General features: G+C 74.3%; 54 protein-coding genes and 2 pseudogenes (1 of these 56 cut by a window edge). 11 read left to right on the plus strand and 45 right to left on the minus strand.

The features are described from left to right. From KJS59_RS00050 to KJS59_RS00085, 8 genes and pseudogenes are all read right to left on the minus strand, one after another. Positions 1-185: pseudogene (locus KJS59_RS00050) on the minus strand (ABC transporter substrate-binding protein); the annotation flags it as partial. A gap of 283 nt (positions 186-468) precedes the next feature. Beyond that, positions 469-1626, minus strand: coding sequence for an N-methyl-L-tryptophan oxidase (gene solA, locus KJS59_RS00055; RefSeq protein WP_213450100.1), 1158 nt, complete (start codon positions 1624-1626; stop codon positions 469-471). After that, a complete protein-coding gene (locus KJS59_RS00060) occupies positions 1619-2884 on the minus strand; it encodes a DegT/DnrJ/EryC1/StrS family aminotransferase (RefSeq protein ID WP_213450101.1) in 1266 nt (421 codons plus the stop codon). The genes solA and KJS59_RS00060 overlap by 8 nt, the downstream gene beginning before the upstream one ends. 4 nt (positions 2885-2888) lie before the next feature. Further along, a complete protein-coding gene (locus KJS59_RS00065; RefSeq protein ID WP_213450102.1) occupies positions 2889-3656 on the minus strand; it encodes a class I SAM-dependent methyltransferase in 768 nt (255 codons plus the stop codon). Between the two features lie 39 nt (positions 3657-3695). Continuing rightward, positions 3696-4454, minus strand: a complete 759-nt coding sequence (locus KJS59_RS00070) for a class I SAM-dependent methyltransferase (protein WP_213450103.1) — start codon at positions 4452-4454, stop codon at positions 3696-3698. A gap of 51 nt (positions 4455-4505) precedes the next feature. Beyond that, on the minus strand, positions 4506-5384 hold the full coding sequence (locus KJS59_RS00075; RefSeq protein WP_213450104.1) for an ABC transporter ATP-binding protein: 879 nt from the start codon (positions 5382-5384) through the stop codon (positions 4506-4508). A 334-nt stretch (positions 5385-5718) separates the two neighbouring features. Then, positions 5719-7101 carry a class I SAM-dependent methyltransferase gene (locus KJS59_RS00080; RefSeq protein WP_213450105.1) on the minus strand — a complete coding sequence of 461 codons (1383 nt, stop codon included), beginning with the start codon at positions 7099-7101 and terminating at the stop codon, positions 5719-5721. Between the two features lie 85 nt (positions 7102-7186). Continuing rightward, positions 7187-8038 (minus strand): class I SAM-dependent methyltransferase, encoded by an 852-nt coding sequence (locus KJS59_RS00085; RefSeq protein WP_213450106.1) that lies wholly within the window; start codon positions 8036-8038, stop codon positions 7187-7189. 58 nt (positions 8039-8096) lie between these two features. On the opposite strand from KJS59_RS00085, the gene KJS59_RS00090 reads away from it, so the two are divergent. After that, positions 8097-8942, plus strand: coding sequence for an SAM-dependent methyltransferase (locus KJS59_RS00090; protein WP_213450107.1), 846 nt, complete (start codon positions 8097-8099; stop codon positions 8940-8942). 134 nt (positions 8943-9076) lie between these two features. Here KJS59_RS00090 and KJS59_RS00095 read toward each other — a convergent pair whose 3' ends face one another. The 11 genes from KJS59_RS00095 to KJS59_RS00145 form a co-directional block, all read right to left on the minus strand. After that, complete coding sequence (locus tag KJS59_RS00095) at positions 9077-9979, minus strand: hypothetical protein (protein WP_213450108.1); 903 nt, start codon at positions 9977-9979, stop codon at positions 9077-9079. Positions 9980-10152: 173 nt separating this feature from the next. Then, a complete protein-coding gene (locus KJS59_RS00100) occupies positions 10153-10827 on the minus strand; it encodes a SanA/YdcF family protein (RefSeq protein WP_249713741.1) in 675 nt (224 codons plus the stop codon). 75 nt (positions 10828-10902) lie between these two features. Next, entirely contained in the window at positions 10903-11442 is a 540-nt protein-coding gene (locus tag KJS59_RS00105) for a MerR family transcriptional regulator (protein ID WP_213450109.1), read from the minus strand. Between the two features lie 132 nt (positions 11443-11574). After that, the gene (locus KJS59_RS00110; RefSeq protein ID WP_213450110.1) at positions 11575-12039 is read right to left on the minus strand and encodes a bifunctional nuclease family protein; all 465 of its coding nucleotides are present in this window, start codon (positions 12037-12039) and stop codon (positions 11575-11577) included. Between the two features lie 122 nt (positions 12040-12161). Continuing rightward, positions 12162-12833 (minus strand): transcriptional regulator FtsR, encoded by a 672-nt coding sequence (ftsR, locus tag KJS59_RS00115; RefSeq protein WP_213450449.1) that lies wholly within the window; start codon positions 12831-12833, stop codon positions 12162-12164. Between the two features lie 86 nt (positions 12834-12919). Continuing rightward, positions 12920-13372, minus strand: a complete 453-nt coding sequence (odhI, locus tag KJS59_RS00120) for an oxoglutarate dehydrogenase inhibitor Odhl (RefSeq protein ID WP_213450111.1) — start codon at positions 13370-13372, stop codon at positions 12920-12922. A 229-nt stretch (positions 13373-13601) separates the two neighbouring features. Continuing rightward, positions 13602-13982 carry a glycine cleavage system protein GcvH gene (gene gcvH / locus KJS59_RS00125; protein WP_213450112.1) on the minus strand — a complete coding sequence of 127 codons (381 nt, stop codon included), beginning with the start codon at positions 13980-13982 and terminating at the stop codon, positions 13602-13604. A 25-nt stretch (positions 13983-14007) separates the two neighbouring features. Next, positions 14008-15042, minus strand: coding sequence for a DUF881 domain-containing protein (locus KJS59_RS00130; protein ID WP_213450113.1), 1035 nt, complete (start codon positions 15040-15042; stop codon positions 14008-14010). Positions 15043-15045: 3 nt separating this feature from the next. Further along, positions 15046-15378, minus strand: a complete 333-nt coding sequence (locus KJS59_RS00135) for a small basic family protein (protein WP_213450114.1) — start codon at positions 15376-15378, stop codon at positions 15046-15048. Further along, entirely contained in the window at positions 15375-16346 is a 972-nt protein-coding gene (locus KJS59_RS00140) for a DUF881 domain-containing protein (protein ID WP_213450115.1), read from the minus strand. Before KJS59_RS00140 ends, KJS59_RS00135 begins: the two co-directional genes overlap by 4 nt. Beyond that, the gene (locus KJS59_RS00145; RefSeq protein ID WP_213450116.1) at positions 16343-16960 is read right to left on the minus strand and encodes a CDP-alcohol phosphatidyltransferase family protein; all 618 of its coding nucleotides are present in this window, start codon (positions 16958-16960) and stop codon (positions 16343-16345) included. Before KJS59_RS00145 ends, KJS59_RS00140 begins: the two co-directional genes overlap by 4 nt. 240 nt (positions 16961-17200) lie before the next feature. Between KJS59_RS00145 and KJS59_RS00150 the strand changes: the two genes are divergently transcribed. Beyond that, the gene (locus KJS59_RS00150; RefSeq protein ID WP_306345131.1) at positions 17201-19528 is read left to right on the plus strand and encodes a Tex family protein; all 2328 of its coding nucleotides are present in this window, start codon (positions 17201-17203) and stop codon (positions 19526-19528) included. A gap of 3 nt (positions 19529-19531) precedes the next feature. Here KJS59_RS00150 and KJS59_RS00155 read toward each other — a convergent pair whose 3' ends face one another. After that, on the minus strand, positions 19532-20497 hold the full coding sequence (locus KJS59_RS00155) for a pirin family protein (protein WP_213450118.1): 966 nt from the start codon (positions 20495-20497) through the stop codon (positions 19532-19534). A gap of 125 nt (positions 20498-20622) precedes the next feature. Here KJS59_RS00155 and KJS59_RS00160 point away from each other — a divergent pair, with 125 nt between their 5' ends. Next, a complete protein-coding gene (locus KJS59_RS00160; protein WP_213450119.1) occupies positions 20623-22317 on the plus strand; it encodes an ABC-F family ATP-binding cassette domain-containing protein in 1695 nt (564 codons plus the stop codon). Here KJS59_RS00160 and KJS59_RS00165 read toward each other — a convergent pair. Next, entirely contained in the window at positions 22304-23374 is a 1071-nt protein-coding gene (locus KJS59_RS00165) for an alcohol dehydrogenase catalytic domain-containing protein (RefSeq protein ID WP_213450120.1), read from the minus strand. The two genes, KJS59_RS00160 and KJS59_RS00165, sit on opposite strands and share 14 nt — an antisense overlap. Positions 23375-23391: 17 nt before the next feature. Here KJS59_RS00165 and KJS59_RS00170 point away from each other — a divergent pair, with 17 nt between their 5' ends. Both KJS59_RS00170 and KJS59_RS00175 read left to right on the plus strand, forming a co-directional pair. Continuing rightward, on the plus strand, positions 23392-23787 hold the full coding sequence (locus KJS59_RS00170) for an ankyrin repeat domain-containing protein (protein WP_213450121.1): 396 nt from the start codon (positions 23392-23394) through the stop codon (positions 23785-23787). Positions 23788-23910: 123 nt separating this feature from the next. Continuing rightward, positions 23911-25662 carry an ABC transporter ATP-binding protein gene (locus KJS59_RS00175; RefSeq protein WP_213450122.1) on the plus strand — a complete coding sequence of 584 codons (1752 nt, stop codon included), beginning with the start codon at positions 23911-23913 and terminating at the stop codon, positions 25660-25662. Positions 25663-25735: 73 nt separating this feature from the next. On the opposite strand, the gene KJS59_RS32070 is transcribed toward KJS59_RS00175, so the two are convergent. The 8 genes and pseudogenes from KJS59_RS32070 to KJS59_RS00210 all read right to left on the minus strand — a co-directional run bounded on the left by KJS59_RS32070 (position 25736) and on the right by KJS59_RS00210 (position 32810). Further along, positions 25736-26146, minus strand: coding sequence for an NAD-binding protein (locus tag KJS59_RS32070; protein ID WP_376771108.1), 411 nt, complete (start codon positions 26144-26146; stop codon positions 25736-25738). After that, positions 26144-26611 (minus strand): annotated as a pseudogene (locus KJS59_RS32075) (NAD(P)-binding domain-containing protein); the annotation flags it as partial. The gene KJS59_RS32070 and the pseudogene KJS59_RS32075, both read right to left, overlap by 3 nt. Further along, positions 26593-27294, minus strand: a complete 702-nt coding sequence (locus KJS59_RS00185) for an SDR family NAD(P)-dependent oxidoreductase (protein WP_213450124.1) — start codon at positions 27292-27294, stop codon at positions 26593-26595. The pseudogene KJS59_RS32075 and the gene KJS59_RS00185, both read right to left, overlap by 19 nt. After that, positions 27291-28190, minus strand: coding sequence for a cupin domain-containing protein (locus tag KJS59_RS00190; protein ID WP_213450125.1), 900 nt, complete (start codon positions 28188-28190; stop codon positions 27291-27293). Before KJS59_RS00190 ends, KJS59_RS00185 begins: the two co-directional genes overlap by 4 nt. Beyond that, positions 28190-29557 carry an amidohydrolase family protein gene (locus KJS59_RS00195; RefSeq protein WP_213450126.1) on the minus strand — a complete coding sequence of 456 codons (1368 nt, stop codon included), beginning with the start codon at positions 29555-29557 and terminating at the stop codon, positions 28190-28192. Before KJS59_RS00195 ends, KJS59_RS00190 begins: the two co-directional genes overlap by 1 nt. A gap of 18 nt (positions 29558-29575) precedes the next feature. After that, entirely contained in the window at positions 29576-30556 is a 981-nt protein-coding gene (locus KJS59_RS00200; protein WP_249713744.1) for an alpha-ketoacid dehydrogenase subunit beta, read from the minus strand. Beyond that, complete coding sequence (locus tag KJS59_RS00205; protein WP_213450127.1) at positions 30544-31506, minus strand: thiamine pyrophosphate-dependent dehydrogenase E1 component subunit alpha; 963 nt, start codon at positions 31504-31506, stop codon at positions 30544-30546. The genes KJS59_RS00200 and KJS59_RS00205 overlap by 13 nt, the downstream gene beginning before the upstream one ends. After that, a complete protein-coding gene (locus KJS59_RS00210; RefSeq protein ID WP_213450128.1) occupies positions 31503-32810 on the minus strand; it encodes a M24 family metallopeptidase in 1308 nt (435 codons plus the stop codon). Before KJS59_RS00210 ends, KJS59_RS00205 begins: the two co-directional genes overlap by 4 nt. 127 nt (positions 32811-32937) lie before the next feature. On the opposite strand from KJS59_RS00210, the gene KJS59_RS00215 reads away from it, so the two are divergent. Beyond that, on the plus strand, positions 32938-33594 hold the full coding sequence (locus KJS59_RS00215) for a helix-turn-helix domain-containing protein (protein WP_213450129.1): 657 nt from the start codon (positions 32938-32940) through the stop codon (positions 33592-33594). Positions 33595-33630: 36 nt separating this feature from the next. On the opposite strand, the gene KJS59_RS00220 is transcribed toward KJS59_RS00215, so the two are convergent. The 7 genes from KJS59_RS00220 to KJS59_RS00250 all read right to left on the minus strand — a co-directional run bounded on the left by KJS59_RS00220 (position 33631) and on the right by KJS59_RS00250 (position 41971). Then, entirely contained in the window at positions 33631-34947 is a 1317-nt protein-coding gene (locus KJS59_RS00220) for a hemolysin family protein (RefSeq protein WP_213450130.1), read from the minus strand. 133 nt (positions 34948-35080) lie between these two features. Beyond that, on the minus strand, positions 35081-35848 hold the full coding sequence (locus KJS59_RS00225) for a class I SAM-dependent methyltransferase (protein WP_213450131.1): 768 nt from the start codon (positions 35846-35848) through the stop codon (positions 35081-35083). A gap of 86 nt (positions 35849-35934) precedes the next feature. After that, on the minus strand, positions 35935-36924 hold the full coding sequence (locus tag KJS59_RS00230) for a hypothetical protein (protein WP_213450132.1): 990 nt from the start codon (positions 36922-36924) through the stop codon (positions 35935-35937). A gap of 98 nt (positions 36925-37022) precedes the next feature. Beyond that, a complete protein-coding gene (locus KJS59_RS00235; protein WP_213450133.1) occupies positions 37023-38141 on the minus strand; it encodes a SigB/SigF/SigG family RNA polymerase sigma factor in 1119 nt (372 codons plus the stop codon). Positions 38142-38464: 323 nt separating this feature from the next. Next, entirely contained in the window at positions 38465-38962 is a 498-nt protein-coding gene (locus KJS59_RS00240; RefSeq protein ID WP_249713783.1) for a general stress protein, read from the minus strand. Positions 38963-39297: 335 nt separating this feature from the next. After that, positions 39298-39972, minus strand: coding sequence for a BON domain-containing protein (locus KJS59_RS00245; RefSeq protein WP_213450135.1), 675 nt, complete (start codon positions 39970-39972; stop codon positions 39298-39300). A gap of 298 nt (positions 39973-40270) precedes the next feature. After that, positions 40271-41971: a helix-turn-helix domain-containing protein gene (locus tag KJS59_RS00250; RefSeq protein WP_213450136.1), complete on the minus strand. Its 1701-nt coding sequence runs from the start codon at positions 41969-41971 to the stop codon at positions 40271-40273. A gap of 525 nt (positions 41972-42496) precedes the next feature. Here KJS59_RS00250 and KJS59_RS00255 point away from each other — a divergent pair. Further along, the gene (locus KJS59_RS00255; RefSeq protein WP_213450137.1) at positions 42497-44065 is read left to right on the plus strand and encodes a helix-turn-helix domain-containing protein; all 1569 of its coding nucleotides are present in this window, start codon (positions 42497-42499) and stop codon (positions 44063-44065) included. On the opposite strand, the gene KJS59_RS00260 is transcribed toward KJS59_RS00255, so the two are convergent. From KJS59_RS00260 to dnaK, 4 genes are all read right to left on the minus strand, one after another. Continuing rightward, a complete protein-coding gene (locus tag KJS59_RS00260) occupies positions 44055-44594 on the minus strand; it encodes a DsbA family protein (RefSeq protein ID WP_213450138.1) in 540 nt (179 codons plus the stop codon). The genes KJS59_RS00255 and KJS59_RS00260 overlap by 11 nt on opposite strands. Further along, the gene (locus KJS59_RS00265) at positions 44591-45088 is read right to left on the minus strand and encodes a redoxin domain-containing protein (RefSeq protein ID WP_213450139.1); all 498 of its coding nucleotides are present in this window, start codon (positions 45086-45088) and stop codon (positions 44591-44593) included. The genes KJS59_RS00260 and KJS59_RS00265 overlap by 4 nt, the downstream gene beginning before the upstream one ends. 90 nt (positions 45089-45178) lie before the next feature. Beyond that, positions 45179-45622, minus strand: coding sequence for a nucleotide exchange factor GrpE (locus KJS59_RS00270; RefSeq protein ID WP_213450140.1), 444 nt, complete (start codon positions 45620-45622; stop codon positions 45179-45181). Next, entirely contained in the window at positions 45615-47495 is a 1881-nt protein-coding gene (gene dnaK, locus KJS59_RS00275) for a molecular chaperone DnaK (protein ID WP_213450141.1), read from the minus strand. The genes KJS59_RS00270 and dnaK overlap by 8 nt, the downstream gene beginning before the upstream one ends. Positions 47496-47779: 284 nt before the next feature. Here dnaK and KJS59_RS00280 point away from each other — a divergent pair, with 284 nt between their 5' ends. Next, on the plus strand, positions 47780-50545 hold the full coding sequence (locus tag KJS59_RS00280) for a LuxR C-terminal-related transcriptional regulator (protein WP_213450142.1): 2766 nt from the start codon (positions 47780-47782) through the stop codon (positions 50543-50545). Positions 50546-50593: 48 nt separating this feature from the next. Here the strand turns inward: KJS59_RS00280 and KJS59_RS00285 are convergent, their stop codons facing one another. Continuing rightward, positions 50594-51652, minus strand: a complete 1059-nt coding sequence (locus tag KJS59_RS00285) for a glycosyltransferase family 4 protein (RefSeq protein WP_213450451.1) — start codon at positions 51650-51652, stop codon at positions 50594-50596. A gap of 240 nt (positions 51653-51892) precedes the next feature. On the opposite strand from KJS59_RS00285, the gene KJS59_RS00290 reads away from it, so the two are divergent. Further along, positions 51893-52909 (plus strand): aldo/keto reductase, encoded by a 1017-nt coding sequence (locus tag KJS59_RS00290; protein WP_213450143.1) that lies wholly within the window; start codon positions 51893-51895, stop codon positions 52907-52909. A gap of 7 nt (positions 52910-52916) precedes the next feature. Here KJS59_RS00290 and KJS59_RS00295 read toward each other — a convergent pair whose 3' ends face one another. Then, entirely contained in the window at positions 52917-53234 is a 318-nt protein-coding gene (locus KJS59_RS00295) for a type II toxin-antitoxin system PemK/MazF family toxin (RefSeq protein ID WP_213450144.1), read from the minus strand. A gap of 102 nt (positions 53235-53336) precedes the next feature. After that, positions 53337-53672 (minus strand): hypothetical protein, encoded by a 336-nt coding sequence (locus KJS59_RS00300; RefSeq protein WP_213450145.1) that lies wholly within the window; start codon positions 53670-53672, stop codon positions 53337-53339. A 60-nt stretch (positions 53673-53732) separates the two neighbouring features. Between KJS59_RS00300 and KJS59_RS00305 the strand changes: the two genes are divergently transcribed. Continuing rightward, on the plus strand, positions 53733-54356 hold the full coding sequence (locus KJS59_RS00305; RefSeq protein ID WP_213450146.1) for a cyclodeaminase/cyclohydrolase family protein: 624 nt from the start codon (positions 53733-53735) through the stop codon (positions 54354-54356). Beyond that, complete coding sequence (locus KJS59_RS00310) at positions 54353-55165, plus strand: bifunctional 5,10-methylenetetrahydrofolate dehydrogenase/5,10-methenyltetrahydrofolate cyclohydrolase (protein ID WP_213450147.1); 813 nt, start codon at positions 54353-54355, stop codon at positions 55163-55165. The genes KJS59_RS00305 and KJS59_RS00310 overlap by 4 nt, the downstream gene beginning before the upstream one ends. Here KJS59_RS00310 and KJS59_RS00315 read toward each other — a convergent pair. Beyond that, positions 55159-55737: a hemerythrin domain-containing protein gene (locus tag KJS59_RS00315; protein ID WP_249713746.1), complete on the minus strand. Its 579-nt coding sequence runs from the start codon at positions 55735-55737 to the stop codon at positions 55159-55161. The genes KJS59_RS00310 and KJS59_RS00315 overlap by 7 nt on opposite strands. A gap of 187 nt (positions 55738-55924) precedes the next feature. Further along, positions 55925-56269: the final stretch of a selenocysteine-specific translation elongation factor gene (gene selB, locus KJS59_RS00320; protein ID WP_213450149.1), read on the minus strand. The gene runs 1416 nt beyond the window's last position; only the last 345 of its 1761 coding nucleotides appear in the window; its start codon lies beyond the right edge, outside the window; it ends in the stop codon at positions 55925-55927.

The raw sequence follows: 56269 nt of genomic DNA on the forward strand, positions 1-56269 counted from the left end.
CAGTAGGCGAGGTCACTCATGACCAGGTCGGGGCGCGCCCCGAGGATGCTCTCGGTGCTGGTCAGATTGTTCTTGCTGAGCACCGGCACCTGGGCGGTCTGCGGGGGCGGGACGAAAAAGTCGGTTCCGGACTGGCCGATGACCCGGTCCCCGACGCCGAGGGCGACCAGGTCCCGCGCGATCATGGGCGACAGGATCACCACGCGCTCTGGTGGCGCGTTGAAGGTCAGCGTCCGCCCGCAACTCGTGATCGTGACCGGGAAACCCGCCCCCGAGCCCGATCCGGTGGACGGATTCGCCGAGTCGTTCGTGGCCCCGCACGCCGTCAGGAGCACCGCCGTGCAGGTAAGGACCGCCGCCATGAGCTCGGGACGTTCCCGGTGCCCCGGCCGCTGCGCGCCATTCCTCCGAACCTGAGGGCGCTGCCGGCGGCGCCGCAATGTCGCAATCAAGGGATTCCTCTCGTTGTCACGGCTTCTTGGTCAGGAAGCGATCGGGATCGGTGAACGGCAGCGGGACGGTCGGCGCCTCGCCGACGGCGGTCTGCGCCAGGAACTCGCCGATCCCGGTGGCGTGCTTGAAGCCCTGGGAGCTCTCGCCGGTGGCTACGATCAGCCGCGGGTCGCCGCCGACCGGCCCGAGGACGAACTGGTTGTCGGGCGTGTGCGTCCCCATGCACACCGACACCCGCGTCGGGACCGGACGAACGCCGGGCAGGGCCTTCGAGACGACCCGGCCGAGTTCCTCCCAGTCCGCCAGGGACGTGGAACGGTCGAGGAGGTCGGGATCGATCTCGGCGGGCACCCAGCTGCCCTTCGCCTCCAGGCCGAGCTTCACGTCGGCGCTGTCGTAGGCACCGCATCCCCACAGCACCCTCCCGTCCGCGCACTCCCGCTTGAACATGGGGAACCGCTCCACCGAGAACTGCCCGGGCGGGCCCTGGAGGGCGAACCACGTGATGGGCTTGCGGATGATCCTCAGCGGCAGCCGCGGAATCAGCGCGGAACACCACGCGCCGACGGCCACGATCGCTCGCCGGACCCGGAACGTCTGGGTGGGTGTGTGCAGGAGCACCGCCCCGGACACCGGTTCGATCCGCACGACTCGCGTATCAGGGCACACCCTCGCGCCGAGCCGTGCGCTCACCGCGACTGCCGCCTTGACGGCCGCTTCCGGGCGCAGCAACCCCGCCGATGGCTCCCACACCCCCACGTGCTCGGCCGGCACACCCTCGTGCTGCGGGAAACGCCGCCTCAGTTCCGTGACGTCCAGGCGTTCCACGTCGAGGTCGAAGTCGCGTGCGTTGGCGAGGGTCTGGCTGATCATGCGACCGGCTGGCGCGCCGATCAGCAGGCCGCCGCTGAGATCGAGCAGCGGCACTCCGGCCGCTGCCGCCAGCTCTCGCCACAGCTGCAGAGACCGCTTCGCCAGCGCGACGAGACCTCGATGCTCGTAGCAGCTGAGGCGGAACATTCGACTTCCTCCGTGCGAGGCACCGAGGGCGTGCCCCGGCTCGAACCGTTCGAAGCCGAGAACGTCGACTCCCCGGTGGGCCAGTCGCCACAGCGTTGCCGAGCCCCACGCGCCGAGCCCTACCACGCCGATGTCGGCGTCGACGTCAGCCATGGCCCTGCCGCACTGTGTCGTCGATCGCCGCACGCCGTACGCCGGTGAGGACGGCGGTCAGCGATTCCGCCAGGGCCTGGACGAGGAACTCGACCTGATCGTCGGACAGTCCCGGATGGCAGGGCAGGTTCACGTGCCGGGAGAACCAGCTGTCCTCGGCCACCGGGCACTCGCCCGGACCGTGGCCGTGGCGCCGCCACTCCGGCCGCAGATGCAGTGGGAAGTAGCGAAGCTGGACCTCCACGCCGCGGCTGTCCAGTTCGCGGACCAGGTGGTCGCGCGCGTCACTTCCGGCGTCAGTGAAGAACGTGTACAGATGGTGCGCGTGTTCGGCGTCCGGTGGGGCGCGGTGGGGCCGCACCGCCGAGAACCGGTCCACGACCGAGTCGAGCCGGCTGGCGATCTGCCGGCGCCGGTCGATGAGGTGCCCGAGCTTGGCGAGCTGACTCAGGCCAACCCCGGCGGCCGCCTCGGGCATGTTGGCGTTCGTACCGGTCCGGATCACATCGACACAGGCGCGCTGGTACGCGCCGCCGTGGAATTTCATCCACGGGAGCGTGGCCGGCACGGGTTCCTCGACCATGCCCAGTGGAACGAAGCGCCCGTCGACCCCGTTGTCGCGCACCTGCCGAACCCGGTCGGCCCAGTCGTCCCGGTGAAAGGTCAGCATTCCACCCTGGCCGAGGGTGGTGATGTTCTTGGTGGCGAAGAAGCTGAAACAACCGATGTCGCCAAGGCTTCCCGGCATTCGTCCCCGGTACGAGGCGCCCAACGCGTGCGCGCAGTCCTCGATCACGACCGCGCCGTGCGCCCGGGCCAGGGCCGTGATCCGGTCCATGTCCGCTGGCAATCCGCCGTAGTGCACCAGCACGACGGCCCTGGTACGAGGACCGATCAACGATGCCAGGGCGGCGGGGTCCAGGTTGAGCGAGCTGGGATCCACGTCGCAGAAGGTGACCCGAACTTGCTGCTCCAGAAGCGCCTGGATCGTTGCGTGATAGGTCTGGGGCGTCACGATGACCTCGTCGCCCGGCTCCAGCCCGAGCAGGCGGATGGCGATCTCGAGTGCCACCGTCCCGCTCGTGACCGACAGGGCGTGCCGGGTGCCGGTGTACGCGGAGAACGCGGCCTCGAACGCCTCCCGGCGCCGGCCCCCGGAAAGCGGGTCGTTCGAATTGATGAGTTCGGCGACCGCGGCCAGGTCGGCGGCGTCGAGCAGGCTCGCCCGGTGCGCGAAGGAAACCTTGTACGTACGCATCAGGTCACTTTCGACGGGTGTCGGGGCCGGGGGTAACGGGCCGGGTGCCTTCGACGAAGTAGAAGGTGAGATCGCGGTACATCATCGCGGCGTCGGACGGGGACTGCGTGCGAAGTACTTCGTCGATCCAGGCAAGCCGTTCGGCCAGGACGTTTTCGAGGCCGGCGCGCCGCCACACGTTGCGGGCCGGGTTGAGATCGCGGGCGTGGAGCAGGGGAAGAAAGCGGGTGACCTCGGGTGGATAGTCCGCGCCGTTCGTGTCGCTGATCAGCTGCGGGGACCAGAGGCTGTCGATCGCCACGACGCGGCCCGCGGGCCTGGTGAGGGCGGTCCAGGCGGTCACGGCCTGCTCCGGCCACGGCAGCGTCCACAGCACGTGACGGGAGATGACGGCATCGACGGGACCGATGTCCGGCGGTGGACGCTCCGCTTCGCCGAGCACGAGGGTGAGGTTCGTCAGGTCGCGAGCGTCGGCCGCGGCACGACAGACCCTCAGCATTTCCGGGGAGATGTCCAGGCCGACAACCTGGTGTCCCAGCTCGGCGAGCGTGAGAGCGACGAATCCGGAGCCGCAGCCCACATCGAGGATCGTCTTCGGCTCAGCGGCGGGGAACATCCGGGCGAGCAGCAACGCCCAGGCTCGTCGCTGGGGGTCGTTGGAGTTGAAGTGCTCATGGTGCGCGTAGCTCTCGGCGGTGGCGTCCCAGTACCGCTGCATGGTTTGTGTCATGTCGGCCTGTAGGTGAGCCGTTCCGCGGGGATGCGTTGTCATCGGACACTCCTTCACGAGTAGCGCCGGGGTGGGAACCTCTCATCGCGGCGGACGAGTGCCCTCGACCAGGTAGTAGCCGAGGCGCCTGATCATCGGGCGCACGTGGACCGAGGACTCCGCGTGGACGAGCGCGTTGATCCAGCGCAGTTCCTCGACCAGCACCTCGTCCAGGCCGGAGCGCCGCCACAGATTCTCGACAGGATCGAGGTCGCGGGCGTGGAGCAGCGGGAGGACATTGAGGACGTCCGCCGGGTACTGCTCGCCCGTGCTGGCGCGGACCAGTTCCTCGGGCCGCAGCGCGTCGATGCCGACGACCCGGCCACCCGGACGGACGAGGTCGGACCAGGCATTGAGGGCGCTCTCCGGGCGGGGCAGTGTCCAGAGGAGATGGCGGGAAATGACCACGTCGAACGGCCCCAGGTCCGCCGGAGGCTGCTCGGCCGCGCCCTCGACCAGCCGGAGGTCGCTGACTCCGCGCCGCTCAGCCTCGGCCCGGCAGACCCGCAGCATGCCCGGGCTCAGGTCGAGTCCGGTCACCGTGTGGCCGAGTTCGGCCAGCGCGAAGGCGACGAAGCCGGCGCCGCACCCGGCGTCGAGGATGCGCAGGGGTTGTGCGGACGGAAACAGGCGGCTGAGGAGGATCGTCCAGGCCTGCCGTTGCACGTCGGTGGTGTCGAGGTTGTTGCGGTCGAGGTTGCCGCCCTGGTGATCGCCGTTGGCGACGGCGTCCCAGATGTCCCGGACGATCGCGATGGTATCGCGACCGAGGTGGTCGATGTCGGCGGTACTGGTGCTCATGGCCCTCCTTGTCGCTCGGTCACCGGCGTCGCTTCCCGTTGTCGAGGGAGATCAGTACGATCCACCGCGCGACGCCGCGGCTCGCTCGGGGCGCGGCTCGTCGGGCGGTTCGGTTATCCGTGCGCCGGTCCCGACGGCGGGTTCCTCCGGCGCCCATCGCTCCCCTTGGCTGGCTGAGAGGGCGAGGAGCAGTCGTCCGGTGGACGGGTGGGTGAGTCGGTCAGCGCGGACCCCGAAGACGTCGTGTATCAGGGACTCCGTGAGAACCTCGGCCGGCGGTCCGACCGCGACAACGCGGCCGGCACTGAGCACGCAGACGCGATCGCAATAGGCGGCGGCCAGATTCAGATCGTGCAACACGCAGAGGGTCGAGAGGTTGAGGCTGCGCACGAGCCCGAGAAGGTCCAGAGCGGCAGCGATGTCCAGATGGTTGGTCGGCTCGTCCAGGAGCAGCAGATCCGTCTCCTGGGCGAGGGCCCGGGCAAGGAGCACCCGCTGCTTCTCCCCGCCGGAGAGCGTTGCGAACGCCCTTGTGCGGTAGGAGGCCATGCCGACGCGCTCAAGACCCTCCGCGATGGCATGCCGGTCGGCCGCACTCTCCCGGTCGAAGGCGCGCTGATGCGGCGCCCGGCCCAACGCGACAACCTCCTCGACGGAGAAATCGAAGTCGGCGACCGTCTCCTGGGCGACCAGGGCGGCACGCCGGGCGATCTCCCGTTGGCGCAGCTCGATGACGTCCCGGCCGTCGAGGAAAACAGCGCCGCGGACGAGGCGCACCGAGCGGTAGATCGCTCGCAGCAGGGTCGTCTTGCCGGAGCCGTTCGGCCCGACCAGGCCGACCTTTTCGCCCGCTGCGACATCGAAGTCCGCGCGCGTCACGATCGGAATGGTGTCGATCTCGACCGACGCCCCCGCGACTGAGAGTTTCATCGGATTCCTTCGAATTGGGTGGTCCGAGATCCCCGGACCGCGGGCAAGACCGCGCGGAGGCCATCGTGAGTTGCGACCAGCGGCCCGACGATGCGAGTCGGGATCTGTCGAGGTCTACTGAGGACAGGCAGGCGAGCCCCCTCCCTGATCGGCTCCGGCGTGCGTCCGGCGACCGCCCGAGCGGCGGGGTCGAGTCAATGACGACGTTGCATCGGTCCCCCGGTTGCCCACGAATCGAACCGCCCCTCGCGGAGCGTCGAGCGAAAGGCTAATAGAAAATGAGTATCGTTGTCAACAAGCGCGCGGGCAACCGGCGAGCGAGACGGCGCACCATTCACCGGCAGCGCGCGGAGTCCGGCACCTGTACGAGAAACAGCCGCTGACCCAGTGGCGCGAGGGCGTGGTCCTCTCCGGGCAGCGCCGCGTGCAGGACCAGCCCGGCCCCGGCGAACACCTCGGCCCACCGGGTGCGGTCGAGGAAACTCGTGCCGGTGCGCATCCGCGCGTCGACGGGCGGCGACATCATGAACGCCTGCGAGGCCAGGATCTCGACGTGTTCCCGGGTGGGCTCGCTCACCAACAGCCAACCACCCGGGGCGAGCAGCTGCGCCAGTCCGCGCACGGCAGCGCCGACATCACGGGCCGCGTTGAGAGCACCGGCCGCCACCACGACATCGGCAGAGTGAGGCGGGAAGCCCTGCACGATCGGCGACCGGTTGAAGTCGAGTTCGGCGAACCGGGCACCGGGCAACCGCGACCGACCGGTGGTCAGGAAGAACCGGGACACGTCGGTGGCGGTGTAGTGCAGCTGGATACCAGCGGTCGCGGCCCGCGCCAGCACGACCTCGGACGTGGCGCAGGTGCCCGCGCCGACCTCCAGCACCCGCGTCGCCCCCGAGATACCGAGGCGGCACACGGCGCCGGCGATCGCCTCGTTGAGCAACCGGGCGATCGCCGTATCGCGGTAGACGGCGTCGGCGAGCTCGGTGCGCCCCTCGGGGAACAGCAGCATCACCGCCGCGATGTCACCGGCCAGCAGGCCGTCGAGACACTCGGCGTTTCGGCGCAGGTAGCTCACGAACGCCGGCCCCCCGAAACCGCCGTCGATCCACTGCCGCTGGGCGGCGTCCCAGGCCGCGGACTCGGCACTCGACCCGACGGGCGGCGCTCCCCGGTAGCCGTTGGCTTCGCGGGGGATCCATCCCGCGTCGGCGAGGGCCCGCAGCCAGCGACCGACCAACGGTACGTGCTGCGGTGCGACCCGGACGGCCGCGACCACGGTGGCCGTGGCATAGGTCCGCGCCGGGTCGTCGAGCACGCCGCTACGCTGCAGTGCGCGCAGCATCGAACTCAGCACGGCCGTTTCGAGCGTCACGACGACGCCCTCGGCGGCGGTTCTCGGCGGCACGGCTCCGACCCGGTCGGCCGCAGCCGAGGCCGACGCGACCACATCCGCCGGTTCGGCTTCTGCCGTGAGCGCGCCCCGTCGGATCTCGGCGCCGGGGAACAGCAGATCGGCCCGCGGATCGACGCGACCACCGACGACATCGACCCGACGGACCTGGGCGAGGTTGGTCAGCTCGGCGGCGGGCTCGGCGCACAGCCGCGCCAGCATCGCGGCCTCGATGATGACGCGGGTGGCGCCCGCCTGCTCCAGCATCGCCAGCACCCTTGTCGGCGACTGCGCCGGATCGACCCGTAGGACTTCTTCGCCCACGCGACGGTTCCTCCCCTGGCTCGCAGCGTTAGTGGTGATGGTTTCCACTAGCAGCAGTGCGGCTCGGTGGTTGCCGCCGTACCGGCTACGACCTGTCGTCCTGCGCTCCGCGGGCGCGGAACAGGTTGAGGCGGTAGCTACGAACGTGCCGGCGGAACAGCGCCCCCATCACCGCCGACAGCGCCCGCAGGCGCAGGGGCATCCGGGCGCGCAGCTCCGGCTGGGGCCCGGCGAACGTCCGCGACTCCAGCAGCCGCAGCCCGAGCGGCTCGAGTTCGGCCGGATCCTCGCAGATCCACCTCACTCGCGCGCCCATCCCGCGCATCACTTCGCGGCGGTTCACCGAATCCGCCATCACCCTGCCGCCGGTCTCCAGCGCCAGCAGCGCACCGGGAAAGTTGGCGCCGATCAGCCTGATCGCCTGTTCCACCTCGCCGGGTTCGAAGTACAGCAGAACCGCCTCGGCCACGAACAGACACGGCCCGGGGCTTGCCTGGACGGCGGGGACCCACCCCGGGTCCAGCAGAGAGCAGGCCAGCATGCGCCGGCGGTCGGTGTCGGTGAAGTACCGGCGGCGCAGCTCGATCACCTCGGGCAGGTCCACGTCGAACCAGGTGACCCGGCCGTTGTCGACCCGCTCGAACCGGGTGTTCAGCCCGGTACCGAGCTCCACCACAGTGCCATCGGGATGGTCGGCGAGAAATCGGCGCACCCACACGTCGAACATGGCAGTCCGCAGCACCGACCCCTGCGCGCCGCGCATGAACGACTTCACCTGGGCGAAGTCGTAGTCGAGCGACGTGACGATCCGCACGGCCGCCGGGTCGCTGAGCAACGGTCGCCGCCTGCCGGTCTCGACCGCCCGCCCGTACAGCGGGATCATCAGGGTCTGCTGGACCGCGCCCAGCCGCACGCCCGCCCTGCCGTTGTCCGTCATCCCGCCTCCCCGGTCGCCTGACACTCCCGCATTCTCGCACATGACTATCATTTTCAGAATGACCGAGACGCTGGACCCGCGATTCGCCGACTACCTGACCACCAACCGAGACTTCGTCGATGCCGCCATCGCCGAGGCCGTCGCCGCACTCGACCTGCCCACCGGCGGGCAGGTGCTCGACATGGGCACCGGAGCGGGCGGGGCGATACCCCACCTGGCCCGCGCCGTCGGCCGGACCGGCCGGGTGCTCGCCGTCGACCTCAACCCCGCGGTCACCGCCCTCGCCGCTGACCACGCCGACCGCGCCGGCGTGACCGACCGCGTCACCATCCGCACCGGTGACGCCACCGAACTGCTCACCGAGGCGGCGTACGACGCCATCTGGACCAGCGATGTCATCTGGCCCGGCAACTTCGACGACCCGGCCGCCGTCGTCGCGGCGATGGCGCGGGCGGTGAAGCCGCGCGGGGTCGTGGCGCTGTTCTACAGCAACTACTACCAGGCCAGCTTCCTGCCGGGGCAGTCCCGGCTGGAGCGCCTGCTGCGTACCGCGTCCGAACTGCGCTGGCAGTTGCCCGCCGACGGCCCGCAGCATTACGAACGCCACCTGGCCTGGCTGCTCGGCGCCGGTCTGCACGACGTACGGCTGCGCAGCTACCCCCGCATCGGGTTCCCCGTCGACGCCGACCCGACCATCCGCCCGTACCTGGAATCGGCGGTCTGGCCCGAACTGCGCGAATCGGCCGCCCGGTGCGGCGAGCAGGCCGGGCTGACAGCCGCCGAACTGTCCGAGGTGAAGCAACTGCTCACCCCGGGCAACCCACGCTACGTCGTGGATCAGCCCGGCTTCTTCATCATGCACCCCACGATCCTGGCTACCGGACACCCACCCGTACCCAGCTGAACCGACTGCCGGACGTTCCACCACGAGTTGTTCACACGGCGCGGCTCAGCGACGTCGAGGTGATCGACGATCAGGGCCAGATGCATCTGCTGGGGCACCTCCCGCGCGGCGCCACCGCGGCGGGGCGGAGTGGGTCAGCCGCGGACCAGGGCGGAGTCCGGGGCGGCGCGCAGCGGGGCGGTGTCGACCGCCTCGAAGTCGGCACCCGTGAGCCGGGTCAGCGGGGTCAGGTCCGCGTTCTGCCATCGGGAGTCCGCCTCGCCGGCCAACTCCCAGGCCGGGCCCTCACCGGCCACGATCACCCCGTACCGCCGCATGGCCTCCGCGATGGCCCGGGCGGCCGGGGGCAGGTCGGTGGTGTCGACGGTCGCCCGCAGGCGCAGGCGCAGGCCCAACTGGGGCAGCCGGCGGTCCTTCACCCGCGAGGACGAGTGCCGCGCCGGCCAGACGTACCCGGTGCGGGTACGCGGCACGGTGATCCGGATCGGGTGGGTGATGGCGCCGCCGACCGTCTCGTCGTACCGCACCAGGCCGGGCAGGACGGGCAGCCCGGCGTCATCGGCGGAGGCCCAGCCCGCCGGGCGGAGGCTGTTGGCGGCCAGGTCGAAGATGGCGCCGGTCTCGGCATGCCAGGCGCCGCCGGCCTGGCGCCGGGCGTCGGAGAGTTCGTAGAGCCGGCAGCGGGAGGGCGAGTAGACGACCACGAGGTCGCCCCCGGCCGACGGGGGCAGCGGGTACGGGCCGGCGTCGCTCTCGGCGGAGCGCCGGAAGGTGACCGGCACGTCGGGCTGGTCGGCGTCGACCGTGGTCACGCGCACACCGCTGGTCGCCCCGAATCCCAGGCGCAGTGGCGCGCGGGCGCCGATGCTGGCCACGTAGTCGGCGGAGTCCGGGTGCGCCGGCAGGCCGGTGACCCGGGCGCGCCAGACGTTGGCCGGCGGGAACAGCGAGCAGGCGGGAGGCGTGGCGCTCGCGGTGGCGGCCGGCGCGTCGGTCGCGGAGGCGCTCGACGGGGCGGCCCCGGGTGCGGTGGGCACCGCCGTCGGCGACGTCGTCGTGCACCCGGCAAGAAGCAGACCCGCGGCCAGAGCCACCCCGGTGACTCGGGACGCGGCTGCGCGCACCTTAAACGGCATAACCGCACGGGTACCCCACGACCGACCCATGTCAGGCATTCTGCGCCTTGCTCGACGAATGATAAACACGCCGATCAATTCGCGAGAGCCCGCTCGATGCCCGGCTCCGGCCGGCCCAGGTGCACCGGGTCGCGCTCGGAGACGAGGTCGACCGCGGCCTTCACGGCGGCGCCGTACTCGCGCACGCTGCCGCGCACCCACGGCATCCGGTAGACCCGAACCGAGTCGTCGCCGACGCCGTACGCGTCCAGGCCGGCGCCCCGGCAGAGGGTGACCGCCCGGGCCACGTGGAAGCTCTGCGTCACCACGATCGCCCGGTGCACCCCGAAAACGCGCACCGCGCGCTGGCAGGAGTCGTACGTGTCGAAGCCGGCGTGGTCGGCGACGATGCTGGTGCCGGGGACGCCGTGCTGGACCAGCCACAGCCGCATCGCGCCCGGCTCGTCGTACTCCCAGCGCCCGTGGTCGCCGGAGACCAGGATCGCCCGCGCCTTCCCGGCGGTGAACAGCCGCCGCGCGAGTTCCAGGCGGGCGGCCAGGAACGGCGACGGGGTGCCGTCGACGTAGACCTGGGCGCCGAGCACGAGCACGACCGGCGCCTCGGGGACCGAGTCGACGTCGTACAGGCGGTGGGCGGCGCCGGCCCGCATCCAGCCCACGCTGCCGGCGACGGTGGCCCCGCCCAACAGCGACAGGACCACGACCACGAGGACGGTGCGGCGCAGCCAGCGCCGGCGGCGGGACTTCACCGCCCGATCATCCCATTGTCGGTGGTACCCCTGGGGCCCAGGCGACGACCCGGGCCGGTGCGGCGGCGAAACGATTCAGCCGGCGCGGCGACGGGCGCGGCGGGCGGCCAGTTCGTCCCCGGTGAGGCCGGCCTCGATCGGCTCCGTGGTGACCTGGCCATCGGCGGCCGGCTCGCCCGGAAGGTGCGACAGCGAGCCCTGGATCTCCTTGAACGCCCCGCCGATCGCGATGCCGAACACACCCTGCCCGCCCTGCAGCAGGTCCACGACCTCCTCCGGCGAGCGGCACTCGTACACCGTGGTGCCGTCCGAGATCAACGTGATGCCGGCCAGATCCTCCACCCCGCGCGAGCGCAGCGCGTCGATCGCCTTGCGGATGTTCTGCAGCGAGACGCCGGCGTCCAGCAGCCGCTTGACCACCTTGAGCACGACCAGGTCGCGGAACGAATAGAGGCGCTGGGTGCCCGAACCTGACGCGTCCCGGATGCTCGGCACGACCAGCCCGGTGCGGGCCCAGTAGTCCAGTTGCCGGTAGCTGATCCCCACGGCGTGGCAGGCGGTCACACCCCGGTACCCGACGTTCTCGTAGCCGGCATCCGGTACGGCATCCACCATGACCTACCTCCCCGCGTCCGGCGACTACCCAACCCTATAGCCGAAATCGAGGGTTACCGGGGAGGGAAAGCCGCGACACGCCGCGCTCAGGTGACGACACGCCGGGCGCGCGGGCGGTGCGTCGGAGGTGGCTCAGCCGGCGAAGTCCTCCGGGCGGACCTGCTCCAGGAACTCCCGGAACTTCTCGACCTCGTCCTCCTGCTCGTCCGGGATCACGATGCCCGCCTCGGTGAGCACCTGGTCGGCGCAGCGGATGGGGGCGCCGACCCGCAGCGCCAGCGCGATCGAGTCGCTGGGCCGGGCCGAGACCCGCACCCCGTCGCCGAGCAGCAGGTCGGCGTAGAAGACGTTGTCTTTCAACTCGGTTATCTCCACCGCCCGCAGCGGCGCGTTCAACGCGGCCAGGATGTCCCGCAGCAGGTCGTGGGTGAGCGGCCGGGCCGGCTTGACCCCCTGCTGCTCGTACGCGATCGCGGTCGCCTCCACCGCACCGATCCAGATCGGCAGGTAGCGGTCCCCTTCGACCTCTCTGAGCAGCACGATCGGCTGGTTGCTGGGCAGCTCCACCCGAACCCCGACCACGCTCAGCTCGCGCACCGCCGCCTCCGTGTCGTTGTCCCTTTCCCTGCACGGTACACGCGCCACCGGTACGACGCGCGCGTCGCAACCGCGCGGGAACCCTTACCCCGGCAACCCTACGTCACCGCGCCGAGCGCCCCTCAGCGGCGCAAGCTGTCCCGCAGACCGAGGCGCACCAGGGCACCGTGCAGCCGCTGCGACAGCCCCGCCAGCTCGCGCACCGCCTCCGCCACGCGCGCCTGCGCCGCCGGGTCACCCGGCCGCGCCAACGGCGCGATCACCTGCGCGAACAGCCCCACCTCGCGGTCCGCCGAGGCACGGAACGCGCGCAGGTGCCGGGCCTCGATACCGTACCGGCTCAGCGCCGCGACCACCTCGGCGACCGCGAGCACGTCCGGGCCGTACCGGCCGGCCACCGGCGGCGGTACCAGGCCGAGGCCCTCGATCTCCACCAGCGCCCCGTCGGTGAGCCCGCTGCGCTCCAGCAACTCCGATCGCGTGACGGACGTCTCGCCGGCCGGCGCGGGCGGCGGGGCGTCCGGGTCCACCGCGACCAGCGCGGGGCGGCCCCGGGGCTGCTCCAGCGCCCCGGCCTCGAGCTGCTCGCGGATGACCCGCAGGGGCAGGTACTGGTCCCGCTGCGCGGCCAGCACGAACCGCAGGCGGGCCAGATCGTCCCAGGTGTACTTGCGGTACCCGGACGGCGTGCGGCGCGGCTCGACCAGCCCCTCCGCCTCCAGGAACCGCAGCTTCGAGATCGTCGTGTCGGGGAACTCCGGCCGCAGCTGGGCGAGCACCTCCCCGATGCTCATCAGCGCCTCGCCGCGGCCCTGCTCGCCACGGCGCTGGTCGCCGCGGACATGGCCGGCCCCGGAACGCGCCGCCGCCGCCGAACCAGTCACGCCCGGCCGGCCTCCTCGTCCGGGCGCGGCCCGGCGATGAACACCAGCCGGAACTTGCCGATCTGCACCTCGTCGCCGCTGCTGAGGGTGGCCGCCTCCACCCGCTCCCGGTTGACGTAGGTGCCGTTGAGGCTGCCCACGTCCCGGACCGTGAACGTGCCCGACTCGCGGTGGAACTCGGCGTGCCGGCGGGAGACGGTCACGTCGTCGAGGAAGATATCGCTGTCCGGGTGCCGCCCGCTGGTGGTCACGTCGTGGTCCAGCAGGAAGCGGGCGCCGGCGTTCGGGCCCCGGCGCACCACGAGCAGCGCCATGCCGGGCGGGAGCGACCCCGACATCCGGCTCGGGACGACATCGGCGTCCGGCCCCTCCAACACCTCGTCGAGCGAGCCCAGATTCAACGTCGATGTGACGTCGAGCGGGGGGAACTCGTCCTCTGGGCGGGTCATCTTCTCGGCCACCTCACGGTCGGGTACTTTCACGGGCGTCGTTCGGAACGGCCCCGAGCGGCGGACTGGAGGTCCGCACGCGCGGCGCTCGGTCGGTGGGGTCGTTCGTCGGTTGCCCGTCCGGTCGACTGAGCGAGCCTAGCCAGGTGCGAAATCGGGGGTCAACCGGACGTGCGGACAACTGTGCTCGGTCGGGACGGGCGGGGTTGGCGGGGCCAGCGGGAGCGACTCAGCCCTCGGTCAGCTGCCGGTAGGCCGCCGCGTCGAGCAGCTGGCCCACCGCCGCCGGATCCTCCGGCGCGATCTCGATCAGCCAGCCCTCGCCGTACGGGTCCGAGTTGACCAGCTCGGGGGTGTCGGCGAGCGCGTCGTTGCGGGCCACCACGGTGCCCGAGACCGGCGCGTAGATCTCCGACACGCTCTTGGTCGACTCCACCTCGCCGAGGGAGGCGCCGGCGGCCACCGCCGTACCCGGCTCGGGGAGCTGGACGTAGACGATGTCGCCGAGCGAGTCCTGCGCGAAGTGGGTGATGCCCACCCGCGCCCGGCCGGCGCCGGCGTCGGCCACCCATTCGTGCTCGGCGGTGTACCGCAGCTGCTCCGGAATCAACCATCTGTCCCATCGACTCGTCCGGTCACGAGACCGGCTTGGCGTACTGGAGGGTGGGCCGGCCGTGCAGCGCGGTGACATCCACCTCGCCGGCCGGACTGAAGATCACGGTACCGCCGGCCCCGCTCACCGACTCGACCACCCCGCCCGGGATGTTCAGCGCGGTGCGCATCGTCTCGGGGTCGCCGATCACCGTGATCGTGTACGGGGCGCGCAGCCGGACGCCGTCCACGATCACGTCGTCGTCCTTGTCCAGGAACGACGTGGACGCGATGATCCGCACCGCCTGCCCGTCGCTGCCCTGCACCTGCATCGCCTCGGCCTGCGCGCCGCGCAGCTCCTGCACGGCGTCGAGCAGCGCCTCGGCCCGGATCGGCTTGCGCACCGCCTCGAACCGCAGTCGCAGCCCCTGCCCCCGGGCCGGCAGCGTGCCGGCCAGGATGCCGAGCTGGTCGGCACGCTCGGTGGCGGCCTGCAACGCCGCCTCCCGCCCCTGCGCGCCCGAGTTCAGCTCCCGCTGGCTGTTCTCCAGCCGCGAGATGTCGTCCCGCAGGCGCTTGTCCTTGGCCTCCAGGTCGGACAGGATCCGGACCAGATCCTCCTGGCGCTGGGTGGCCAGGGTGGGGTCGGTGGTGTTGCTGCGCAACTGCACGACCAGGGTGAAGCCGAGCAGCGCGATGAGCACCGCGATGATCGCGCCGGCCCCGGTGAGCCGCTGCCGGAGCGCCGCAGCGAGGAGCGAGCCGTTCGCCCCGGCCACCGCGGCGAGGAGCGAGCCTCTCGGCCCGGCCGCCGGGGCGGGTTCACCGGCCGGCTCCGATGCCGCCGGCTCGCCCGCGGTGGCGGACTCCGACCGGGCAGATTCCGACCCGGAAGACAGCGACCCGGAAGACTCCGGTGCGGGCGGCTGCGACCCGGCCGGCTTTGGCTCGTCGGCCGGGTCCGGCGCCGCGGCCGGCCGCGGCGGGGTGATCGGCACGGTCTGCGCGTCCGGATCGGCGACGCCGTCGGCCCCGGCGCCGCCCGTCGGCAGGCGGGTGGTCTTCTCGTCGTCGGCCATCGGCTACGCCCGGAACAGGTGGCGGCGGATCGCCGCGACGTTGCCGAAGATCCGCACGCCGAGCACGACCACCACACCGGTGGACAGCTGCCCGCCGACCCCGAGCTGGTCGCCCACGTACACGATCACGCCGGCGACCAGGACGTTGGAGATGAACGAGATGACGAACTGCTTGTCATCGAAGATCCCGTCCAGCCGGGCGCGGATGCCGCCGAACACCGCGTCCAGCGCGGCGACCACCGCGATCGGCAGGTAGGGCTGCAGGCCCACCGGCACCGTCGGCTCCAACCAGATGCCGAGCCCGACGCCGACCAGCAGGGCGAAAACAGCGATCATCGGCCACCTTCCGTGGGAGCGGCGGAGGGGGATCCGGTCGGCGCCGGGGAGGACGCCGCCGGGCCGGACGAGGTGACGCCCGGGTGCAGGGGTGTGGCGTTGCGCAGCTGCGGCTCGGTCGCGCCGGGCAGGGTCACCTTCCCCACCCCGCGCACCTGGTACCCCATGCCGTGGGCGTCGGCCAGCGCCTTGAGCAGGTGCGCCACCGAGGAGGCCCGGAAGTAGTCGGCGAGGTCGTCCGGCCCGATGGCCGACACCTCGTACGGGCTGGTGACCGGGCGGAAATCGACCAGGATCGTCCCACCCGCGGCCCGGATCGTGGAGGTGGCGGTCAGCCGCTGCCCGTTCACCGCGACCGCCTCGGCGCCGCCGGCGAACAGGGCGTTCGCGATCTGCTGGAGATCCCGGTCGAGGACCCGCCCGGGATCGTTGCCGGACTTGCCGGTGATCGCGTCCTGGGACGAGGGCGCGTTGGCGACCCGCACCACGACGCCGCGCCCGCTCACCCGGGCCAGGCCGGTGGCCGCCTCCAGGTCGCGCAGCTCGGCCGCCTCGGTGCCGGACAGGGCCGCCGCCCGCTGCCGGGCGACCTCCTCGCGCAGCTGGTCGGCGTGGATCTGCAGGGTGTCCGTGTCGCGCTGCATCTCGTTGATCTGCCCGACCAGCCCGGCCCGGGCACGCGCCCGGTTCGGCTCGTCGGCCAGCGCGTGCCGGTACGCGACGGCCAGCAGGAAGCCGACCAGCACCAGGACGATCGCGGTCAGCCCCCGGCCGGTGAGCCGCTCACGCGGGCCGGGCGGCCCGAGCCGCTCGCGCTGCCGGGCCGCCGCCGCGTAGCTCGGGTCCAGCGGGGTGCGAAACAGCTCGGTGAGGAAGTCCGCCGGGTAGCGACCGCCGCGGGTGCCGCCGTATTCGCTGGGTGCGGCCGGGTCGGAGTTCGGGTCGAACTCCTCCTTCGGCCCACTCACGCCGCACCGGCTCCCGGCTCGGGGCGCGCGGACCGGGCCACCCGGACGGTCTGGCCGAGGTACAACAGGCCGGCGATCCAGTACAGGACCAGACCCCACCAGGCCAGGCCCCAGCCGATGGCGCCGGACACGGTGGCCGCCGTTCCGGTCAGCACGTGCGCGAGCAGCAGCACCGGGAACGCGAACAGCAGGATGAAGGTGGCGGTCTTGCCCAGGTAGTGCACCTGCGGCGGGCCGTACCCGTACCGGCGCAGCACGGCCACGTTGACCGCGAGCACGGCCTCGCGGGCCAGCAGCGCCACGGTGAACGGCCAGGGCACCACCTCCCGGACCGTGAGGGCCAGCAGCGTGGCGAGGATGTAGAGCCGGTCGGCCAGCGGGTCCAGCAGCTCGCCGAGGCGGCTGACCTGGTTGAGCCGGCGCGCCACGTACCCGTCCACCCAGTCGCTGGTGCCGCCGACGGCCAGCACGACGATCGCGGCGACGTCCCGGTGCGCCACGAGGAACAGGTACAGGAAGAGCGGCACGCCGATCAGGCGGGCGAAGCTGATCGCGTTCGGCACCGTGAGGACCCGGTCGGTGCGGGCCGGTCCGGCGGGCGTTACGCGCGGCACCGGGCCTCCCTCCGTCGCCAGCACGGGCCATCCGCTGGCGCCGCCCCGGCCGGGCGCCGCCACCGCGCGAGCCTACCCGCCCGCGCGCGGACCGGTCGGCCGGGGCGGGCCGTGTCGCCGCCGCTGGCAGGTCCGCCGGCGGATCCCATCGGACGTTGTGAATCACACGGCCGGCCGGCGCGACAACGTCACACCGGAGCGGCAGAATGCTCGGCGACCGTCCGTCGTGAGGAAGTGAACGTGTCACAGGTTTCGATATCGCAGCGGATCGCCGAGGAGCTGGCCGTCCGGGAGCGCCAGGTGGCGGCCGCGGTGGAGTTGCTCGACGGCGGCTCCACCGTGCCGTTCATCGCCCGGTACCGCAAGGAGGTGACCGGCAGCCTGGACGACGCGCAGTTGCGCACGCTGGAGGAGCGGCTGCGCTACCTGCGCGAACTGGAGGAGCGCCGCACGGCGATCCTGGAGTCGATCGAGAGCCAGGGCAAACTCGACGACGAACTGCGGGCGCAGATTCTCGCCGCCGACTCCAAGGCCCGGCTGGAGGACATCTACCTGCCGTACAAGCCCAAGCGGCGGACCAAGGCGCAGATCGCCCGGGAGGCCGGGCTGGAGCCGCTGGCGCAGGCGCTGCTGTCGGACCCGGCGCTCGAGCCGCGCGCCGCCGCCGAGGCGTACGTGGACGCGCAGAAGGGCGTCGCGGACGCGGCCGCCGCGCTGGACGGCGCCCGGGCGATCCTCATCGAACGCTTCGGGGAGGACGCCGACCTGATCGGTGCCCTGCGCGAGCGGATGTGGTCGCGCGGCCGGCTGGTGGCGAAGGTCCGCGACGGGCGGGCCGAGGCCGGCGCCAAGTTCGCCGACTACTTCGACTTCGGTGAGCCGTTCACCAAGCTGCCCTCGCACCGGGTGCTCGCGATGTTCCGGGGCGAGAAGGAGGAGATCCTCGACCTGACGCTGGAGCCGGAGGAGCCGCCCGTGGTGCCCGGCCCGAGCAGCTTCGAGGAGCGGATCGCGCACCGCTTCGGCATCGCCGACGCGGGCCGCCCGGGCGACCGCTGGCTGCTGGACACGGTCCGGCTGGGCTGGCGCACCCGGATCCTCGTCCACCTCGGCATCGACCTGCGGATGCGGCTGTGGCAGGCGGCCGAGGACGAGGCCGTGCGGGTGTTCGCCGCCAACCTGCGGGACCTGCTGCTGGCCGCCCCCGCGGGCACCCGGACCACGATGGGCCTGGACCCGGGCCTGCGCACCGGCGTGAAGGTCGCCGTCGTGGACGCCACCGGCAAGGTCGTGGCCACCGACACGATCTACCCGCACGAGCCGCGCCGGCAGTGGGACGCCTCGATCGCCACCCTGGAGCGGCTGGCCCGGGCGCACGGGGTCGAACTGGTCGCGATCGGCAACGGCACCGCGTCGCGGGAGACCGACCGGCTCGCCGCCGACCTGATCAAGCACCACCCCGACCTGAAGGTCACCAAGGTGGTCGTCTCGGAGGCGGGCGCGTCGGTCTACTCGGCCTCCGCGTACGCCTCGCAGGAACTGCCGGACCTGGACGTCTCGCTGCGCGGCGCGGTCTCCATCGCCCGCCGCCTCCAGGACCCGCTCGCCGAACTGGTCAAGATCGACCCGAAGTCGATCGGCGTCGGCCAGTACCAGCACGACATCTCCGAGGCCAAGCTCTCCCGGTCGCTGGACGCGGTCGTCGAGGACTGCGTCAACGGCGTCGGGGTGGACCTGAACACCGCCTCGGTGCCGCTGCTGAAGCGGGTCTCCGGCATCGGCGAGGTGCTCGCGTACAACATCGTTCTGCACCGCGACGAGCACGGGCCGTTCCGCAGCCGCCAGGCGCTCAAGGGCGTCCCCCGGCTCGGTCCGAAGGCGTTCGAGCAGTGCGCCGGCTTCCTGCGCATCCCGAACGGCGACGACCCGCTGGATTCGTCGAGCGTGCACCCGGAGGCGTACCCGGTGGTCCGCCGGATCGTGACGGCGACCGAGAGTGACATCCGCTCGCTGATCGGCAACGGGTCGCTGCTGCGCGCGCTCAAGCCCGAGTCCTTTGTGGACGAGCACTTCGGCCTGCCCACCGTGACGGACATCCTCGCCGAGTTGGAGAAGCCGGGCCGGGACCCGCGCCCGGCGTTCAAGACGGCCACCTTCGCCGACGGCGTCGAGACCCTCGCGGACCTGCGCCCCGGCATGGTGCTGGAGGGCGTGGTCACCAACGTGGCCGCGTTCGGCGCGTTCGTCGACGTCGGCGTCCACCAGGACGGCCTGGTGCACGTCTCGGCCATGTCCCGCACGTTCGTCAAGGACCCCCGGGACGTGGCCAAGCCGGGCGACGTGGTCAAGGTCAAGGTGTTGGACGTGGACATCCCGCGCAAGCGCATCTCGCTGACCATGCGCCTGGAGGACGAGGCGACCCCGGCGGCCGGCGGCGACCGGCGCGGCGGGGAGCGCGGCCAGCGCGGCGGCCAACAGCAGCGGGGCGGCCAGCAGCGGGGCGGTGGCCGGCAGGCGCCGGCGGACACCGCGCTCGCGGACGCGCTGCGCCGGGCCGGCCTGGCCTGAGGGTCAGCGGGGCAGGAAGGAGCCGTCGCGGGTGCGGGACTTGAGGCGGGTGGTCGGCATGGCCGGGGCGGGCAGCGGCTCGTCCGGGTCGTCGGCCACCGCGCCGAAGCGCCGGCCGGCCATCCAGTCCTCGCGGGCGGCGACGATCTCGTCGTGGTCGCGGGCGACGAAGTTCCACCACATCACCAGTGGCTCCGCGAACGGCTCGCCGCCGAGCAGGAACAGCCGCGCCGGCCGGTCGGCCTCGACGGTCAGTTCTGGGCGGTCCGTGCCGAGGTAGAGCAGGGAGCCACGCTCCAGCGGCACGCCGGCAACCCGCGCCGCGCCGGTCATGGCGAGCATCCCGTACTCGAAGGAGCGCTCCAGCGGCAGGCGCACCGACGCGCCGGCGGGCAGGAGGATCTCGACCCCCAGGATCGGCGTGTGCACCCGCGCCGGCGACGCCTCGCCGGCCAGCGAGCCGACGACCACGGTCATGGTCGCGCCGGCCTCGCTGACCACCGGTACGGCCGGGTGGTGCTCGAAGCGCGGCGGGGTGTGCCGGGCGTCCTCGGGCAGCGCGATCCACAACTGGATGCCGTGCATCGACGGCGGGCGCACGGGCGGCGAGTTCTCCGAATGCGCGATGCCCCGGCCGGCGGTCATGAGGTTGAGTTGGCCCGGGGCGACCGGCTGGACGCTGCCGACGCTGTCCCGGTGCAGGATCTCCCCTTCCACCAGCCAGCTCACCGTCTGGAGACCGGTGTGCGGGTGCGGCGCGACCCGCATGCCCGGGCTGGTGGACACGTCGTCGGGTCCGAAGTGGTCGACGAAGCACCAGGCGCCCACCATCCGTCGGGCGCGTTGCGGCAGCAGCCGGCGGACCGTCGTGTACCGGCCGATCGGCACGTCGTGGCCCGGCAACAGCAGGTTGGTCGGCGCACCGGCCAGCGTGACCGTCTCGGCGGGTCCGTGCTCCACGGTGGTCATGCCCGCAATCTACGCCGCCCGCCGGTAGTGGGCTCCCGCTCGGCGCGCCGCACCGCACGAGGGGGCGAGTGCGGCACAGCCCGTAAGGCGTCCTAGGAGGCTGGGAATCGGTAGGATTGCGGATCATGAGCGCGACGCTGATCGCCAGGGATCTCACCGCCGGGCACGGCGACCGGGTGCTGTTCTCGGACCTGGAGCTGGTGGTCGCGCCGGGCGACGTGGTCGGGTTGGTGGGCGCCAACGGGGCCGGCAAGTCGACGCTGCTGCGGTCGCTGGCCGGGCTGGTCCCCCTGGAGCGGGGCACGGTTCAGTTGAACCCGCCCACCGCCACCGTCGGGTACCTGCCGCAGGAGCCGGAGCGGCGAGCGGGTGAGACGGTGCGGGATCTCCTGGGCCGGCGTACCGGCGTCGCGGCCGCGCAGGCGGTGCTCGACGCGGCGACGGAGGCGCTGGCGGCACAGCGGCCGGGCGCGGACGACGCGTACGCCGCGGCGCTGGAACGCTGGCTCAACCTGGGCGGGGCGGACCTGGACGAGCGCGCCGAGCAGGTCGCCGACGAGGTGGGGCTGGGGGTGCGGCTGGACCAGCCGATGACCACCCTCTCGGGCGGCCAGGCGGCCCGGGCCGGGACGGCGTCGCTGCTGCTCAGCCGGTATGACATCTTCCTGCTGGACGAGCCGACCAACGACCTGGACCTGGCCGGCCTGGACCGGCTGGAAAGCTTCGTGACCGGGCTGCGGGCCGGGACGGTGCTGGTCAGCCACGACCGGGAGTTCCTGACCCGAACCGTGACCCGGGTGGTGGAACTGGACCTGGCGCAGCAGCGGGTGCGCCACTACGGCGGCGGGTACGAGGGGTACCTGGTGGAGCGGGAAACGGCCCGCCGGCACGCGCGGGAGCAGTACGAGGAGTACGCGGACACGCGGGCGGCGCTGGAGGCCCGGGCCCGGATGCAGCGCGCGTGGATGGAGAAGGGCGTCCGCAACGCGCGCCGCAAGGCGACCGACCCGGACAAGCACGTGAAGCACTTCCGGGGCGAGACGGCGGAGAAGCAGGCCGCCAAGGCGCGGCAGACGGAGCGGCTGATCGAGCGGCTGGACGTGGTCGAGGAGCCGCGCAAGGAGTGGGAACTGCGGATGGAGATTGCCGCTGCGCCGCGCTCCGGCGCGGTCGTCGCGGCCCTCCGCGACGCGGTCGTCCGCCTCGGCGCCCCCGGCGGGGACGCCGCCGCCACCGGCGGTGGCGAGGCGGGCTCGGCGGGGCGGGGGTTCACGCTCGGCCCGGTGACGTTGCAGATCGACTGGGCGGACCGGGTGGCGATCACCGGGGCGAACGGGTCCGGGAAGAGCACACTGCTGGGCGCGCTGCTGGGCCGGGTCCCGCTGGACGAGGGGCAGGCTTCGCTCGGGCCCGGCGTGATCGTGGGCGAGGTGGACCAGGCGCGCGGGCTGTTCCTCGGCGACGAGCCGCTGGTGGACGCGTTCCGGGCGGCGGTTCCGGCGATGCCGCCGGCGGACGCGCGGACGCTGCTGGCGAAGTTCGGCCTGCGCCGCGACCACGTGCTGCGCCCGGCCGCGACGCTATCGCCGGGCGAGCGTACCCGGGCGGCGCTGGCGCTGCTCCAGGCGCGCGGGGTCAACCTGCTGGTCCTGGACGAGCCGACCAACCACCTGGACCTGCCGGCCATCGAGCAACTCGAGTCGGCGTTGGCCAGCTACCCGGGGACGCTGCTGCTGGTGACCCACGACCGCCGGATGCTGGCGGCGGTGCACACCACGCGGCACCTGGTGGTGCGGGACGGCCGGGTCACGGACGGATGAGCCGGATGCCGGGCGGCGTGGGGCCGTCCACGGCCATCAGCGCCGCCGGCGCCTCCTCCAGGGTCAGCCCGCCGGTGACCAAGTCGCCGGGGCGCAGTCGGCCGTCCGTGATGAGGCGCAGCATCTCCGGGTAGGCGTGGGCGGGCATGCCGTGGCTGCCCAGGATCTCCAGCTCGCGGGCGATGACCAGGTGCATCGGCACGGCGGTGGGCGACGGCAGCAGCCCGACCTGGACGTGCCGGCCCCGCACCCGCAGGCTCGCGACCGACGCGGCGCAGGTGGCGGCGCTGCCGAGGGCGTCGATCGACAGGTGGGCGCCGCCGCCCGTCACCTCCCGCACCGCGGCGACCACGCCGGAGCCGGTCGCCGCGTCGCCGACCCCGCCGCCGGCGGCCGCGGCGGCGGCGGAGCCATTGACGACGGCGGTGGCGCCGCAGCGCCGGGCCAGGTCCAGCGCCGCGGGCGACACGTCCACGGCGACCGTACGGGCACCGGCGGCGGCCGCGATCAGCAGCGCGGACAGGCCCACCCCGCCGCAGCCGTAGACCGCCACCCACTCCCCCGGCCGCGCCCGGCCCTGCGCCACCACGGCCCGGAACGCGGTCGCGAAGCGGCAGCCGAGGCTCGCCGCGGCGTCGTGGTCGAGGTCGTCCGGCAGGCGGACCAGGTTGATGTCGGCCTCCCGCACCACCACGTACTCGGCGAACGAGCCCCAGTGGGTGAACCCGGGCTGGGTCTGCCGCTCGCAGACCTGCTGCTGGCCGGCGAGGCAGGCGGGGCAGCGCCCGCAGGCGCACACGAACGGCGCGGTGACCCGGTCGCCGGGCCGCCACCCGCGCACCTCGGCGCCCACGGCCGCGACCTCCCCGGCGAACTCGTGCCCGGGCACGTGCGGCAGGACGATGTCCGGGTCGTGGCCGCGCCAGCCGTGCCAGTCGCTGCGGCACAGGCCGGTCGCGGCGACCCGGATGACCGCGCCGTCGGGCGGCGGCACCGGGTCGGGCACCGCACGCACCCGGGGCGGTTGACCGAAGTCCTCGAACATCACGGCACGCACGCACCTAGGCTGGACCCGTGGCCGAGGATCCCGACGCCGACACGCTGGCGGCCGCCCGCCGGATGTTCGCCCTCGCCCGGGACGGGCGCACCGACGAGCTGGCCGGCTACGTCGACGCGGGCCTGCCGGTGAACCTGACCAACGACAAGGGCGACAGCCTGCTGCTGCTCGCGGCGCACCACGACCACCCGGCGACGGTCCGGGCGCTGCTGGCCCGGGGCGCGAACGCGGACCGGTACAACGACCGGGGGCAGACCCCGCTGAGCGCCGCGGTGCTGCGGCGGTCCCGCGAGTCGGTCGAGGCGCTCCTGTCGGCCGGTGCGGACCCGCGCGCCGGCGGCGCGTCGGCGGTCGAGACCGCACGCCGGTACAACCTGCCCGAGATGTTGGCGCTCCTGGAGGGCCGCGCCTGACCCCGGCACGCCCGGGTACCTGTCCGGCGGCGCCGCCCGGCCCGACCGTGAGTCTTCCGATCGGGTAACGGATCGGCCGGCGTCCTCGGTGGGTGGTGGCGCCCGCGACGTACTGTTCACGGCGTGAACGGGGAGAATCCCACGGATCGGCCGACCTGGCGGGTCCTTTTGTCATATGTTCGCCCGTATCGGTGGAGCCTGGTCGTCGGCGGTGCGCTCAGCCTGGTGACCGGCGCCTCCGGGCTGGCGCTGCCGCTGGTCGCCCGCGCGCTGATCGACGACCTGGGCGCCGGCCGCTCGGTGACCGGCCTGCTGCTGCTGATGACGCTGCTGGTGCTGGCCAACGCCGGCATCGGGGCGGTCGGCGCGTACGTGCTGCGCCGCACCGCCGAGTCGGTGGTGCTCACCGCCCGGCGCACGCTCACCGCCCGGCTGCTGCGGCTGAGCATCCCCGCGCTGGACCGCAGCGAGCCCGGCGACCTGATGTCCCGGGTCACCGCCGATACCACGCTGCTGCGCGAGGTCACCACGTCCGCCCTGGTCGGCGGCGTGACCGGGGTGGTGACCGTGGTCGCCACGGTGGTCCTGATGGCGCTGCTGGACCCGGTCCTGCTGCTGGTCACGCTGACCGCGCTGGTGCTGGCGGGCGTGGTGATCGGCCTCGTGGTACCGCGGATCAACCGGGCGGCGCGGCGGGCGCAGGAGTCGGTCGGCGTGATGGGCGCGGCGCTGGAGCGGCTGTTCGGCGCGTTCCGGACGGTCAAGGCGTCCGGCGCGGAGCACCGGGAGGGCGAGCGGATCCAGGCCGCCGCCACCGAGGCGTGGCGGGCCAGCGTGCGGGCCGCGAAGTGGTCGGCGCTGGCCGGGAACACCGCCGGCCTGGCCGCCCAGGCGGCGTTCATCGCCGTGCTCAGCGTGGGCGGCGCCCGGGTGGCCAGCGGACACATCAACGTGGGCACGCTGGTGGCGTTCCTGCTGTACGTGTTCTACCTCATGGCCCCGATCGGCCAACTGGTGCAGACGGTGACCCAGTACCAGATCGGCGCCGCCGCCGTCGGGCGCATCCAGGAGGCGGAGCGGCTGCCGGTCGAGCCCGAGGCGGTCCCGTCGGGCCTGCCGCCGGCCGGCGCCCACCCGGCCTCGGTCGGCTTCGAGGACGTGCGGTTCCGGTACCGGGACGAGTTGCCCGAGGTGCACCACGGGGTCACGTTCGCGGTGCCGCCGGGCGGCATGACCGCGTTCGTGGGCCCCTCCGGCGCCGGCAAGACGACCGTCTTCTCGCTGATCGAGCGGTTCTACCGGCCGGACGCGGGCCGGATCACGCTGGACGGGCGGGATCTGCGGGACTGGCCGGTCGCCGAGTTGCGGGCCGCGATCGGGTACGTGGAGCAGGACGCGCCGGTGCTGTCCGGGTCGCTGCGGGAGAACCTGCTCTACGGCGCGCCGGACGCGACCGAGGAGCGCCTGTGCGAGGTGCTGCGCACGGCCAGGCTCGACGGGCTGGTCGCCCGCCTCCCGGAGGGCCTGGAGACGGCGGTCGGGCACCGCGGCACCAAGCTGTCCGGTGGCGAGCGCCAGCGGGTCGCGATCGCCCGGGCGCTGCTGCGCCGGCCGCGGCTGCTCCTGCTGGACGAGGCCACCTCGCAACTCGACGCGGTGAACGAGGCGGCGCTGCGGGAGACCGTGGCGGACGCGGCCAGGTCCACCACCGTGCTGGTGGTGGCGCACCGGCTGTCCACGGTCACCATGGCCGACCGGATCGTGGTGATGGACGCCGGCAAGGTGCGGGCAGTCGGCACCCACGCGGAACTGGTCGCCGCGGACCCGCTCTACGCCGAACTGGCGGCGACCCAGTTCCTGGCGACCGCCTCGTGAGCTGACCCGCCGCGGTGCCGCCGAGCGACTCCGCTCGACGGCGGCCGGCGGCGCTCTCCGGTTGGCCGCCGGGCTACGCGGGCCGGGTGGAGTCGCGCAGGAACGAGGCCACGGCGCTCATGTCCTCGTCCTCGTAGCCCGCCTCGACGGCGGCCCGGACCGCGGCCCGGGTCGCGTCGAGTTGCTCCATGGTGGCACCGGCGCGGCCGGCGAGCGCCTCGATCAGCGCCAGGTCCTTGGCAACCAGCCCGAGCCGGAACGCCACCCCGGCGGACGCCGGGTCGACGAACGCCGCCCTCTTGTAGTGCACGTACGGCGCGGCGATCGCGCTCGCGCCGAACACGTCGTACGCGGCGGCCCGGTCGATGCCGGCCCGCTCGGCGAGCACGAGCGCCTCGGCGAGCGCCTGGTTGAGCGCGAACACCACCGAGTTGACGGCGAGTTTCATCGTCGCGCCCGCGCCCACCGGGCCGAGGTGGAACACGCTGCGGGCCAGCGGCTCCAGCGCCGGGCGGGCCCGCGCCAGTGCCGCCGCTTCCCCGCCGACCAGGAAGGTCAGCTCCCCGCGCTCCACCACCGGGACGCTGCCGGAGACGGGGGCGTCGAGCAGGTCGGCGCCGCGCCCGGCGACCCGGGGCGCCAGCGCCCGGACCGTTTCGGGCGCCACCGTGCTGGTCTCCACCACCACGGCGCCCTCCCCCACGCCGCCGAGCAGGTCGCCGTACACCTCGGCGACGGCGGCGTCGTCGGCGAGCGAGACGATGATCACGTGCGCGCCCTCGGCGGCCTCCCGGGCGGTCGGGGCCACCGGGGCGCCGGTGGCCGCGGCGTGGGCGGCGGTGCGGTTGTAGACGCGCACCCGGTGGCCGGCGCCGGTGAGCCGGCCGATCATGGCCGTGCCCATCCGGCCGGCACCGACGAATCCGATCCTCACGTCAGCAGCCACCCGCCGTCGACGGCCAGGTTCACCCCGTTCACGCCGCCATTCTCCAGCAGGAACACCACGGCGCCGGTGATGTCGGCCATGGTCACCAGCCGGCCGGTGGGCGTGCGGGCGCGGGTGGCGGCCAGCGCCGTGTCCTTGCCGGACCAGTACGGGCTGTCGCCGACGATGCCGGGGTGGATCGCGTTGACCCGGACCGGCCCCAGTTCGGTGGCCAGCGCGTGCACCATCCCGACCACCCCGCCGTTCACTGTGGACACGGTGGTGGAGCCGGGGTACGGCCGGTTCAGCGCCTGCCCGCCGAAGAGCAGGATCGACGCGTCCGGGGCGAGCCGGTCCAGCAGGGCGTGCACCACTTCGGTGTAGCCCACCAGTTTGAGCGTCACCAGGTGCACCGCCCGGGTCACGTCGTAGTCGGCGGCGGTGTTGTGGTCCCGGTCGATCGCGGCGAGCACCAGCCGATCGACCGGGCCGACCTTTGCCAGCGCGGCCGGGATGCCGGCCGGCTCGGCCAGGTCGAGCGCCACGCCCCGCGCCGTACCGGGGCCCGCCGCACCCAGTTCGCGGGCGACCGCCTCGGCCCGCCCCGCGTCCCGGCCGGTGAGCACCACCTCCCGGCCGCCGTGCACGTAGTGCGCCGCCACCTCGCGGCCCAGGCCGGACGTCCCGCCGACCACCACCACCGTCATCGGGTACCTCCCTCCAGCCGGTCCCGCAGGTACTCCCAGTCCCGCGCGAACCGGTACGAGTGCCGGCCTGGCGGCTGCGGCGCCTGGGTCTCCAGCCACCGCAGCGGGCCGTCGCCGAGGTTGCGAAACGCGTGCACGCAGCCGACGCCGGCGAACGCGACGTCGCCCGGCCCCAGGTCGTAGCGCTCCCCGTCGAACTCGCCCTCGGCCCGGCCGGTGAGGAACAGGTACGTCTCCTCGAACGGGTGGTCGTGCCGGCCCGCCACCCCGTCCGGGTCGTACTGGACCATGAACATCGTCGCCAGTTCGGCGCCCAGGTCCCGGTCCACCATCATCTTGACCGTGATGCCGCTGTAGACCAGCAGCGCGGTGCGCATGCTGGCGGAGACGGCCAGCAGGTTCTGGCTCTGCCCGCCGGGGTCCAGGTGCGCCGGCTCGATGTGGCCGAACCGGCGCACCCGCGGATCCCGCACGTCGACGGTCACCGGTGCGGGACCGTCCCATGGGGAGACGAGGTACGTGTCGTCGGCGTGACCGGCGCGCGGCTGCGGCGCGAGCAGCTCCGCCCACCGCGCCGGCTCGCCGCCGTCGTTGTGGAACGAGTGCGGCGTGCCGACCGGGACGAGGCCGTAGTCGCCCGGTCCGAGCCGCCACGCGCCCTCGTCGGTCCGCAGCACGACGGCGCCGTCGAGCACGTACACGCTCTCCTCGTACGAGTGGACGTGGGCTGGCACCGAGCCGCCGGACTCGAGCGCGCACACGCCGAATCCGGTGTGGACGGCCGGACCGCCGGCTCCCACGGCCGCGTCCCGGCCGAAGCCGACCGCGCCGGCCGCCCAGCCGGGAGCGGTGAAGGTCGCGTCGGTGGCCCGCCGGACCAGGTGCCCGCCCGCCATCACGCCGCCCGGGGCGCGCTCGCGGCGGCGGTCGCCTGCGCGGCCAGCAACCGGTCCCGGGCCTGCTCGACCAGGTTCCGGGCGGCGTCCACGTCCGCCAGGAGCCGGCCGCCGCGCTTGCGCACGATCCCGTCCACCAGCACGGTGTCTACATTTGACACGTCCGCGGCGAGGGTGACGGCCGCGACCGGGTCCAGCACCGGCGCGATGTTGATGCCGGCGTCGATCAGGACGATGTCCGCCCGCTTTCCGGGGGTCAGCGAACCGGTCCGGTCCGCCACCCCGGCCACCCCGGCGCCGTTGATGGTGGCCATCTCCAGCATCTGCCGGGCGGTCAGCATCGTCGCCGGCACCTCCACGTTGGCCTGCCAGCAGTCGGCGTTGACCCGGGCGCGCTCGGCGGCGAAGGCGGCCCGCATGTTGGTGAACATGTCCCCGGGCGCCGTGGTCACCACGTCGATGCTCAGCGACGGCTTCAGCCCGTACTCGATCGCCTTCATGACCGGCGGCCAGCCGTGCCCCATCTGAAGCTCGATCTGCGGCGCGACCGAGACGGTGCCGCCGCTGTCCCGAACCAGCCCCCACTCCTGCTCACTGAAGTAGCAACAGTGGACGTACGTGGTGTCCGGGCCGAGCAGACCCAGCCCGTCCAATTGCTTGACCATGCCGAACCGGCCGGCGAGCCGGCCCATGGCCACGTGGACAGTGATGGGAATGGCCAGCTCGCGGGCCAGCCCCCACTCCGCCCGGACCACATCGTCCACACAGAAGCCCGGACCGCGGGTGGCCAACCCCATCGTGAGCAGCCCTGAGTCGGAGGCGAAGTAGGTGTCCCGGATACGGCGCACGTCCGCGTCGGGGATCGCGATGGTGCTCTCGAACCAGTAGGCGGCCAGCGACGTGTTCGCGCTGCCGTACGCGTACTGGGCCCGGATGCCGCTGTCGGTCAGGCCCTGGATCGCCGCGTCGGGATGCTCGGGCGTGTTGTTGATGTGCGACCAGTCGACCAGCGTGGTGATGCCCGCGTTCAGGCACTCCAGCGAGCCGGCCAGGTTGGACGCGTACACGTCCGCCGCCGTGTACAGCGGCGCGAACGTGTCCAGGATCTCCACGAAGTAGTCGTCCAGGGTGGCGTTCGGCGCGCTGCCGCGGATCGCCGCCTCCCAGGTGTGCCGGTGGGTGTCGACGAAGCCGGGTACGACGATCATTCCGGCCGCGTCGATGACCTCGGCGTCCAGGTCGCCCAGGTCGGCCTCGACGGCGGCGATCGCCCCGTCCTCGATGAGAATGTCGCCGCGGGGCAGGTCGCCCAGGTGGGGGTCCACGGTGAGCACGCGCCCACCACGGATGAGGGTCCGGTGAGCCATGGGTCACTCCAGAGTCGGTCAGTAGGCGGCCAGCCCCCGTACCGCCGCCGTCACCTTGTCCACTGTCGGCATGACCCGCTGCTCCAGCGGGTCGGCGAAGGGCAGCGGCACGCACGCGGCGGCCACCCGGCGGATCGGCGCGTCGAGCAGCTCGAAGCCCTCGTCCGCGACCAGCGAGGCGACCGTGCCGCCCCAACCGCCCTGATACGGGTTCTCCTCGACGATCAGCAGCCGCGAGGTGCGGCCGACCGACTCGAGCACCGTGCGGATGTCCAGCGGGATCAGGCAGCGCAGGTCGACGACCTCCGCGAAGATCCCGTCGCGGGCCAGCGCCTCGGCGGCGGCCAGCGCGACCGGCACCGTGCTGGCCAGGGCCACCACGGTCAGGTCCGTGCCCGGGCGGGCCACCGTCGCCTCGCCCAGCGGCACCAGGTGGTCCGGCGGGGCGGCCGGTCCCCTGCTCGCGAACAGTCCCTTGTGCTCGAAGAACAGCACCGGATCGTCGCTGCGCACGGCGGCGGCCAGGAGCCCGACCACGTCCGCGGGCGTGCTCGGTGCGGCGATCTTCAACCCCGGCACCGCCAGCGCCCAGTTCTCCACGGCCTGCGAGTGCTGCGCGCCGAAGCCCAGCCCACCGCCGTTCGCGGTGCGCACCACCAGCGGCACGGTCACCTGGCCGCCGGTCATGTAGCGCACCTTGGGGATCTCGTTGGCCAGGTAGTCCCAGCAGCAGGCGAGGAAGTCGGAGAACATGATCTCGGCGACCGGGCGCAGGCCGGTCATCGCCGCGCCCATCGCGGCCCCGACGATGGCCTGCTCGGAGATCGGGGTGTCCCACACCCGCTCCGGGCCGAACTCCTTGAACAGCCCGACGGTCGTCTTGAACACGCCCTCGGCCGCGCCGATGTCCTCACCGAGGCAGACCACCGACGGGTCCCGGCGCATCTCCCGGGCCAGCCCCTCGGCCACCGCCTCGCGGTAGGTGATCACGTCCGCCACGCCGCACCCCCGTCCGCCCACACGTCGGTCAGCGCCTGCGCCGGGTCGGCCGGCGGGGCCGCCCTGGCCGCCTCGACCGCCCGCCGCACCGTCGCCTGCGCCCGCCGGTCCGCCGCGTCCACGGCGGCCCCGTCGCCCACCGCCTTGCGGGCCACCAACAGCGGGTCGCGGGCCAGCCACTCGGCCACCTCACCCTCGGGGCGGTACCGGGCCGGGTCCGTGCGGCTGTGGCCGTAGTGGCGGTAGGTGCGGGCCTCGATGACGGTCGGGCCGCCACCGCCGCGGGCCCGCTGCGCCGCGCGGGCCACCGCGTCGCGCACCACCAGCACGTCATTGCCGTCGATGACCTCCGCCGGCAGCCCGTACGCCGGCGCCCGGTCGGCGGCCGGATTGGGCACCGCGGTCACCGTGCCGATCGGCGTGTACTCCATGTAGAGGTTGTTCTCGCAGACGAACACCGCCGGCAGCCGCCACACCGCCGCCAGGTTCAGCGCCTCGTGGAACGCGCCGATGTTGGTCGCGCCGTCACCGAAGAACGCCACCGCCACCTGCCCGGTGCCGCGCAGCTTCGCCGACCACGCCGCGCCCGCCGCCATCGGCAGGTGCGCGCCGACGATCGCGTACGAGCCGAGCATGGACGCCGACGCCTTGGTGAGGTGCATCGAGCCGCCCTTGCCGCGGCACACGCCGGTGTCCCGGCTCATCAACTCGGCCAGGCACTCCTCCGGCGTCGCGCCCCGGGCGATCGCGTGGTGGTGGCCCCGGTAGGTGGCGAACACGTAGTCGTCCGGGCGCAGCGCCGCGCTCGCGCCCACGGCGACCGCCTCGTGCCCGGCCGCCAGGTGCGTGGTGCCCTTCACCAGTCCGGCCATGAACAGGTCGTGCGCGGCCTTCTCGGTACCGCGGATGACCGCCATCCGTTCGTAGAGGTCGAGCAGCTCGGCGCTCATGACGGCGGCCCCGGGTTCCGGTGCGACTGGGACTCCCGGAGGGTGTTCAGCGCGCCGCCGGCGGTGAAGTACCGGCGGCCGGCGACCAGCAACTCCTCCGCCGGGAACCGGGTGATGACCTCGCAGCCGTCCGCGGTCACCACCACCTCCTCCTCGATCCGCGCCGCGGACCAGCCGTCCGCCGCGGGCCAGTAGGTCTCCAGCGCGAAGACCATCCCCTCCTCCAGGACCTCCGGGTGGTCCAGCGAGACCAGCCGGCTGAAGATGGGCTTCTCCCAGATGGACAGCCCCACCCCGTGCCCGTACTGGAGGGCGAACGCGGCCTGCTCGTCGGGGAAGCCGAACTCCTGCGCCCGGGGCCACACCGAGACGATGTCGGCGGTGGTGGCGCCCGGCCGGACCAGGGCGATCGCGTTGTCCATGTATTCGCGGCAGCGCACGTACGCGTCCCGCTGCGCCGACGACGCGCTGCCCACCGCGAAGCAGCGGTAGTAGCAGGTGCGGTACCCGAGGTGGCTGTGCAGGATGTCGAAGAACGCCGGGTCGCCGGGGCGGATGAGCCGGTCGCTGTAGACGTGCGGGTGCGGCGAGCAGCGCTCCCCCGAGATCGCGTTGACCCCCTCGACGTACTCGCTGCCCAGGTCGTACAGGACCTTGCTGACCAGGCCGACGCACTCGTTCTCCCGCACGCCGGGGCGCAGGAACTCGTACAGCGCCTCGTAGGCGGCGTCCACCATGGAGCACGCCTGGGTGAGCAGGCCGATCTCGTCCGGCGTCTTGATCCGCCGGGCGGCGAGGAAGGTCTGCTGGCCGTCGACCACCTCGACGCCCCGGGCCCGCAGCGCCGCCAGCACCGGCAGCTCGATCAGGTCGACGCCGAGCGGCTCGCCGGCCAGGCCGTGCTCGGCCAGCACGGTGTGGACCTTGTCGGCCACGTCCGCGGCGATGCCGGCGTCCGGGTGGAACGCCCCGCGCAGCGTGGAGATGCCGGCGCGGGCACGCTCGGCGCCGTCCAGCCACGGGTTGTAGATCTGGTGGTGCCGGGCCGCCGACCCGAAGTCCCAGAGCACGGGCTCGCCGCCGCGCGGCAGCACCGCGAACCGGATCAGCTTGTCCATCGCCCAGGTGCCGATGTGGGTGGCGGTGAGGTACCGGATGTTGGCGAAGTCGAAGGTGAGCAGCGCGCCCAGGTCCGAGGAGTCCAGTTCGGCGCGGAGCCGGGCCAGGCGGTCCGTGCGCAGCCGGTCCAGGTCGATCCGGCGCTCCCAGTCGACGGCGTTGGTGCCGTAGGTGCGGATGGCCATTGACACTCACCTCGCCCTCATGGGGGTATCGGGACCGTAACGCCGGCGAAACACCAGTGTCAAGTATCACTTAACGCTTCCGGGGGCCCGCTACGATTCCGTTAACCACTGCTCACCAGGAGGTGCCGTGCCGGCGACCGACCTGCCCGACCTCGGCGATCGCATCCGGGCGGCGCGGCTGCGCAGGGGCGTGAGCCTGCGCGCGCTCGCCCGCGACGTGGGCGTCTCGGCCAGCATGATCTCCCAGATCGAGACCGGTAAGAGCCGGCCGTCGGTGAGCACGCTGTACGCGATCACCTCCGCGCTCGGGATGTCCGTCGAGGAGGTGTTCGCCCCCGCCGCGGAGCCGGCCGCCGCCCCGCCGTCCGCCGTGGACGCTGTCCGCGCCGCGGCCGCCGCCCGCACGCTGGCCGACCCGCCACCCGGACTGGCCTGGCTCGGCCCGGTGGTCCGCCCGCACGAGCGGCAGACGCTGCGGCTGGACTCCGGCGTCACCTGGGAGCGCCTCGGTGAACTGCCGGGGCAGAGCGTGGACTTCCTGCTCGTGACCTACGCCCCGGGCGCCACCTCGTCCAGCAACGGCGCGCTGATGCGGCACGCGGGCTGCGAGTACGGACTGCTGCTGCGCGGCGAACTGGTCCTCACGCTCGGGTTCACCGACAGCGTCCTGCGCGCCGGCGACGCCATCTCGTTCGACTCGACGACCCCGCACGGGTACCGCAACGACGCGACCGAACCCGCCGTCGGCGTCTGGTTCGTGATGGAGGACGGCACCGTCCACTGAGGGGCCAGCCGCGCCACGACGAACGACCGGGGCGGGTCAGCGGGTGGGCGTCCGCTGGGCCTCGGTGGCGGGTTCGGCGGCCGGGGTGCGGCGCTCCAGGCGGAGCCGGACGCGCGTGATGGCGCGGCCGGTGACCTCGGCCACCTCGGCGGTGAAGCCGGGCAGGCGGACGACCTCGCCGGGCTCGGTGGGGATGTGGCCCAGGCGGGCGAGCAGCAGGCCGGCGACGGTGGTGTAGTCCCCGTCGTCCGGCTCGTCGAGGTCGATGCCGATGTCCGGCAGGTCGTGGATGGGGAAGACGCCGGGGAGCAGGATCGCACCGTCGGGCTCGCGGACGGCGGCCTGGACGTCCCGGTCGGTCTCGTCGTAGATCTCGCCGACGATCTCCTCGACCAGGTCCTCCATGGTGACGATGCCGTCGATGGCGCCCCGCTCGTCGACCACGAGGGCGAACTGCTGGTGCTGCTGGCGCATCTGGCGGATCGCGTCGGAGACGCCGAGGGTCTCCGGCATGAACAGGGCGGGGCGGGCGTGGTCGCGCACGACGCCGTCGCGGACGAGCAGGTCGCGCATGTGCACCACGCCGAGGACGTCGTCCAGGCCGGCCCGGCCGACCACCGGGGCGCGGGAGTGGCCCGCGTCGACCAGCAGCCACAGCGCCTCGGTGGTGGGGGTGTCGGCCGGCAGCGCGGTCACGTCCCGGCGGGGCACCAGGATCTCCCGCAGGATCCGGTCGGCGATCTCGAACGCCCCGCTGATGATGGTGCGCTGCTCGGCGGAGAAGCCGCGCTGGGCCGCGACCATGTCGCGGATCTCCTCGGTGGTGACCTCCTCGCGCCCGGCCTCCGGGTCGGCGCCGGTGATCCGCACGACCGCGTTGGTGGCGCGGCCGAGCAGCCAGACCAGCGGCCGGCTGATCGTGGCGAGCACGTCCAGCGGGCGGGCGACCAGCAGGGCCCAGCCCTCCGCCCGCTGCATGGCGACCCGCTTCGGCGCCAGTTCACCGAGGACCAGCGTGACGAACGTCAGCACCACCGTGACCAGCACGATCGCGACCGGTTCGGCGGCGCCGTCGAGGAACCGCAGCGCGCCGACCAGCGGCCGGGCCAGCGAGACGGCGGCCGCCGCGGAGGCGAGGAACCCGGCCAGCGTGATGCCGATCTGGATGGTGGCCAGGAACCGGTTCGGGTCGCGGGCCAGCCGGGCCAGGACCCGGCCGCCCCGGGAGGCCCGCTCCAGCCGCTGGATCTGGCTCTCCCGCAGCGACACCAGCGCCATCTCGCTGCCCGCGAACACCGCGTTGAACAGCACCAGGACCAGCACCAGTGCCACCTGATACCCATAGCCGCCCACGGACCGCAGCGCCTCCCTGTTCCGGACACACCGACGATACCGGTACCCCGCCGACCGGCTTGGTGGACGGCGCAGCGGTGCCTCACCGGTGAGCGAGGTACCCGCCGGTGATTCGGCGCCACCCGGCGGCGGCTCAGCGCAGGGCGGCGATGGCGGCGTCGGCGCCGCCCCGCCAGAGCACGCCCGCCTCGGCGAAGCCGGCCTCGCGAAGGGCGGCAATGTGCCAGTCCACCGGCTCGGCGGTCTCGGCCGCGTGGTTGCCGCCGAACACCTTCTCCCGCTCGGCCATGAGCGGGCCGAGGGTCGGGTCGGCGGCGACGTGGCGCCACCACTCCCGCCAGGAGAGCACGGCGCCGGCGGCGTGCCGGGCGTCGCGGCGGTGGCGGGCCCGTTCGGTGAGCCGGGAGGTCAGCGTGGGCAGGCCGCGGTCGGGCATGTGGTCGACGTTGACCAGCACGCCACCGACGCGCAGCACGCCGCGCAGTTCGGCGTAGAGCCGCGTCAGCCGCTCCGGCTCCAGCCAGTGCAGCGCGGTCGCGGTCAGGACCGCGTCGTAGTCGCGGTTCGGCAGGGCCTTGACCCACTCGGGCTTGCGCAGGTCGGCGGCGACCACGCCGCCGGGGCCGAGGCTGGAGCGGGCGATCGCCAGCAGGACCGGGTCGAGGTCGACGAGGGTGCTCTTCGCGCCCGGGAAGCGGCGGCGCAGGCGCAGCGAGATCGAGCCGGTGCCGCCGGCCAGGTCGAGCACCCGGGGCGACCGCCCGTCGGTGACGGCCGCCACCGCGTCCAGCAGCGCCGCGAAGCGCTCCTCGCGGTCCGGCAGGTACGCCTCCTGCTGGCGGTCCCAGCTCTCCTGCCAGGCGTGGGGCTCCTCGACCAGGGCGGTGGTGTAAGGACTCATAGCGGTAAAGAGTAGTTACCTCCCCGAACCGGGGCCGGAGTCGGGGCCCGGTGTCGGCGCGGAGCCGGGCCGGGCCCGCCGGCGGATCACGCCGCCCGCACCGCGGCGCCCCTGCGCCGCCGCCGGTTCGTGCCCGTTCCGCCCCCCGACGCCTTGGCCTTCGGTTCGGCGGGCGGTTCGGGCGCCTCCGCCGCGGCCGGCTCCTCGGCCCCGCCGGCCGCTCCGCCGGCGTCCGCGGCGGCATCCCCGGCGTCCGTCCCGGCGGCCTCGCTCACCGGTTCGGCCACCGCCTCGTCCGCCGCCTCGTCCACCGCGGGCAGCACGGTGGTCTCGGGCTCCGGCGGAACCTCGACCACCGGCGGCTCCTCCGCCATCTCCGACTCGCCCACCGGGGCGTCCCGCTCCTCGACGGCCTCCGACTCCCGGGCCGCCCCGGGACCGGGCTGCGCGCGGCCGACCACCTCCTGCGCCTCGTACTCCGGAGCGTCCCCCCAGGACGGATCGGCCGGCTCCGGGTCGGCGCGCCCGACGGCCGCGTCCGCCTCCGCGGCGTCGAACGCCGCCTTGATCGAGTCCGCGGCCGGTTCGGCACCGGGCTCCGATCGGGTGGAGACGGTCGGGTACGCGGCCGTCGGCTCGGTGAAGGCATCGGCGCGGCGCGGCGGCGGGATCTCGTCGGCCTCCCGCGCGGTGGCGTGGTCCAGGTTGCCGCTCATGTCGACCCGGCCGATGGTGCGCCCGCGGACCACGGTGACGGTGGCGCGCATGGCGTCCGCCGCGGGCGGCGGTTTCGGCCGGGCCACCGGGATGATGCCGGCGACGCCGATCCGGCGGATCTCGGCGGCGGTGGCGCCGGCCGCGCGGCACACCTCGATCGCGTTGCGCGCCGTCGGGCACGGGCCGATCTCGCCGCACAGCCCGCACACCGGTTCACCCTCGGCGGTACGCACGACGCGGTGCCCGCCCAGGGCCTCCATGGCGGTGCGGGCGAGCAGGCTCGCCGGGTCGATGAAGATCGGGCCGCCGGGCCCGTAGCCGATGTACGGCGATCTGGTCCAGTCGGGGCTGGCAGTCATCTGGGGCTCCAAAACAGGGTCGTCAGGCCGGTGCGTCGGGCGCGGTCATCGGTCGGCGTTCGCACGCGGCGGCCGGTGTGGTCGGCGCGCGAAAGTCGTCAGGCGGAGGCCGAGCGGCTGTCGCCGACCGGTAGGCGGCGGCGCAGTTCCTGCAGGGCGCCGCGCAGCAGCCGGGATACGTGCATCTGCGAGATGCCCAGTTCGGTGCCGATCTGCTGCTGGGTCATGTTGCCGAAGAAGCGGAGAATGACGATCTTGCGGTCGCGGGGCCGCAGGTGGTGCAGCAGCGGCTCGATGGACTCGCGGATGTCGGCCAGTTCCAGGTCCGGGTCGGGCTCGCCGAGCCGGTCCACGAGCGCCACCTCGCCCTCACCGCCGGAGGGCGCGAACAGCGACAGCGGCCGGTACGCCGAGGCGACCGCGAGCGTCGCCGTGATCTCGTCCTCGGCCACCTGCAGGTGCGCGGCGAGGTCGGCGACGGTGGGCGTGCGGGCCAGCCGCTGCGCCAGGTGCGCGTGCGCCCGGCCGATCTGCAACTGCACGTCCTGGGCCCGTCGCGGTACCCGGACCGCCCAGCCCTTGTCCCGGAAGTGCCGCTTCAGCTCACCGATGATGGTCGGCGCGGCGTAGGCGCTGAAGTCGGTGCCGATCTGCGGGTCGTAGCCGCGCACCGCCTTGATCAGGCCGAGCGCGGCCACCTGCTCCAGGTCCTCGATCGGCTCGCCGAGCCCGACGAAGCGGTGCGCCAACCGTCGGGCGTGCGGCAGCGCCCGCTCGACGACCTCCTGCTGGAGCGCGCGCCGCCGCGGATCGGAGGACGGCAGCCGGGACAGGTCCAGCAGCATCCGGTTCAGCTCGGGACCGAACAGGCTGTGCCCGGCGCGCGGCGCCGGCGCCTCCTCGGCCGCCCCGGCGGCCCGCGGCTCGTCGTAGACGCCGAGCCGGGCCGCGGCCCCGGTGGCGGCGAGCACGTCCAGCACCGGCCCGCTGGCGCCGACCAGCCGCATCGTCCGGCCCCGCCGCTCCGCCTCGCCGGCCGCGCCGAGCAGCACGTCGACCGAGGCGGTGTCCAACACCCGCAGCCGGGACACGTCGACGATGACCTGCCCGCGCCCGGCGTCGAGGCGGCTGGACACGACCAGCCGCAGCCGCCGGGAGGCGGCGTGGTCCAGGGTGCCGCTGACCCGTACGACGTCGGTGTGTCCGGTCCGCCACACCCTGATTCGAGCCTGGTCCATTAGCCCTTTGCCCTCCGGTCCAACGCCTTCGCCGAGCACCGGCGGCGGCCCGATGGGCGGCGCGGCGGTGCGGGACGTTCTCGGAACAGCCGTGAGCGTACGCAGATTTGACTCGTGTACGTGACACATTCGACGAGACACGCGCGGAAAAATCGGGGTAGAGATCCCGTTCTCGCCGGCCTCATGTCTCTCATGCGTGACAGTGCACATCAGAACCGGCCCGCCGATCAAACGGCGAACGAAGACCCGGTTCGGTGGCCCGCCGCGACGCCGGGTCGCGGCGGGCAGCCTTCGCGCGGCGGTCAGGTCCGGGCGCCCTCGGCACGGTTGCCCGCCGTGGCGAACATCTCCCGCGCCCGGTCCGCCAGATCGGCGTCGACCAGCACCGCGTACCGGCTCGCCTGCAGCGAACTGGCCGAGGTGAAGTCGCGCCGGCCGCCGGTCATCGCGTGCGCCACCGCGCCGAAGATCAGCCCCCAGACGGCACCGATCAGGATGGCGGCGATCACCACGCCCCACCAGGCGACCGTGAAGATGCCCAGCAGCAGCCCGACCAGCAGGCCGAACCAGGCCCCGGTTCCCGCGCCGGCCAGCGCCGCGCGCAGCGTGGTCATCCGGCCCAGCACCTCCTCGACCAGGCGCAGGTCCGTGCCCACGATCGCGGTCCGCTCCACCGGGAAGCCGTTGTCGGACAGGAAGTCCACCGCCCGCTGGGCCGACGGGTAGTCGCCGTACGTCTCCACCGTGACCCGGGGCGGTGGGGCGCCGTCGCCCGGCTGCCCGCGCGCCGCCGCCGGCATCCGGTGGGGGTCCAGGGTCCCGGCGTCGAACAGCCGCGGGCCGGAGCCGAGGGGTGCGTCCGGCGCGGGGGTGGGTGGCGTCGTCATGGTCGCTTCCTCCTTCGCTCGCCGCCGGCGCGAGGCCGGCGGCCGGACAACTCGTGGCGCCCGGCGGCGCCGCCCGGAACGGCGCGCCTCACGGTGCCTTCTTCACGTTCACCGACTGCGGTACTTCCTCCGCGGCCGGCAAGCCGCGCTCCGGGCGCTCCTCGCGTCTCACAGTGCCCACTTCACGTTCACCGACTGCGGTACTTCCTCCGCGGCCGGCAAGCCGCGCTCCGGGCGCTCCTCGCGTCTCACGGGGCCACCACCACCCGGTTCTCCACGGAGGTGACGCCCGGGGCCGACCAGGCGACCCGCTCCGCCTCCCGCCGCTCGGCCCACGAGCGCACCGTGCCGCGCAGAATGATGCGGTCGCCGGCCACCTCGACGGTCAGCCCGGTGGCGTCGGTCTCCGCGCTGCGCACGAGCGCGTTCTCGATCCGCCGGCGCAGTTCGTCCGGGGCCGGGCGGCTGCGCGGCCGGACGGTGACCTGGTTGCTGACCCCGCGCACACCGGCCAGCCGGCGGCTGGACCGCTCGGCGGCGCGGCGCTGGAACTCCCACTCGACCTCACCGCGCAGGCTGACCCAGCCCTGGGCCACCGTCACGGCGATCCGTTCGACCGGCACCAGCGCGTCCCACTCCAGCGCGCGGGTCGCGGCGGCGGCGATGTCGCCGTCCGTCCGGTCGGCCGCCGCGGGCAGCCGCACCTCCACGTCATTGGCGACCGCGCGGACCCCGCGCACCCGCTGCGCCGAACGCTCCGCCGCCCACTTCTTGACGAAGCTGTCCACCCAACCGGTCAGCGAGACCACGCCCTCCTTGACCGACACGCCCACCTCGTTCGGCTGCACCCGCGCGTCCCAGCGCAGCTCGTCCAGCACGTCCGCCTGGATCTGCTCGTCGGTGCGGATGGCGGTCGCGGTCATCTGCGGGCTCCTTCCCGAGGACGTTCACCAGCCCCGATCGTGGGTCGGGGCGGGATGAAGCGGAACCACCCGACCGGGATGACGCGCGGCACCGACTGGCCGCACCCTGGCCCGTGAGCGTCGCTCGCGTCACGGGCCAGAGGCGGTGGCCGCCGACGGTCGGCATGGCGTGGAACGGCGGGGATGCCACACCGACCGGCGGCGGCCCCGTCGTGCGGCCGCCCGCACCTGCCGTTGACGGTGTCAGAGTCGACCGCGCTGCGGCATCACGCGATTACGTAGTGCATTTTGCAATTGCTTATTGCTGGTGGCGCAGGGCGAGCAGGGTCTGCTGGGCGCGGGTGGCGAGCTGGAGGCTGAAGTGGGTCTCCGGGTCGGCCACGTCGTGCCCGGAGATCTCCCGGATCCGGCGCAGCCGGTACTTCAGCGTGCTGCGGTGCACCGCCAACGCCTTGGCGGTGGCCTCGTAGTTGCCCCCGTGCTCCAGGTACCGGCTCAGCGTGCGGACCAGTTCCGCCTGCTTGCTGGCGTCGTAGTCGAGCAGCGCGCCCAGCCACTCCCGCACGTACCGCTCGACGCTGGTCATCTCCTGCACCTCGGCGAGCAGCTGGTACACGCCCAGCTCGTCGAAGACGGTAACCCGGTCGCCGCCGCCGGACGTGTCCTGCATCCGCAGCGCCAACTGCGCCTCGCGGTGCGAGCGGGGGAACTCGGTCGGCCCGTCGCACCGCCCCCCGATGCCGACCCGGCAGCGCCCGGCGAGCTGCTGCTCGACGGAGCGCCGGAACCCCTCCCAGGGCCGCTCGTCCCGGGAGATCACCACGACCGCCCGGCCGCGCGGCACCAGCAGCGAGCCGAGCCCGTGGTCGCGGGCCGCCCGGCGGACCGCGTGCAGCAGCGTCTCGGTGCGCCGCCCCGGCTCCGGGCAGTCGGTGACCACCACCCGGTGCGGCCCGGACAGGTCGTAGCCGAGGATCTGCGCGGTGGACAGCAGCCGCTGCGGGTCCGCGCCGGCGAGCAGGTCCTCGGCCAGGTCGCGGCCCAGCCGCAGCTCGGTCTCGACCTGGCTGTGCAGCCGGGCCAGCTCCATCGCCAGCACGGTCGCGCCGTGTTCCAGGGCCGCCTGCTCCTGCTCGCCCGCGCGCCGGTCCGGATCGAAGATCACCAGGACGCCGAGCACGTCCGGCCGGGGGTGCGCGACGGCCATGAGCCGGTCGCCGTCGCGGTCCGGGCGACCCTGCCGCTCGATCCGGCGCAGCAGCGCCTCCCGCACCGGCAGCGCCTGCCGCGGGTACGGCTCGGGCCGGCCGGGACCGGCCCAGGCCCGAACCGCGCCGTAGCGGTCCTCCACCGCGACCGGGCAGCCGGTCAGCTCGTGCACCGCGTCGGCGATGCCCTGCTGGCCCTCGCCGGCCACCGCCACCCGGGTCAGCCGGTCGTGGATGGCGGTCCGCCGCTCGAACGCCGCCACGGTCGCGACCAGCGCCTCGTTGGCGACCCGCAGTTCCACCGCCGCGGCCCGCTCCCGGGCGTGCAGCCGGGTGTTGGCCAGGGCGATGCCGGTCTGCTGGGCGAGCACCCGCAGCAGGAACTGGTCGAACGCCGGCGGCTGCCGGTCGGCGCCGGCGACCAGGAAGCCGAACTGCCCGTCCAGGCTGCGCAGCGGGTACGCCCAGCCCCAGCCCTCGCCGGGCACCATGACCGGCCCGCCCGCCTCGTCCAGGGCGGCGAGTTCGGCCTCCAGGTCGGCGCCCGGCCCGTCGACCGGGTCCAGGGCTCCGGTGTCGACGGGCGTGCCGGTGGCGGTCCACCAGCCGGTGCCCGAGTAGACGCCGTGCATCCGGCACCGGCCCAGCGTCGGCACCGCCGACGTGGCCAGGTGCAGGATCCGCTGCTCGTCGCCGCCCTCGGCCATCGCCATGGACAGCGCCAGCAGCGCCTGCATGCTGGTCAACCGGTCGATCAGGGCCGGCTCCGGCCCGCCGTGAGGATCGCTCATGCCGGCGCTCCCCCCGGTCGGCCACCCGGAACCCCTGCCCGCCCAGCGCGCGCATACGCTTGGTCAGGATCGGATTGCACAGCACCGTCCATCGCGATCCCCCTGTCACCAGGGCACCACCCGACTGAACGGGGCGGAGCAGCCGGGGGGCCATCGGTGCCTGTCATGCTAAGCCGTGTGCGTGGCGTTACGCACGGTCGCCCGATGGAACTTCCGCGAACTCGCGGGGTCCACGTCCCAATTGATCCGTCTGTTGCCATTGCCATCCTGCCCCGGTGGGGTGACTCGACGCCCTTCGATCGTCCCCGTAGGACACATGCCGCCCGGAGCGGCGCCGCGTGTCCCCCCGTTGGTCCATATGGGACGCGTGGATTTGGTCCGGCGAAGTCATGGCGGCACCCCGGGAGGATTCGGCACTCTTGCGCCCGGAGCGGGCCGCGACCGCTCCGGCACCGCGAGGGGTGGGGTGGGGGGACCCCACCGGTGGGAGCGGTGCCAGCCGGGTCCGGGCAGGGGTGACGCGAGATGGACACGGTCAAACCGGAACAGGTCGTGGAAGCGCTGGTCGCGGGGGGGCGACTGGCGGACGCGGGCCGGGTGGCGGGGGCCGCCGCGGCCGCGGTGGCCGGCGAGCGCCGGCCCGAGGAGGCGGCCAGGCTGCGCAGCCGCCGCGCCGACATCCTGCTGGCGACCGGCGACGCGGAGGCCGCGATGGCCGAGGCCGACGCGGTGCTCGCCACCGCGGGCCTGCCACCACAGATGTACGACGAGGCCACGCTCTCCCACTTGTACACGCTGCTGAGCACCGGCCGGGTGGCGCCGGCGCAGGTCTGGGCGGAAGCGATCCTGGCCGGGCGGCAACGCGGCGGCGGGGACGGCGCGCTGGCCGGCGCGCTGTGCACGCTGGCCCGGCTGGCCTGGTGCCAGGGGCGGATCGGGGTGGCGGTCGGGCTCGCCCGCGCCGCCGTGGAACGCGCCGGACGCGCGTGCACGGTCGATCACCACCCGCGGCTGTCGCTGGCCGGGATGCTCATCACGCTCGGCGCGTTCGACGAGGCCGGGGCGCTGATCGAGCAGGCCGCCGACGGGCTGGCCCGGCCGGGGCAGGCCCTCTGGCGCGGGGCGCCGGAGCTGGGCCGGGCGCGGCTGGCGCTGGCCACCGGCCGGCTCACCGAGGGGCTGCACCGGGCCGAGGCGGCCGTCGGCTGGGCCGCCCGGCAGGGTAACCGGCTGCTGCTGCCGGTCTCGCTGGCCACCGCGGCCCTGGCCGCCCTCAAGCGCGGCGAGCCGGCGATGGCCGGCGGCTACGTGCACCGGTACCGGGTCGAGTCCGCCGGCGGACACGACGGGGTGAGCGGCGCGACCGGGCTGTGGGCGCGGGCCCGGCTGGCCGAGGTGCGCCGGGGCCCCGCCGCCGCGATGCGGCTGCTGGCCGACCGGTTCGCCTGCCTGGCCGCCCAGCCCGAACTGCTGATGGCGGAGCCGAGCGCGGCGGCCTGGCTGACCCGGGTGGCCCTGGCCGCCGGCGACCGGGGCCGGGCCGCCGCCGCGGCCGCCGCCGCCCGGCAACTCGCCGAGGGCAACCCCGACCACACCTGGCCCGCCGCCGCGGCGGCGCACGCCGAGGGGCTGCTCGACCGCGACCCCGGCCGGCTGGCGGAGGCGGCCGCCCGATACCCGCAGCCGTGGGCGGCCGCCTCCGCGGCCGAGGACGCGGGCGCGCTGCTGGCCGTCCAGGGCGAGGTTCGCCCCGCCCGGGAGGCGCTGACCCGCGCGCTGTCCGGATATGAGCGGATCGGCGCCGGCCTGGACGCGGTGCGGCTGCGCACCCGCCTGGCGGGCACACCCCCGGAGGGGCCGCGGCACCTGCGCCGCCCGGGCACGGCGTCCGGCTGGCTCAGCCTGACGGAGACCGAGCGGCGGGTGGCCGACCTGGTCGCCGAGGGGCTGACCAACGCCCAGGTGGCCGAGCGTATGTTCCTGTCCCGGCACACCATCGACTTCCACCTACGCAAGATCTTCAACCGGCTGGACATCCGGTCCCGGGTCGAGCTGACCCGGGTGGCCCTGCGCGCCGCCGAAGTCAGGCGCTGACCGGCACCGCGTCCACCGCGGCGAGCAGGTCGGCGAGGTCGTGCGAGCCGTCGTACCGGACGCCGTTGAGGTACAGGGTCGGCGTGCCGTTGACCCCGCTGCGCACGCCGCTGGCGAAGTCCCGGGAGACCCGCTCCCGGTGCGCGCCCGCGTCGACCGCCCGCTGGACGGCCTCGGCGTCGGTGCCCAGGTGCGCGCAGAGCCGGGGCACCAGGTCCGGCCCGATCAGCTCCTGGTGGGCGTAGAGCCAGTCGTGCGCCGGCCAGAAGCGCTCGGCGTCCGCCTCGGCGACCGCCTCGGCCGCCTGGGCCGCGCGCTCGGCGAACGGGTGCAGGTTGGGCAGCGGGAAGTGCCGGTAGGCCAGGCGCACCCGGCCCGGCCGCTCGGCCAGCACCCGGCGCAGCAGCGGGTTCGCCGCGGCGCAGTACGGGCACTGGTAGTCGCCGTACTCGACGACCGTGACCGGCGCCTCCCGCGGGCCCCGGAGGTGGTCCGCCGCGGTGACGGGTTCGGTGAGCCGGGCGGTCATCGGCGCACCACCACCCGCCCGTTCTCCAGCGCGTCCAGCGCGGCGAGGATGCCGTCCGCGCCCGGGTTGACCCCGCGCGGGGACAGGAACGACCAGGCGATCGTCCCGTCGGAGTCGATGAGGAACAGCGACCGCTCCGCCACCCCGTCCACCGGGCTGTAGACCCCGTACTCCCGGGACACCTCGCCCTTCGGCTCGAAGTCGCTGAGCAGCGGGTAGTCGATGTTCCGCTGCTGGGCGAACGCCCGGTGCGACCAGATCCCGTCCACCGAGATACCCAGCAGCGCCGCGTCGTACTGCGCGAAGACCGGGCTCACCGCCTGGTACAGGGACATCTGGTCGCCGCACACCGGGCTCCAGTCCGCCGGGTAGAAGGCCAGCACCACCGGCCGCCCCCGGTAGTCCGCGAGACCGACCCGCTGGTCCGGGAAGGTGGGGAGGGCGAAGTCGGGGGCCCGCTCGCCGGGCATCGGCATCGCGTTGCCATCGGTCATGCGCCCAAGGCTGCGCCGGTACCGGGTGAACGCCGCTCATCCGCGCCGAATGGTTCGCCCGGGCCCGCCCGGCGCGGCGAAGGGCGGGGCTCAGAAGGGCGGTGCCGCCACGACCACCTCGGCGGGGCGCAGTTGGCGGCTCCCGTCGCCGTAGCCCGGGCGGACCACCGCCAGCACGGTGCCCTGCGGCACGCTCGCGTCCGAGGTGGTGCCGACGGCGTGGTGGCGGTGCGGGTCGAACGGCACCCGGGTCTCGTCGTCCCGGTGGAAGCCGAGCGACCGCAGGGCCGCCACCGCGCGGTCACGGGCCGCGCTCACGCCGGTGGCCAGGTCGCTGCCGGCCTCGGTGCCGTGCCCGACGGCGTCCACCGCGCGGTCCAGGTCGTCCAGGACGGGAAGCCAGGCCGCGGCCACCCGGGCGCGCTCGTCGGCGCAGGCGGACACGGCACGCAGGTCGGCCCGCTTGCGGGCGTTCTCGGCCTCCGCGATCGCCCGCAGCATCTTGTCCGGCAGGGTGTCGGCGTCCTCACGCATGGCCATCACCCGCCCCGACGTCGGCGCCGAGGGCGTGGCCGGCGGGTGGTCGCGGCCGGGCGGTGGACGGCGGGTACTGCAGCGCCTGCGCCGTCTGCTGCAACTCGATGCACAGCGCGCGCAGCCGGGCGATCGGGGAGTCCTCGGCCACCGCCGCCCTCGCCTCCTCGGCCAGCATCTCGGCCCGGACCCGCTCGTGCGGGGCGCCCCGGCCGTCCAGTTCGGCGAGGCGCTCGGTGACGTGCTGCGCCATCGCGGTCAGCGCGTTGCGGGCGCCCACCCACTCCCGCACCTCGGCGTCCCGGTCCTGGTAGCGGTTGGCCTCGGCGATCAGCCGGTCCACCTCGCCGCGCTCCAGGTTGCTGGTGTCGCTGATCTCGATCGCCTGCTCCGCGCCGGTGTCCCGGTCCCGCGCGGCGACCGTGAGGATCCCGTCCGCGTCCACGTCGAAGGCGACCTCGATCTGGGGTATGCCGCGCGGCGTGGGGCGGATGCCGTCCAGCCGGAAGCGGCCCAGCGTCCGGTTGTCGACGGCCCGCTCCCGTTCGCCCTGCACGACCACGATGTCCACGGCCGGCTGGTTGTCCTCGGCGGTGGAGAACACCTCGGCGCGGCGCACCGGGACGGTGGTGTTGCGCTCCACCAGCCGGGTCACCACCCCGCCCAGCGTCTCCAGCCCCAGCGACAGCGGCGCCACGTCCAGCAGCAGCACGTCCGGCCCCTCGCCGGTGAGGATGCCGGCCTGCAGCGCGGCGCCCAGCGCGACCACCTCGTCCGGTTGCTCGACGATGGTCGGCTCCCGGTCGCCGGTCAGCCGGCGCACCAGCGCCCGCACCGCGGGCATCCGGGTCGCGCCGCCGATCAGGATCACCTCGTCCAGGTCGGCCTCGGTCACCCCGGCGTCGGTCATCGCCCGGCGCACCGGCGCGACGCAGCGCTCCAGCAGGTCCGCGGTCAACTCCTCCAGCCCCTCGCGGGTGAGGGTGCTGTTCAGGTGGCGGGTGCCGGTGGCGTTGCCGGGCGCGATGAACGGCAGGCTGACCTGGGTCCGTTCGATCTCGCTCAGCTCGACCTTGGCCCGCTCCGCCGCCTCGGACAGCCGCTGCAGGGCGGCCGGGTCGCGGCGCAGGTCCACGCCGCGGGCGCGGGCGAACTCGCCGGCCAGCCGGTCCACCAGGCGCCGGTCGAAGTCGTCGCCGCCGAGGTGGGTGTCGCCGGCCGTGGCCCGCACCCGGACCACGCCGTCGCCCACGTCCAGCACGCTGACGTCCAGGGTGCCGCCGCCGAGGTCGACCACGAGCACGGTCTGGTGCCCGCGGTGGTGCAGCCCGTAGGCCAGCGCGGCGGCGGTCGGCTCGTTGATGATGCGCAGCACGTCCAGCCCGGCGATGCGGCCCGCGTCCCGGGTCGCGGTGCGCTGGGCGTCGTCGAAGTACGCGGGCACGGTCACCACCGCGCTGCGCACCGGCTGGCCCAGGTACCGGGCGGCGTCGTCGGTGAGCTTGCGCAGCACCTGCGCGCTGATCTCCTCCGGGGTGTACCGGCGGTGGTGGATGTCCAGCCGCACGGCGCCGCCGTCGTCCGGCACCGCGGCGAACGCGACCGCCGCCGCCTCCTCGGCCACCTCCGCGTACCGGCGCCCGATGAACCGCTTCGCCGAGTGCACCGTGCCGGCCGGGTTGAGGATCGCCTGCCGCCGGGCCAACTGGCCCACCAGGCGGTCGCCGCCGTCGGTGTAGGCGACGACGGACGGCGTGGTCGGCTGACCGTCGCCGTTGGCGATGACGGTGGGCCGGCCGCCGTCCAGCGCGGCGATGACGGAGTTGGTGGTGCCCAGGTCGATGCCCACGGCCTTCTCCGGCGTATCGGCCACGGCCGGCTCCCCCTTCCTCGCGGCGCTGCCGGTGGCGCTGCGTCGCGGCCATCGTGGCGGGGTGCCGGGTGAACGTGGTTCGCCCCGGCGGGGTGAGCCCGGGCGCCGTCCCGGGGCGGCCACGGCGTCCCCGCGTGTGTCCGCCTGCGGTGCGCTGCCGCAGAATCGGCGCCGCGCCCGGCGGCGCGGTGATAGCTTCGACCGCGCACAGCCCCCTACCGCAGCCCGCGGTCGCCGCGCCCGGCAGCCGCCGGCGAGGCTCGCTTTACCTGGGGGGTAGGTCCATGCGGCAGGAACCAGCCCGGTCCCACCTGGTCCTCGCGGAGCGCGTCCCGGACGCCGTTCCGGATCGGCCGGCGGCGCCGACCGCGCCGGTGGCGCCGGTGGCACCGCATCCGCCCGGGCCGCTGCCGCTGCTGACCGCGAAGCTCACGATCCCGCCGCTGCCGGACGGCACGCTGATCCGCCCGCGCCTGCACGAGCGCCTCGACGCCGGCGCGCGCGGCGCCGTCACGCTGCTCGCCGCCCCGGCCGGCTGGGGCAAGACCGTCCTGCTGACCGGCTGGGCCGCGGGTCAACCGGCGGGGCCCGACGCCGCCGCCCCCGGCGAGCCGCCCACGCCCCGCGCGGCGTGGCTCTCGGCGGCGACCGGGGACGACGGGCGCTTCTGGTCCTACCTGCGGGCGGCGCTCGCCGCCACCTCGCCGGTACCCGAGCCCGCGCCGGGTCCGCGCCCCGACCCGGTCTTCCTCACCCGGCTGGCCGACGCGCTGTCCCGCCGCGCCGAGCCGGTCGTCCTCGTCATCGACGACTATCACCAGCTACGGGACCCGGGCATCGCCGCCGGGCTGGACTTCCTGCTGCGCCACTGCGGCGGCGGGCTGCGGCTGGTGCTGGCCAGCCGGGTCGAGCCCCGGCTGCCGCTGCACCGGTGGCGGGTCAGCGGGCAGCTCGCCGAGCTGGGCCTGGCGGACCTGGCGTTCACGCCCGAGGAGACCGCCGCGCTGGCCCGCCGGCACGGCCTGGCGCTGTCGTCCGCGCACCTGGACCGGCTGCACGCGCGCACCGAGGGCTGGCCCGCCGGGCTGCGCCTGGCCGCCCTGTCGCTGGGCGCCCAGGCCGAGGCGCCGTCCGGCCCCGGCCCCTCCGGCGCCGACCAGGGCATCGCCGACTACCTCACCGGCGAGGTGCTGGCCGGATACCCGGAGCACGTGCGCGACGCGCTGCTCAGCACCGCGATCCTGGACCGGGTCAGCGGCGACCTGCTGGACGCGCTGACCGGCGGCGTCGGCGGCGAGCGCCTGCTGGCGGACCTGGCCCGGGGCAACGGGTTCGTGATCCCGGTCGGGGCCGCCTCCGCCGGCCGGCCCGCCAGCTACCGGTACCACCGGATGTTCGCCGACCTGCTCCGCGCCGAACTGCGCCGCCGCTGGCCGGACCGGGTGGCCGAGCTGCACCGGCGGGCGGCCGGCTGGTTCGCCGCGCACCGGCTGCCCGGCGACGCGCTGCGCCACGCCCTCAGCGGCGGCGACCACGACCTGGCCACGTCGCTGCTGGTGGCGCACTGGCCGGCGCTGACCAGCTGCGCGCCCGCCGAACCCGGCCCGGAGCCGGCGCCGGCTCCCCCGGTCGACGCGATCCGCGCCGACCCGGAGTTGGCCCTGGCCTATTCGGTGGACCGGCTGAACCGCCGCGACCCGGCCGCCGCGGACGCCCTGCTGCGCCTCGCCGAGCGCCACCGGCACCTGCTCGCGCCGCAGCGCCGGGACCGGTACGCGGTGATGGTCGCCGGCCTGCACCTGGCCGTCGCCCGGGCCCGGGGCGACGCGCCGGCCGCCGCGGCCCGGGCCGGCGAGCTGCTCGGCCGCTCCACCGGGGTGCCGCCGGACACCCGGGCCCGGGCGCTGGCCCTCGCCGCCCTCGGCGCCGACCGGCTGGGCACCGGCGATCTGGAGGCGGCCCAGTCCGCGCTGCTCGACGCCCGGCGCACGGCGGAGCGCTCCGGCCCCGGCTGTGTGCGCACCGCCGCCACCGCCCGCCTGGCCTACCTGCTGGCGGTCCGGGGCGCGCTGACCGCGGCCGAGCGGACCGCGCGGACCGCCCTCGACGCGCCACCCTGCCCCGGCCGGCCCCGCCCGATGCACGGCGGGTACGCGTCGGTGGCGCTCGCCCTGGTCGCCCTCTACCGCGACCGGCTCGACGAGGCGGCGGCGCAACTGGTCGCCGCGGCGGACGCCGGGGCGGCCGGGGAGCCGGGGCTCGCCGCCGCCGTGGGCGTGGTCCGCGCGCTGCTGCACGCCGAGCGCGGCGACCTCACCGCCGCCTACGCCGCCCTGCGCACCGCCCGCGAGGCCGGGCCGCCCCCGCCGTACCTGGCGCAGTGGTCCGCCGCGGTCGAGGCGGACCTGCGCACCGCGCGCGGCGACACGGGCACCGTACGCGCGGCGGTGCCGCCCGGGGCGCCGCTGCCGCAACGGATGGCGGTCGCGCTGGCCCGCTCGTACCTGCGCGACGGCGACCCGCAGGCCGCCACGCGCACGGTGCCGGCCTGGTCCGAGGAGAACGACCTGCCGCTTCCGGTCCGGATCGACGCGGGCCTGGTCGACGCCCTCGCCGCCCGCGCGGCCGGGGACCGCCGCCGCGCCGCCCGCGCCCTGGAGCGGATCCTGTCGCTGGCGGAGCCCGAGGGGTACCGTCGGCCGTTCACCCGGCCCGGCACCGGCGTCCGGGAACTGCTGGTCGATCACCTCGACGCCGGGACGGCGTACTGGCCACTGGTCAGCGACCTCACCGCGGCCGCCCCGCCCCGGTCCGCCACGTCGGAGCCGGGCACCGGCACGACCGCCGAGCCGCCGACCGAGCCGCTGACCGAGCGCGAGCTGACGGTACTGCGTTACCTGCAGAGCATCCTATCCAACGTGGAGATCGCGGCGGAGCTGTGCCTGTCGGTCAACACCGTCAAGACCCACGTGCGCAACATCTACCGGAAGCTCGACGCCACCCGCCGCCGGGACGCGGTGCGCCGCGCCCGCGACCTCAAGCTCCTCTGACCCGCACCCCCAACGCCCGGTGGGGGTGGTGGGGGTGTCCGCGGCGGGTCAGCGCAGGGTGGCGGACTGGAGGCCGCGCAGGTTGGCCAGCGGCGCGGAGGTGGTGGCCCAGCGGCGGTAGATGTGCTCGTAGCGCATCGCCATCACGTCCGGGGCGAAGCGGTCGCGGACGTGGGCGACGCACTCGGCCGGGTCGAGGTCCACGGTGCGGCGCAGGGCGTCGGGTAGCTCGGAGGTGTCGTCGCAGACGAAGCCCGTGCGGCCGTGGGCGACCACCTCGGGGGCGGAGCCGCGGTTCAGCGTGACCACGGGCGTGCCGGAGGCCATGGCCTCGACCAGGACCATGCCGAACGGCTCCTCCCAGCGCAGCGGCAGCAGCAGGCAGCGGGCCTGCATCATCAGTTCCCGGATCCGCTGGCGGCCGCCGTTGATGACCAGTTCCACGTCGGGGCCGAGCTTGGGCTGGATGACCTCGTCGAGGTAGCGCCGCTCGACCTCCTCGTTGCACTTGCCGGCCAGCACCAGCGGCAGGCCGGCCGCCCGGCACGCGTCGATGGCCAGTTCCGGGCCCTTGTCGCCGATGAAGCGGGCGAGCCAGAGGACCGGGCCGCGCCCGGGCTCGGACTTGGGCGGCTCGGGGTCGCTGAAGCCGTTGTGGACGGTGCCGACCCAGGGCAGCGCCGAGTTGAGGTTGCGCTGGGCGTGCGAGATCGACACCAGCCCGATCTCCCGGTCGATGCAGCTGAGGAAGTCGCCGAGTTCCCCGATCGGGTTACCGTGCACGGTGGCGACGGTGGGGATGCCACGCCGGATGGCGGACAGCAGGCCGACGTTGGTGTGGTCGTGCACGATGTCGAACTCGGTCTCGTCCAGCATCCGGTCGGCGCGGGCGACGTGGGCGAGTTCGGGCAGGGTCTGGCCGACCCGGTCGCTCATCGTCTTGTTGGCCGTGCGGGCGTAGGTGGCCGGCGTGTGGGTGCCGGTGCCGGCGCCGAACAGCGTGACGCGGTGGCCGCGCGCGACCAGGGAGTCGACCAGCAGCGAGCAGACCTGTTCGATGCCGCCGTACCCGCTGGGCGGCAGGTCGAACCAGGGTGGAGCCAGCATGGCGATGCGCAGGGACCCGGTCAACGGCTGGTTCACGCGTACACCCCCTGTACGAAGTGCGCTAGGTGCGCCGCACGAGAATGCGGCATTTACCCTGATTGCCAGGCTAGCCCGGGATACCCGCCACCCCAACCGGGGTGATCTTCGACCTCACCCACGCCCGCTTGACCTGGAGTGCACTCCAGTTCCTACCGTCGTACCCGTTCGGCAACACGGATACGACGAGGGAGTCACGGGGTTATGCGGAACGTGGAACTGGGGCGGACCGGCGAGCGGGTGAGCCAACTGGCGCTCGGCTGCATGCGGATGGGGACGGACACCCCGCCGGACGAGTCGGTGCGGATGCTGGACGCCTACGTGGCGTCCGGCGGCTCGTTCCTCGACACGGCGGACTGCTACGCCTGGTGGAGCGGGCCGACCAGCACCGGCGGCGAGAGCGAGGCGCTGATCGGGCGCTGGCTGCGGCGTCGCGGGCGCCGGGACGACCTGTTCATCGCCACCAAGGGCAGCGCGATGGTGCGCGAGCCCGACAAGCTGTTCCGGGACACGCCCGACGGGCCGGTGGCGAACTGGGACCTGGCGCGCAAGCGCTTCCAGGGCGCCGGCGCGCAGACCCTGCGCGACGCGCTCGACGGCAGCCTGCGGCGGCTGGGCACGGACCATGTCGACCTGTACTACGTGCACGTCGATGACTGGTCCACGCCGCTGGAGGAGACGCTCGAGGCGCTGGCGGGCATCGTCCGCAGCGGCAAGGCGCGGCACATCGGCTGGTCGAACGTGCGCACCTGGCGGCTGGAGCGGATCCGGCACCTGTGCGAGCGGAACGACTGGCCGGCGCCGGTCGCGGTGCAGCAGGAGCACTCGTACCTGCGCCGCCGGGCCGGCCTGCACCACGTGTCCATCGTGGACGACGAGCAGGTGGAGTACCTGGCGGTCCACGACGACCTGACCCTGGTGGCCTACTCGCCGATCCTCAAGGGGCTCTACGACGCGGCGGACCCGGCCCGGCACCAGGCGATGTGGGCGTACGCCGGCCCGGACGCCGATGCCCGGATCGCCGCCGCGCGGGCGGTCGCCGACCGGGTGGGCGCGACCGGTAACCAGGTGGTGCTGTCGTGGCTGATGAACGCCACCGACCCCACCCGGGTCGCGCTGATGGGCCCGCGCACCTTCGCGCAGTACGAGTCGGCGATGGGTGCCCTGGACGTCAAGCTCACCCCGGAGCAGATCGCCGCGCTCGACGCGGCCGAGGGGTGAGCACGGCCTAGAGTTCGAACAGGTCGCGGAGGGCGGCGCTGAGCCTGGCCATGCTGGCCCCGGTCACCATGCCGATGCGCTCGGCGCCGGCCCCCGCGCGCATGCGCCGCATCCGGTTCACCACGACCACCCCGGAGATCGGGTCGGCCTCGGTCAGCGGGATCACGAACGGGGGCAGGTCGGTCGTGCCGCGCTGGCGGACGATCGGCGCGCAGTAGGGTGCCGTGCGGGGGCGGTCGTTGTGCGCGTCACCGGACAGCACGACGACCCGGTACCGCAGGTCGGTGCCGTCCTCGCCGATCGTCCAGATCTCGCCCCGGTTCATGCCGCAGCCACGCACCGATCCTAGACCCGGGCCCCCGCCGACCGGCCGATCGACGCTCGCGCCCCCGTGCCGGCCACCGGCTGGTCGTGCCGCCGGCCCCGCTCAGCCGGGCGTTCGCGGACGCGCTGGGCGCCCGGGGCGGCCGGTCAGGCGAGGGCGTTCGGCCAGACGGACCAGGGCCGCCTGGCCAGCGACCGGCTCGCCGGTGACCGGCCGGTCCCAGGGGACCGTGCCGGGCAGGTAGCTGAGGATCTCCCGGCCCCGCTCGTCGACGCCGAGGTAGCGCGGCGCGCCCGGCCAGGCCCACTGTTCGAAGTGGTGGAGCAGGCGGCGGACGAACCTCGGGTCCGGCGGGGGCGGCCGGCGCACGGTGTGCCCGACCCGGCCCGCGCCGCTGACGAAACCGCCGGGCGCCTCCTCGGCGGGCTCCTTAGGCATTGATGGCCTCCAATGCGAAAGGATGGGCGCAGCGCAGCCTAGTCCACGAGGGAGCGGTCAGTGCGGGAGCAGCCGGTCGAGGTGTGGCTGGACGAGCTGGCGTCCGAGGCGCCGGCACCGGGCGGGGGTTCGGCCGCCGCGCTGAGCGCCGCCATGGGCGCCGCCCTGGTCGCCATGGTCTGCCAGCTCACCGTCGGTCGGCCCCGGTACGCCGAGCACGCGGCCACGATGGCGGACGCCCTGGCCGAGGCCACCGAACTGCGGGAGACGGCGCTGCGCCTGGCCGAGGACGACGCCGCCGCGTTCGGTGCCGTCGCCGAGGCGTACCGGCTGCCGAAGGGCACCGAGCGGGAGCGGGCCGACCGGTCGGCGGCGATCCAGGCGGCCCTGGCGGACGCGGCCGACGTGCCGCTGCGCACCGCGGCCGTGGCGGCCGACGTGATCGCCACGGCGGCCCGGGTGCTGCCCGGGGCCAACGTGAACGTGCTCTCGGACGTGGCGGTCGCCGCGGCCACGGCCCGCGCCGCGCTGGACGCCGCGAGCGTGAACGTCACCGTCAACGTGGCCGCGATGACCGACACCGACCGCGGCGCCGCGCTGACCGCGGCGGTCGGCCACTACGCCCCCGCGCTGCGCGAGGCGGACCGGATCGTGGCCGAGGTGCGCCAGCGGATCGCCGGATGAGGCTCATCGACGGGCGCGCCATCGCGGCCGGCATCACCGCGCGGGTCGCCGCCGGGGTGGCGGCGCTGGGCCGCGCACCGGTCCTCGCCGTCGTGGTACCCACGGCGGACGAGGCGACCGCCTGGTACGTCCGGTCGATCGAGCGGGCCGCCGGCCGGGTGCGCATCGAGTGCCGGGTGGTGCGACCCGCCCCCGGTGACCTGCGCTCCACCCTCGCGGCGCTGTCCGCGGAGCCGGCCGTCGACGGCGTCATGTGCCAGGCACCGCTGCCGTCCGGCGTGACCCTGGCGGACGCCGGCGCCCTCATCGACCCCGCCAAGGACGTGGACGGCGCCAACCCGACCAGCCTCGGCCGGCTCGCCGCCGGCCTGCCCTGCTTCGCCCCGGCCACGGCGGCGGCGGTACTGGAGATCCTGCGCCACGAGCGGGTGCCGCTGGCCGGCGCCCGGGCGGTCGTGGTCGGCCGCTCGACGGTGGTCGGCAAGCCGGCCGCCCTGCTGCTGCTCGCCGAGCACGCCACCGTGACCGTCTGCCACAGCCGCACCGCCGACCTCGCCGCCGAGTGCGCCCGGGCGCGGGTGCTGGTCGCCGCCGTGGGGCGGGCGCACCTGCTCGGCGCGGACCACATCGCACCGGGCGCCACCGTGATCGACGTGGGGACCAACCCGGGCCCGGACGGTGCGCTCCTCGGGGACGTGGACCCCTCGGGCGCGGACCACGCCGCCGCGCTCACCCCGGTACCGGGAGGCGTGGGGCCCGTGACGACGGCGCTGCTGCTGCGACACACGCTCGCGGCGGCGGGTCACTGATTCGGGGCGACCTCCTCGACGGCGGACTCGTTGGCGGCGATGTAGCGCCGGGGGTCCTTGTCCCGGAAGGCCAGCTCCCTGCCCTGCGGGTGCTCACCGTAGAACCGCAGCCACTTGGCCCCCAGTTCGTAGCGCAGGTCCATGCTGGTCCGCCGCCGGAAGTCCGGCAGCACCTCGTCCTCCTCCTCGGCCAGGTGGTCGCTGTTCTCGGTGCGGGCCGTCCAGACCGCCCGCCACCACTCGTCGGAGCCCACCTCGTGCCGGCCCGCCTCGGCCACCGCGTCACGGATCTTGTTGTGGTCCCGGATCGCGTCGTCGGACTCCTCCTCCGGGTCGCCGCCGCCCTTCTCCTCGCCCCCCTCCCGCGCGGCATCCGGGTCGATCTTGGGCCGGCGCCGGAGCAGCTGCGGGTAGAAGATCTCCTCCTCCGCCTCGGCGTGGATGTCCAGGTGCAGCGCGAGCGGCTGCCAGATCGCCGCCAACTCCTCCGCGCCCTGCGCGTCGTCCAGGCGGGCGAAGCCGAGCCGGAACGCGTGGTGGTCGTCCATGATCAACGCGGTGATGTCGTCCATACCGGACATCCTGCCCGGGTTCGCAGCCCCCCGCTCGCGAAGCGTGGATGATTCGCGCCGCCGCTCCCCGCGCACCGGCAGGCCATGCCCGGCAGGCTGTGCCCCGCAGGCTGTACCCGGCAGGCTGTGCTCAAGGGTCCCGCCCGCGAGCCCGTGGTCGGGCAGGCCGCGCTCCGGGAGGTCGCGGTTACCCGCCGGTGACTTCGCGGCGGTCGTCCGCGTGGCGGCGGGTGGCGCCGCGCCGGTCGAGCAGGTCGAGCAGGGGCAGCGCGACCCGCCGGCTGGTGTCGAGGGCCTGCCGCGCCTGGCTGGTGGTGAACGGCTGGGGCAGGGCACCGAGGATCCGCACCGCCGCCTCGACCGCGCCGGGCAGCAGCACCACCCCCTCGGCGACCCGGAACAGGGCACCGGCCCGCACGGCCGCGCCGATCTCGCGGGAGCCCAGGCCGAGGGCGGCCAGCCGGTTCGCGTCGGGCGCCTGGAACGGCGCGGCGGCCAGGTCGGTGCGCAGGACGTCGAGCGCGCGGGCCAG

It is taken from the genome of Rhizomonospora bruguierae, from assembly GCF_018397995.1.
GTDB lineage: Bacteria > Actinomycetota > Actinomycetes > Mycobacteriales > Micromonosporaceae > Rhizomonospora > Rhizomonospora bruguierae.

Coding starts and splice junctions, on each gene's coding strand:
- solA (WP_213450100.1), bottom strand. CDS start 1,626: ATGGCTGACGTCGACGCCGACATCGGCGTGGTAGGGCTCGGCGCGTGG.
- KJS59_RS00060 (WP_213450101.1), bottom strand. CDS start 2,884: ATGCGTACGTACAAGGTTTCCTTCGCGCACCGGGCGAGCCTGCTCGAC.
- KJS59_RS00065 (WP_213450102.1), bottom strand. CDS start 3,656: ATGACAACGCATCCCCGCGGAACGGCTCACCTACAGGCCGACATGACA.
- KJS59_RS00070 (WP_213450103.1), bottom strand. CDS start 4,454: ATGAGCACCAGTACCGCCGACATCGACCACCTCGGTCGCGATACCATC.
- KJS59_RS00075 (WP_213450104.1), bottom strand. CDS start 5,384: ATGAAACTCTCAGTCGCGGGGGCGTCGGTCGAGATCGACACCATTCCG.
- KJS59_RS00085 (WP_213450106.1), bottom strand. CDS start 8,038: ATGACGGACAACGGCAGGGCGGGCGTGCGGCTGGGCGCGGTCCAGCAG.
- KJS59_RS00090 (WP_213450107.1), top strand. CDS start 8,097: ATGACCGAGACGCTGGACCCGCGATTCGCCGACTACCTGACCACCAAC.
- KJS59_RS00105 (WP_213450109.1), bottom strand. CDS start 11,442: ATGGTGGATGCCGTACCGGATGCCGGCTACGAGAACGTCGGGTACCGG.
- ftsR (WP_213450449.1), bottom strand. CDS start 12,833: ATGAGCATCGGGGAGGTGCTCGCCCAGCTGCGGCCGGAGTTCCCCGAC.
- odhI (WP_213450111.1), bottom strand. CDS start 13,372: ATGACCCGCCCAGAGGACGAGTTCCCCCCGCTCGACGTCACATCGACG.
- KJS59_RS00130 (WP_213450113.1), bottom strand. CDS start 15,042: ATGGCCGACGACGAGAAGACCACCCGCCTGCCGACGGGCGGCGCCGGG.
- KJS59_RS00135 (WP_213450114.1), bottom strand. CDS start 15,378: ATGATCGCTGTTTTCGCCCTGCTGGTCGGCGTCGGGCTCGGCATCTGG.
- KJS59_RS00155 (WP_213450118.1), bottom strand. CDS start 20,497: ATGACCACCGTGGAGCACGGACCCGCCGAGACGGTCACGCTGGCCGGT.
- KJS59_RS00160 (WP_213450119.1), top strand. CDS start 20,623: ATGAGCGCGACGCTGATCGCCAGGGATCTCACCGCCGGGCACGGCGAC.
- KJS59_RS00185 (WP_213450124.1), bottom strand. CDS start 27,294: ATGACGGTGGTGGTGGTCGGCGGGACGTCCGGCCTGGGCCGCGAGGTG.
- KJS59_RS00190 (WP_213450125.1), bottom strand. CDS start 28,190: ATGGCGGGCGGGCACCTGGTCCGGCGGGCCACCGACGCGACCTTCACC.
- KJS59_RS00195 (WP_213450126.1), bottom strand. CDS start 29,557: ATGGCTCACCGGACCCTCATCCGTGGTGGGCGCGTGCTCACCGTGGAC.
- KJS59_RS00205 (WP_213450127.1), bottom strand. CDS start 31,506: ATGAGCGCCGAGCTGCTCGACCTCTACGAACGGATGGCGGTCATCCGC.
- KJS59_RS00210 (WP_213450128.1), bottom strand. CDS start 32,810: ATGGCCATCCGCACCTACGGCACCAACGCCGTCGACTGGGAGCGCCGG.
- KJS59_RS00225 (WP_213450131.1), bottom strand. CDS start 35,848: ATGAGTCCTTACACCACCGCCCTGGTCGAGGAGCCCCACGCCTGGCAG.
- KJS59_RS00230 (WP_213450132.1), bottom strand. CDS start 36,924: ATGACTGCCAGCCCCGACTGGACCAGATCGCCGTACATCGGCTACGGG.
- KJS59_RS00240 (WP_249713783.1), bottom strand. CDS start 38,962: ATGCCGGCGGCGGCGCGCGGGCAGCCGGGCGACGGCGCCCCACCGCCC.
- KJS59_RS00245 (WP_213450135.1), bottom strand. CDS start 39,972: ATGACCGCGACCGCCATCCGCACCGACGAGCAGATCCAGGCGGACGTG.
- KJS59_RS00250 (WP_213450136.1), bottom strand. CDS start 41,971: ATGAGCGATCCTCACGGCGGGCCGGAGCCGGCCCTGATCGACCGGTTG.
- KJS59_RS00255 (WP_213450137.1), top strand. CDS start 42,497: ATGGACACGGTCAAACCGGAACAGGTCGTGGAAGCGCTGGTCGCGGGG.
- KJS59_RS00260 (WP_213450138.1), bottom strand. CDS start 44,594: ATGACCGCCCGGCTCACCGAACCCGTCACCGCGGCGGACCACCTCCGG.
- KJS59_RS00265 (WP_213450139.1), bottom strand. CDS start 45,088: ATGACCGATGGCAACGCGATGCCGATGCCCGGCGAGCGGGCCCCCGAC.
- KJS59_RS00270 (WP_213450140.1), bottom strand. CDS start 45,622: ATGCGTGAGGACGCCGACACCCTGCCGGACAAGATGCTGCGGGCGATC.
- KJS59_RS00280 (WP_213450142.1), top strand. CDS start 47,780: ATGCGGCAGGAACCAGCCCGGTCCCACCTGGTCCTCGCGGAGCGCGTC.
- KJS59_RS00285 (WP_213450451.1), bottom strand. CDS start 51,652: ATGCTGGCTCCACCCTGGTTCGACCTGCCGCCCAGCGGGTACGGCGGC.
- KJS59_RS00290 (WP_213450143.1), top strand. CDS start 51,893: ATGCGGAACGTGGAACTGGGGCGGACCGGCGAGCGGGTGAGCCAACTG.
- KJS59_RS00295 (WP_213450144.1), bottom strand. CDS start 53,234: ATGAACCGGGGCGAGATCTGGACGATCGGCGAGGACGGCACCGACCTG.
- KJS59_RS00300 (WP_213450145.1), bottom strand. CDS start 53,672: ATGCCTAAGGAGCCCGCCGAGGAGGCGCCCGGCGGTTTCGTCAGCGGC.
- KJS59_RS00310 (WP_213450147.1), top strand. CDS start 54,353: ATGAGGCTCATCGACGGGCGCGCCATCGCGGCCGGCATCACCGCGCGG.
- KJS59_RS00315 (WP_249713746.1), bottom strand. CDS start 55,737: ATGGACGACATCACCGCGTTGATCATGGACGACCACCACGCGTTCCGG.